We start from the raw sequence: 57,462 nt of genomic DNA on the forward strand, positions 1-57,462 counted from the left end.
GAGCCGCCTAATAGCGCTTGTAAGCTGTAGTCGTGGCCCTTAGCTTGAATTAGCTGTCCGTCAACTATGTCGCCTAACTGGCTTATTGCGCCGTCTACAGGATGAATAATCGTATCTGAATCTTCAACCATAGGGCGAACGCCGTCTTTAAGCGGACGAGTAAAAAACTCATTAAAGGTTTTGTAATGAGCAGGATCAGAATATTTAGCTTCGCTCATGTCTATTTTATATTGTTTAATAAACAGCTTGATAAGCGTGGTTGTTAATGCTCCGGCTTTAGCGGCTGCTAATTTACCCACAACGCGCGAAATAAAATGTTTTGGCATTGCGTATTGCATTGCTATTTTAAATTTATCTAAACTCACAGTATTTTTCCTAAATTATACGCGAGGCGCGCGAGCGCCGGCACGGCCATCGGCCATTGATTCTAAAATTCGGTGGTAACTATCAAAGCGAAGCTGAGATATTTCGCCATTAGCTACGGCTTCTTTTATTATACAGCCCGGATCGTTTAAGTGTTTGCAGTCTCTAAAACGGCATCCGCCTATAAATTCTCTAAATTCTTTAAAGCACCAAGTCACACGTTCAACGTCTAAATGCCACAATCCAAATTCACGTATACCCGGCGAGTCAATTAAGTTACCGCCACTGGGTAAGTGATGAAGGCGTGATACTGTTGTGGTGTGTTGGCCCAAGCCACTGTTCTCAGATACTTCTTTAGTTAATATTTCTGCATCTGGCAGAACAGTGTTTACCAGGGTTGATTTGCCTACGCCACTTTGGCCTACAAAAATATTATTTTTGCCAACAAGCATGTCTTTGAGCTCATCAATTCCTTCGCCTGTTATATTACTAACAAGTAGTACGCGATAATTTAATTTGCGATAAATATCGAGCACTTTTTGGATGTCATTAAGGCCAGCTTCGTCAATTAAGTCGATTTTGTTAAGGACTAAAATAGGCTCAATACCCATGTCTTCACACGCAATCAAATAACGGTCAATTATGCTGGGTGTAAACTCAGGTAATACAGCAGAAACCATCAGTATTTGGTCAATATTTGCAGCAATGACTTTTACACCATCGTAAAAGTCAGGGCGTGTTAGTTGTGAGCGACGCTCTTGTGTTGCTTCAATAACTCCCGCTAAATCGCCTTCACTGACTTTAGCACGACGAAATAACACTTCGTCACCACACACTAAATTAGATACTGTACGACGAATATTACAGCGAAGCACGTCGCCACTTTGCGTTTCAACATCAGCGTGCTGACCAAAGCGACTGATCACAATAGCGCTTTCAACCTGACCTAAATTATCGGCCTGCCATTCTTGAGCACCTTTTTTAGCTGGTTTTGAACCTGCGCTATTAATGCGCTTTTGATGATTGGCCTTAATCTGACGTGATTGGCCTTTACTTAATTTTTTCTGTTTTGCCACTTTTGGCCTATAACCTCGTTTAAATGTCGACTTTGAGCATAATACCAATTTGCAATAATACTTAACCGAGTTGGTATAAAAAAAGCTTTAGCTCGACGGTTGATGCTAATATGATATATCGAAATGCGTTGGATCTAAAGAAAAGCACCGTTTAAGGTAATTATGACTATTAATAAATCAAACTTAATTTGGCTCGATCTGGAAATGACCGGACTTGAACCTGCGACTGACAAAATACTCGAAATTGCAACTGTTGTCACGGATGCAGACCTTAATATATTGGCTGAAGGGCCAACTATAGCCATTCACCAAAGTGATGAGCTACTTAATGGTATGGATGAGTGGTGCACGACTCAGCATGGTAAATCAGGCTTAACTGCGCGCTGTAAAGCAAGTGCGTTTGATGAAGAGTATGCGGTAGCGCAAACATTAGACTTTTTAAAGCAATGGGTGCCTGCGGGGGCATCCCCAATGTGTGGAAACTCAATTGGGCAAGACAGACGTTTTATGAATAAATATATGCGTGAACTCGAAGACTTTTTCCATTACCGTAACCTCGATGTGAGTACAATTAAAGAGCTTGCAAGGCGTTGGAAGCCAGAAGTATTAGCCCAAGTAAATAAAAAAGGTTCGCACCTTGCCTTAGACGATATTAAAGATTCAATTATGGAATTGAAGGTATACAGAGAAAAATTCTTTAATTTGTAAAAAACACTTGCAAACACATCGTATTATTGTAGAATCCTGCCCCGCTCAAGACGATAACCCCCGCGGGGTTAGTGTGCTTGAGCAAGCGATTATGCGGCACTAGCTCAGTTGGTAGAGCGCGACCTTGCCAAGGTCGAGGTCACGAGTTCGAGCCTCGTGTGCCGCTCCAATTTCTCACCAAAGAAATTGGAGCTAAAGTTTAGAAATGCGGTACTAGCTCAGTTGGTAGAGCGCGACCTTGCCAAGGTCGAGGTCACGAGTTCGAGCCTCGTGTACCGCTCCAATTTCTAACCAAAAAATTTAGTTAAAATATAAAATACGTTGATAGAATATTGAACGCGACCCAACGTAAAATAACTAAAGAAGTAAAAATGCGGTACTAGCTCAGTTGGTAGAGCGCGACCTTGCCAAGGTCGAGGTCACGAGTTCGAGCCTCGTGTACCGCTCCAATATCTTTATCCCTTCAAAATATCTATATTAAAAATCATAAATTATAATTCAAACCTTTATTATCTAATTTTTCTTATTTGTAATACTCAGCATTTAGGCTTTGGTTATTTGAAGCTATCACTTTTCGCGCAGAGCCAGCTTTGCATTAATAAAGCGATGTTTTATTATGAGGTCGTATAGTTGAAGCAAGTGGGGTTGATACTTTTTGACTGAGAAGTGTTGAAACTTCAGTTAAAACAGCGCTCCTTGAATAGTCGCTATAATGCGCCTTGCACCGCCAGCATCGCGGTGCTCACCTAAATAAATACCCTGCCAAGTCCCTAATGCTAAGTATCCATTTGAAATAGGAATACTTAACTCACAACCAAGTGTACTTGTTTTTATGTGGGCAGGCATATCGTCATCGCCTTCATAGTCATGGCGGTAATAAGGTTGTCGCTCAGGTACAAATTTATTGAAGTGACTTTCCATATCCATACGCACAGTCGGATCGGCGTTTTCATTTATAGTCAGGCTTGCCGATGTGTGTTGGATAAATAAATGCAATAAGCCTACTTTATAGTGGGCAATTTCGGGGAGATTATTTAAAACGTCGTTATCAATTAAATGAAAACCTCGAGGACGAGGTTTCAATGTAATTGTTTTTTGCTGCCAGCTCATAGCTTGTCGAAACTAACTTCTATATTTGCAGTGCCAGCGTCGCTGCTAAATGGCATTATGATTTTTTTGCCTTGGCTCTTATGCGTTATTGTGTGGCCTGCACCCGATACAACAATAGGTGTTGCCATATCGAAATCAAATCCTTTTTCACCTAATAAATTTTTAGCACCACCGGTAACCATGTTGGTGATTTCACCTACCATGTCGGTTACTTCTTCGTTGATAGAGTCAGGGCGCTCGCCTAGCATGCGTTCCATAATTGTCAGTGCCAAGCTTTCATCAAATGTAATTGAAAACGAGCCACGAGTCTGCGGGCCAACCATGCCAATTAAACCAGATACATCCCCACACGCGACCTCGTCAGTTTTAATGCGTGGTTTACCAGGTTTTAATTGTGTTTGTGCCATTGTGCTTAACACATTGATTAATGATGATAAGAAAGGGTTGATAAACTCTACATTCATACTGAATACTCTTAAATTTGTGCTATTAAATGGCTACAACTTACTAGTATAGCCATTAAGAATTATTTTGTTTTTATAAAGCTCTACAAGATTCACATTTACCATGTGCTTCTATTGTTTGCCCTGTTACTACAAAGCCACTTTCAGCCGCTAAGTTATTTAGCTCATGAGAAATAACGGTAGAGTGCAGTTCTTTAACAAACCCGCAGTTATCGCAAATAAGTAATTGTACCGGATGAATATGATCAAAATGATGACACAACATAAATGCGTTAGTGCTTTCAATTTTATGGATAAACCCTAGTTCGGCTAAAAAATCCAACGCGCGGTAAATAGTGGCTGGTTTAGCACCCGATTCGGTTACTTTTAATTGTTCCAGTAGGTCATAGGCGCCTACACCACCTTGTGCACTGGCTAATAAGCGAAATACTTTTTCACGGATAGGCGTGAAACGAGCGCCACGGTTGTCACATACTTGCTTAGCTTTACTAACTAGTGATTCTATATTCATCATTCTCTTATCCTTACGCTACCGTGATATACTAACATACTGTGTTGTAGTTGCAGTGTTTTTATTAGGCGCTTTTTAGTCAGGAAAACTCGAAATGAACGAATTATTAGCCATTTTTATCTTCTTTTTTGCGGTAATAGACCCAATAGGCACTGTACCTGTATTTATAGCTGTGACCCGAGGGGAGGATGATAAATTTAAGCGCAAGGTCATCTTCAAGGCCGTTGGGGTATCGGCTATTGTGCTGCTATTTTTTGTTGTCGCTGGTGAGCTTTTATTAAATGCGATTGAAATTCCACTGTCGGCTTTTCAGATAGCGGGCGGCATAGTACTGCTGCTTTTTGCACTGTCGATGATATTTGGTGAGAGCAAACCCGAAACTGAAATAAAAAGCGTACGAGACAGCACTGAAACAGCCATCTTTCCTTTAGCTATTCCTTCAATTGCAAGCCCTGGTGCGATGTTGGGTGCCGTGCTTATGACGCGAAATGAAGAGTTTACTTGGATTGAGCAACTTATGACGTCGTCAATGATGCTTGCCGTATTAGCCCTAGTACTCATATTACTTTTACTTGCAACGCATGTGCATAAAGTAATTGGCGATAGTGGCGCTAGTATTATAAGTAGAATAATGGGACTTATTTTAAGCTCTGTGGCTGTTACTAATATTTTAAATGGTATAGCGCATTACTTTGGCTTGCAGGTATATAGCTAATATTGCCGCTAGTCGGGGTTTTGTGTAAAATGCGCCTCCCTTAATTGCTTTGCTTTTATACCCACTTGGGTTTTACATTTGGATGAATATATTTTGGATAAACCAACTTTAAACAGACGCTTTTCTGTCGCGCCAATGCTTGATTGGACTGACCGTCATTGCCGTACTTTTCATCGCAAAATGACAAAGCACACCGTGTTGTATACAGAAATGATTACCACAGGTGCTATTTTATTTGGTCGGGGTGATTATTTACACTTTAATCAGCACGAGGGACCCGTTGCATTGCAATTAGGTGGCTCTGATCCTCAAGCATTGGCAAAATGTGCAAAGCTTGCCGGTGAGCGTGGTTATGATGAAATTAATCTAAATGTAGGCTGCCCATCAGATCGCGTTCAAAATGGTCGCTTTGGTGCGTGTTTAATGGCCGAGCCTGAATTGGTTGCACAGTGTGTTGCGGCGATGAAAAGTGAAGTTGCAATTCCTGTTACTGTTAAAACGCGTATTGGTATAGACGAGCAAGACTCGTATGAGTTTTTATGTGCCTTAATTGAAGCAAGCCATAAAGTAGGGTGTGATGACTTTATTATCCATGCGCGTAAAGCATGGCTAAATGGCTTAAGCCCTAAAGAAAACCGTGAAGTTCCACCTCTTGATTACCCCCGAGTTTATCAACTTAAAAAAGATTATCCGCAACTCGATTTAAGTATTAATGGCGGCGTTAAAACGATTGAACAAAGCCTTGAGCATCTTCAATACATTGACGGTGTTATGGTTGGGCGCGAAGCCTATAGTAATCCGTTTATGCTTAATGAGGTTGATGAAAAAATTTATGGTGATGAAGTTAATACGCAAACCCGCCATGATGTGGTTCGCTCTATGTATGATTACATTGAAGAAGAAATGCGATTAGGCGCTAATTTTTGGCATGTCGCACGTCATATGTTGGGTATTTTTCAGGGGCAACCTGGTGCGCGTGGCTTTAGACGTCATCTTTCAGAAAACGGCCATGGTAAGCAGGCTGATTTATCGGTAATGGATAAAGCACTTAGCTTTGTACCCGAATAATTGTTTTTCAAACGTTACATTTAAAGCCACTTATACAGTGGCTTTTTTGATCCTAAAAATTAGTCAAAAACATAATTTATTGGCCAATTATACTTAATGCTGTTCAGCGGATGGTCATTTTAATCTTATCTTTTTTTGTTTTAACTCTATGATAATACATATCTTTTATTAATTTAAAATGACTTGGCATAACTCTTGGAATCTACTTGTTGTAATCAATTAAAAATCAACAGGAGAATACCGTGGGAATAGTTAATCGCGTAAACGATGTTATTCAATCAAATATTGTAGCACTGCTTGATAAAGCAGAAGATCCAAAAAAACTTGTTAACTTAATGCTTAACGATATGCAGGATGCATTAAACGAGTGTAGAAGCACAGCCGCCGCGCTTTTATGTGAAGAAAAAGCAATAAACCGCCACCTTGAGACTAAAAAAGCAGAGCTTTTAGCATGGCAATCTAAAGCTGAATTAGCAATTGAAAAAGGGCGTGATGACCTTGCTAAGGCAGCACTTATGTCTAAACAAGCTGTAAGCGAGAGCATTGAAAAAAAGCAAGCTCAACTTGAGACTTTACAAGAGTCTGTATTAAAAATTAGATCTGACTGTGAGCGCCTACAGCAAAAAATAGCAGAAGCAAAGACAAAGCAAGCTCAACTAGCGCAGCGTCACGATGTAGTTGTTGCTCGGTCGCATATAAATACGCACTTAAATAGCGATAAAGTAGCTCATGCGCTCTCTCGTTTTGATCAAATAGAGCAACGTGTTGAGAGTATTGAAGCGCAAGTTGAGGCGTATGAGTTAACTGACACAGCTAATTCGACAGCCACTCAAATTGAGTCACTTGTTAAAAACGAAAAAATTGACACCGAGCTGGCTAGTTTAAAAGCACGCTTAAATGTTAGTTCTAAACAAAGCGCGTAGGAGGAATTATGAGTCGATTTAATCATCAGCGTGGCTGGTTTAAAGACACGTTAAACAAAAAAATATCTGGCGTATGTAGTGGCTTAGCATACCGATTAGATTTTCCGGTATGGGCAACACGTTTGGTTACTATTTTACTGTTTTTAAGTTTTCCGTTTGCAGTTGCGCTTGGTTATTTTATTGCGCATTGCTGTTTAGAAGAAAAGCATATCAAGGAGTTTTAAAATGAAAGCTATCGCTGTTTGTATACTCATTTATTTGGTGTTTTTTACTAATTCATTCTCATTTTTAAACTTTGACACGTGGCAGTTTCCATTGTGGATTGCAGATATGAGCTGGGTTGGTGTTGAATTAGTGAGTGTACTTATAGCCATCGTAGCCGTTGCCGCAATTGCTGCATTAGTGACTTTAGGTTTAATAGGTGCAGCCGCAGTGGCTGTTATTGGTACTGTTTTGGCTTTGCTATTTGGCTCAGTGATGATTGCATGGCCATTATTGTTTATTGCCGTATTATGCTGGTTAGTGGCTGATAACAAAAAAGTGGTTTCTTAATCCTTAATTTAACTCACTATTCCCCGTTAACTATGTTAAATTTAACGTGTGATATTACGTTTTTACAAGGATTAAATGATGGCAAAATTGTGTTTATCTTTTGTGTCTGCATTGGCTTTTAGTTTTTTTTCGTCATCTTTGGCTGCGCATTCTGGCCATAACCATTCAGCCGATACTGCACAACTTGAAGTAAGTAACGCGCAAGTAAGAGAGTTCTTACCTGGCGGTAAAGCCAGTGCCGCCTACTTAACTATTTCCAATCATAGCGGTACGAATGCAACATTAACAAAGGCCAGCATTGACGGGTTAGGGCGCGTTGAAATACATGAGCACGCACATGTTGATGGCATGATGAAAATGCAAAAGGTTGAATCGGTGAGTGTAAAAGCACATAGCAGTGTCGATTTTCAGCCCGGTGGTTATCATTTAATGGTGTTTGAGCCGCAAGAACCTTTAAAAGCAGGGCAAGAACGCAAACTAACGCTATATTTTAGTGATGGTAATCGCTTGTTTACAAATATTGAGGTGGTTACGCTAGAGTCGCAAATAAATAAAGCTAAGTCATCAGCACAACATTCTCATCATTAGGAGTTTACATGTCGCAACACAAAGGAAAAATAGCAGGCATTTTAGTTTTACTGCTTATTATATTTTACGCCATTGCCGTTTACTGGAGTACTGAGCCTTCACGTTTTGATGTGGTTGAAAATGCAAAAGAGCAAGCGCAACTTCGAAATGAAACGATGGTGACGGGCTATATCACTACATCTACACTTATTACCGTTGCAAATACGTTACTTGATAAGCCAGGTGGGTATTTATCAAATGATGTTATTCCACCTAGTATTATTATGGACGATATGCCTGCTTGGGAGTATGGCGCACTTGAAATGGTCCGTGATTTATCACTTTCTATGAGAAAAGATTTTAGCCGTTCTCAATCTCAATCAACTGAACATGAAGCGCTCAAAAAAGCACAACCGCAATTTAATATAAGCTCTGAAGCTTGGGCGTGGCCAAGTGCAGAAGGTGAGTACCAAAAAGGGATTGATTACTTAATTGTTTATCGTACGCAAATGGCTCATCAGCATGAACGCGACAGCCAGTTTTATGCACGGGCCGATAACTTACGCAGCTGGTTAAAAGAGGCAGAAAAGCGGTTAGGCAGCTTAAGTCAGCGTTTAAGTGCAAGTGTTGGCCAAGATAAGGTTAATACTGACCTAGCTGGTAACTCTTCAAATAAGCAAGCAACGCTTGCGCCATTGCAGCAGCAAGTAAGAACGCCATGGCTTGATATTGACGATGTATTTTATGAGTCTCGTGGCGCAACGTGGGCGTTACTGCACTTTTTACAGGCCGTTGAGTACGACTTTAATGATGTACTTGAAAAGAAAAACGCACGTGTAAGCTTACAGCAAATCATTCGTGAACTTGAGGCCACTCAAGAAACCGTATGGAGCCCACTAATTTTGAATGGCAATGGCTTTGGCTATGTTGCTAATCATTCTCTTGTTATGGCAAATTATATTTCTAGAGCCAACGCGGCTTTAATTGAACTTAGCGAACTATTAGCGCAAGGATAAAAAATGAAAAAGTATTGTTTAGCAGCAGCCTTATCTATGGCTTGTTTAGCTCCAGCAGCGCAAGCTGACACTCTATTAGGTTTATATGTGGGTGTTGATGGTTGGCAATCAGAAAATGAAGGTCAGCTTTCTTATAAAGATAATGCACCTCAGGATTTTAACTTTGAAGACGAAACATACATTAGTTACTATGCTGCACTTGAGCATCCGGTGCCTTTAGTACCTAATCTAAAGCTTAAGTATACTGAACTTGAATTAAACGGCTCGACAGTACTAAATGATACATTTAGCTTTAATGGTTCAGACTATGTAGTGGGTACAACCGTTAATTCTGTAAGCGATTTAACGCATGTTGATTATATCTTGTATTATGAAATATTTGATAATGATCTGATTTCTATTGATTTAGGTCTAAATGCGAAGCAGTTTGACGGTGACATTGTTGTTAACGGAACAACGCAAGATGGTGGCGCAAACTTCACTGAAACGGTTGAATTTTCTGGTTTTGTACCACTTGCATACGCGCGTGCAGAAGCAGGCTTACCATTTACAGGTTTGAGTGTGTTTTTTGAAGGTAGCCTTTTGGCAATTGACGATAGTAAAGTGCAAGATTACCAAGTGGGTGTTGCATGGGAACTTGTTGATAACTTAGCTGTAGATATTGCTGTTAAAGCAGGTTACCGTTCAATGGTATTAGAGCTAGATGATGTTGATGATATTACTACAGATATTGACGCATCAGGTCCGTTTGCAGGTATTCAGGTTCACTTTTAATTAGTATCTTCTAATTAAACAAAGCGTGGCGTTCTATTTTGTAGTGTGCCACGCTAAATCAAACTCTCCTTCTAATGCCGTGTTTACTAGTTGCTTATATATTTTGTTTACAGGAAATCGTATAAGTTTAGACAGCTCATCGCCAGTTTGGGTGAACTTGTAATAACTTAAAACCAAATCACTATTTTTTGCTTTGAGTGTCACTTTTTGAGATAAAAAAGAGAGTGTGAGTTCTTGCCCCGCTTTAAGTACAGCTGATTCTATTTCTTTTCTATAAAGTAAATTCAAATCCATTAAAGTTAAAATATCAGGAAAGCTTATTCCTGTTTTTCCTAAATTTAATGACACTTTATTTCCCTTGCGAAGCAGATCAAATAAAGACGGTTTCTTATAAAAGCCAAGTAAAATAAAGTGGCTGTCGTCTTTTTCATTGTAGCCAGAAAGCGATACACACTTTTGCAAAGAATCGGCTTCGCGCTGAGTCATATGTTTTAAAGTTTGTAAGCTTTTGATTGAAAATGTACCAGGGTTTAATGTTTCACCGGTTAAAATTTTTGCCCACAAGGCTTGCATAGAGCTATTTGAGGTGTCCTCACATAAAGCAATAAAGTGTTCCACCCAGTCCGCGTCTGGCTGTTTATTGCTTGCTACGTCCGGGCAAAACTCCATTGCCGTGGTTAAAATAGCCTCTATGTTTTGTTGTCGCTTTATAGCCAGTAAATCGTGTCTTTGTTTGGCGCGAGTTAGTAAAGGGTGTTCACTATTAATATGATATAGCGGTTTTACTTGCCCTCTTGTATTGTAACTTTGCTCTGTTATTGGCGATGTGTCGCTGCTGGCCACCTTAGTGACAGGATAGCCAAGTAACGATTCTATTATATTGGCTAAATTAATCCGTGCTTGTGCTGTTTTTACTGTCATGGCTATTTGCTACGCTTTGTATATCGCTTAATTGTGCTACGGTTTTTAAATTATTTAACCCAAGCTCTAGAGTGTTATTCAAAATATACTCATATACGAGCGCCATATAGCCTGATATGAGTAGAGTCGTTGATTGTCCTTCAATATAACAGGTCACGGTATTGGTGTTTGCTTGCTGTGAAAAGGTGAGTATACCTTCAATAATATGTTCATTATTTAATAGTATATTAAATGTCATTTTATCTTCACTGAGAGATGTAATGGTCATTTCGCCATGCCCCCATTGCCCTACCCACGATTGATGTGCGCCTACGCCAGCTCCTGGTTCATTAACAATAAATTCAATGGAAGGGTCTACTTGCTGCCAAGGTGACCATGTGTGCCATTGATTAAAGTCAGCAACAAGTGTTTTTATTGTGCTGATATTAGCATTGATTTCTACGTTTTTACTCACACGGTAGTTTTGTGGAAGCAGTAATCCGACTACGACTGTTATAAGTAGTAAAACTAATACGTATTTGAACAGTGTTTTTAAAAATTTAATAACCATACCTTTGGTAGTTTTTTAACTATATATGTAACAACTTTTTGTTAATCGACTATAGTATGAATTAGATCATAAGCCAAAAACTAAATTTATAGCTTTTTAAACATTACGTTAGAGTATTTATAGCATTAAGCAGTATCTGAAAAGGGTAAATATGTCGTCTGAACAAAATGATTTTCTATTTTTAGACCAACAGCAAGACGACGAAATAGTTGTTGAGCCATCTCGTTATTGGGATATTTTAATTGTAGACGACGACGAAGAAATTCATACGGTTACAAAACTCGCATTATCTGGATTAGAATATGGCGGCGCTAGGCTTAGGTTCCATCATGCATACTCTGGCGCTGAGGCCAAAAATATACTTACTCAGCCTAATGATATATCTGTTATTTTTTTAGACGTTATTATGGAAACTGACGATGCCGGCTTTCAGGTGGTTAAACATGTCAGAAACACTCTAAATAACAAACGCGTTCGCATTATTTTACGTACGGGCCAAGCCGCTAACATCCCCGAAGAAAAAGTTATTCGTGAGTACGACATAAACGATTACAAAACTAAAACAGAGCTGACACGTTCAAAACTTGTTACAACACTTATTGCTGCTATTCGTTCTTATGAACAAATTTGCCTACTTGAGTACCAAGCCCAAGCAATGAATACTATTTTATCTGCATCTAAATACATTTTGGGGCAAACAGATATAAAAGTATTGTGCAACAAAGCAATTGAATTTATGGGAGTCATTTTAGGTTGTAAATCTAACGGATTAATTTGCACCAAGCTTGATGGTGAAAATTTTATTCAGGTCCTGGGTGGATGTGAAAAGTACGAAGAGTTTTTTGGTGAAAAGTTAGTTAATGTTAACCAAACTGCATTGTCTCAGGTTGAAACCTGTTTTGAACAGCTTACTCATCAATATACTGATAATAGCATCACCTTTATTTTAAAAAGTAAGCATCGCAAGGCCGCTTTATATATTGAGTGTGGTGGAGCGCCTACAGATATCCAATTGCAGTTTGCCGAAATATTTTTAACTAATATTAGTATTGCGCTTGATAATATTCGGTTGTTTGTAAAATTAAGAGATGCAGCCTACAAAGACTTACTCACTGGTATTTCAAATAGAACAGACTTTATTGAACGCATAGATGATTTTCAAAACGTACATGAAAATAAATATGTATTTGTTTTATTAGATGTAATTAACTTCTCAGATATAAACGATGGCTTAGGGCAAGATGTAGGCAATAAGCTACTTATTGCTATTGTTGAGCGCCTACGAACAATTGCACCAACGGCGCAGTTGCTCTCGCGAGTAGGGGCGGATGTATTTGGTTTTTTAATATTAAAAAATGAATTTAACATTGCTGATTTTAACGAAAAACTAAGTCCATCCTTTAGTGCTGCGGAACATGTGTTGCCAATTGATTTTAGAATTGGCTTATGCCAACAGCAAGACTTTCAAGGCTCAGGTATTGAAACATTAAAAGTGGCTTATATTGCTTTAAATCATGCTAAAAAAATAAAGCACAAAGAAGGTGTTTATTACAGTATTGATATGCAAGAAAAAATGGAGTGGCGATTAGGCTTAATTAGGCAGCTGCGCCATGATTTTGCCAGAGGGAAGCTCGAAGTGTGGTACCAACCGCAGTTAGCGTTTGATGATTTATCTTTAATTGGTTGTGAGGCACTATTACGTTGGCCATTAGAAAATGGTACGTATATTTCACCTGCGGTATTTATACCATTAGCTGAAGATGCTGGGCTTATTGTAGATATAGGGCAGTGGGTGTTGGAGCAAGCTTGCCAGCAGCAAAAAAGATTAGAAAATGACGGAACCGAAATTTGTATTGCTGTTAACGTATCGGTTCCACAATTTAAAGTAAAAGGGTATGCGCAAACAGTTAAAAAGACGCTACAAAAATATGGTGTTAAGCCAAAGAATATTGAGCTTGAAGTCACCGAAAGCGTGGTGATGGATGAGTTAGACACGGTTATAAATACTTTAAGAGAGTTGAAGGCGCTTGGTATTGAAGTGGCTATTGATGACTTTGGTACCGGGTTTTCGTCATTAAGTTATATACAAAGCCTTCCTATCGATAGACTAAAGATTGATAGGTCGTTTATTAAAGATCTTAATAATGGTGATACCGGTGCCGTTGCAGGGCTAGTAATATCGTTAGGTGCAAAGTTAGGTTTAAAAACAATAGCAGAGGGTGTTGAAACGCAGGAACAGGCTAAGTTTTTAAAAGACTTAGGATGTGATGAAGTGCAAGGGTTTATGTACGCAAAGCCAATGCCTGAAAACAAGTTATTGGAGTTCATTAGTAAACAAAATACATAGATAATTATAGGCTTAGCGTTAAAGGTATTTCATCCCCTGTAATGTTGTATATATAAACAAGGCTATGGTGTATAATTTGCGCCTTTTGTTATTCGACGGTCACATTTATGAGCACACTCAAAGCTAAGCGCGCCTTATTCTCTTACCCAAAGTATTGGGCTGAGTGTTATGGCACCGCACCATTTTTACCCACATCACGCGAAGAAATGGATGCACTTGGCTGGGATAGCTGCGACATAATAATTATTAGTGGCGATGCATATGTTGATCACCCAAGTTTTGGTATGGCCGTAATTGGGCGTGTACTTGAAGCGCAAGGGTTTAGGGTGGGTATAATTGCTCAGCCTAAATGGGATACAAAAGATGCATTTATGGAGCTTGGCAGACCAAACCTATTTTTTGGTGTAACGGCCGGCAACATGGATTCGATGATTAACCGCTACACAGCTGAAAAGCGTATGCGCCATGACGATGCGTATACTCCTGACAACGTAGGGGGCAAGCGACCAGACCGTGCTGTGATGATTTATTCTCAAAAATGTCGTGAAGCATATAAAGGTATTCCTATCGTTATTGGTGGTATTGAAGCAAGCCTTCGTAGGATTGCTCATTATGACTATTGGCAAGAAAAAGTGCGCCGTAGCATTTTGTTTGATTCAAAAGCCGATATATTAATTTACGGAAATGCTGAGCGCCCATTAGTTGAAGTTGCCCACCGAATTGCCGGTGGCGAAACGATGGATACAATTCAAGATATCCGTGGTACCGCTGTTATCCGCAAAGAGCCATTACCTGGCTGGCGTGGCAGTGACTCAACTGCAATTGATAAAATTGGTAAAATAGACCCCATTCCAAATCCTTACGGAGCCGATGATGTTGGCTGCAGTAAATCTGAATTTAAACAAGCCGGTATTGATTTAAAGGCTGAAGCTGCAAAGCCCATTACTGTGCAACCAGCGCGTCCTAAGCCATGGGAAAAAACGTATGTTAAACTCCCAGCCTACGAGCAAGTAAGTGTTAACAAACCTTTATATGCCCATGCTTCAAGGATATTACACCAAGAAACTAACCCAGGTTGTGCAAGAGCGTTGTTTCAACGTCATGGAGATCGCTCTATTTGGGTAAACCCACCGGCTTACCCGTTAGAAACACATGAAATGGATGCAGTATTTGGGTTACCTTACCAACGAATTCCTCATCCAAGCTATGGCGACGCTAAAATTCCCGCTTACGACATGATCAAAACGTCGGTTAATATTATGCGTGGCTGTTTTGGTGGATGTTCATTCTGTTCGATTACAGAGCACGAAGGTCGTATTATTCAAAGTCGCTCGCAAGAATCAATTATTGAAGAAATTGAACAGATCCGAGATAAAGTGCCTGGTTTTACAGGCGTTATTTCCGACTTAGGTGGGCCAACGGCCAATATGTACAAACTACGTTGTACAAGTAAAAAAGCAGAAAGCACTTGCCGACGCTTATCATGTGTATACCCTGACATTTGTAAGCACATGGATACTGATCACACACCTACTATCGATTTATACAAAAAAGCGCGTGATGTAAAAGGGATTAAAAAAGTATTAATCGCTTCGGGTGTTCGCTATGACCTTGCTGTACGCGATCCTCGGTACGTAAAAGAATTGGTGACGCATCATGTAGGTGGTTACCTAAAAATAGCACCAGAGCACACTGAAGACGGCCCATTATCCAAAATGATGAAACCTGGCATGGGCGCTTACGACCAATTTAAAGAGTTATTTGATAAGTACTCAAAAGAAGCAGGTAAAAAGCAGTATTTAATTCCGTACTTTATTTCTGCCCACCCGGGAACCAAAGACGAAGATATGGTTAATATGGCTTTATGGCTTAAATCAAATGACTTTAAGTTAGATCAAGTGCAAAATTTTTATCCATCACCTATGGCCAATGCAACCACTATTTATCATACAGAGATGAACTCTTTACGTAATATTAAAAATAATAGTGAGGTAGTGCCTGTGCCAAAAGGAGCTCGCCAGCGTAGATTACACAAAGCTATTTTGCGCTACCACGATGCATCAGGTTGGCCAATGATACGTGAAGCACTTCGTAAAATGGGTAAGGCTAATTTAATTGGCAAAGGGCCAAATTGTTTAGTGCCAGAAGAAGGCCGCGATGAAAAAGCGGGTAAAGCCGTTAATAAAGGCCGCAAAGGTGGTCGCCCAGCGCTTACACGTCATACGGGATTTAGCCAATTTAAAAAGGCTAATACAAAACCTAAAGTGGGTGGAAATAGACAAAAAGCCAGGTAGTTTCTACTGGGTAACTAAAAACGCGCAGCCATACATCAACTGCGCGTTTTTTTGTGACAGTTTTATACTTATATTAATAGCCAGGTAGCGGTGCCTAAAAAGGCAAAAATACCCACAATATCGGTCACTGTTGTAAGCACTACACTACCTGCAAGTGCAGGGTCTATATTCATTTTTTTAAGTAAAATAGGGATACTCGCTCCAGCCACGCCGGCTACCACTAAATTCATAAACATAGCAAAAGCAAGCACGCCGCCGAGCATAAAGTCCCATTGCCATAGTGCAATGACACCCGCTATTAATAATGACCATAAAATACCATTAAGCGCACCTATGGCCAGTTCTTTCATCATTAAAAAACGTTGGTTAGTTTGATTAATATGACCGACAGCAATACCACGAATAACAAGCGTAAGCGATTGGCTACCAGCAACACCACCCATAGAAGGTACAATGCCATTAAGCACTGCTAATATAGGTAAAATATCGAGTGTGCTTTCAAAAAAACTAGCTACAAAGGCGGCCGCAAGCGCCGTCAATAAGTTAACTCCTAACCATACTGAGCGTTTTTTAGAGCTTTTTAGGACGGGAGCAAAGGTATCTTCTTCATCATCAAGACCCGCCAAGCTCAGTAAGCTATGCTCAGCGTCTTCTCGTATAACGTCGACAATATCATCGATTGTGACACGACCTAGCAGCTGATCATTATCATCAACAACAGGGGCAGAGATCCAATTATGGCGTTCGAATAGTTGTGCAACTTCACTTTCATCCATAGATATTGGAATTGACTCACACTCTTCATCCATTAAATCACGAACAATTTTTTCAGGTGAATTAGTCAGCAATGTACTCAGCGACAAAGCACCAATAAAGCAGTTATGTTTATCAACTACATACAGATCATCTGTGCCTTCAGGTAACTCTCCACGAAGTCGAATGTAGCGCAGTACTACATCAATGGTAACGTCTGGACGAATAGTTACCGTATCGGTATTCATGAGTGCGCCGGCAGAACGCTCTTGATAAGACAACGCCTGTGTTGCGCGCTCCCTGTCTTGAATATCCATAGCGCTAACAACGTCTTTATAAACGGTGTCAGGCAAGCTACGTAACACTTCGCCTAAGTCATCGTGCCCCATATCTTCAGTAGCGGCAGCAATATGCTCAGGTTCCATTTGGGCTATGATGCCTAAACGTACGTCTTCTGATAACTCTTCTAGTACGTCCCCTTGAACATCAGGGTCAACAAGTTGCCAAAGTAATCGACGAATTTTATGAGGAGACGACTCCAATAATAAAGCAGTATCACATGGGGCGGTTTTTGCGAGCATGCGTCTAACTTGAACAAACTGGCCACTATTAAGTGACTTAGTCACTTGTTTTAGTTGTTGTAGTGGGTAGTCTTGTTCAAAAGCTTCGGGCATTGGCGTCCTTTATTTATATTGTAACTGTTACTTAGTGGGTGGGAGAGTACGAACTATTAGCCAGTTATTTTTGATTATAGTTATTTTATTTAATTGTTAAAAATTAACGTTACTCTTGCTCGTTAAATCGTTGCGAAATAAGCTCTCCAATGGCATTTAAAGCTTGTTTTGCATCAGGTCCTTCACATACCACTTTAACTTCTTTACCTTGGCTACTTTCAAGAAGCATCAGTGCTAATACACTATCACCAGCAGCTTCTTTGTCATCTTGAAATAAAGTGATTGAAGCATCAAATTTAACAGCAAGTTGAGCCAATACTGTCGCGGCTCTGGCATGTAGCCCTAATTTATTTTGTATTAAAAAAGTGTCTTCTATGCGCATACATTACTCTATCAAAGCTGAACAGGTTATTAGTTTATATAAATTATTTTTCTTGTTCTCTGTGGCGTATTTTTACATTAGGGTGTGTAACTGCAAAGCTTTCACCAATTGTTTGCGCTAAATATACAGAGCGATGTTGTCCGCCAGTACAACCAATAGCAATCGTTAAGTAGCTACGGTTATTGCGTTCTAAATGAGGCAACCAGGTTTGCACAAAAGTTTGTATTTGCCATGTGAACTTTTGAACTATGCTGTGGCTAGCTAAATAATCTTTTACTGGCTGGTCTAAACCATTGAGTGGTTTTAGTTCAGGCTCCCAATGTGGGTTAGGTAAAAAACGTGCATCAAATACGTAGTCTGCTTCTTTAGGTATACCATGTTTAAAACCAAATGATTCAAATGTGACAATCAGCTGCTTGTCTTTTTTACCTAATATTTTTTCACGAATCGATTCAGCGAGTTGATGAACACTCAAGTCGCTGGTATCTATCATGTAATCGGCACGAGTAGTTAGCACGTCAAGTAGTTCTTTTTCTTTTTTTATGGCTAAATCAAGCGGAAGCGAATCGATTGATAGAGGGTGCAAACGTCTTGTTTCTGAAAAACGTTTTATTAATGTTTGATCTTCACTGTCTAAATAAAATAGTGTTGGTTTTGTAAAACCCGGTAAATATTCAATAATGTGATTAAATTCATCTTGTTCTTTTGGCAAGTTTCGCACATCGATGCTAACGGCGATTTTATCGTAGTTATCAGAAACGCTTCTTACCAAAGAAGGTAATAAATTTACAGGGATGTTATCTACGCAATAATAACCTAGATCTTCAACAACGCGTAAAGCAACCGACTTACCAGAACCAGAACGGCCACTTATGATAATCAACTCCATTAATCACCCTTTAAATTTATTACGATTGGTCAACAATAATTTGATACAGCTCGGCGTCCGATTTAGCACAGCGTAGCTGTTTGCAAAATTCTTTGTTTTTTAGTTTATCAGCTATCGTCGCTAGCGTCTTTAAGTGTTGCTGGTTATCACCATCAGGTACGATGAGTGCAACAAAAATATCAACTGGTCGATTATCTATAGCATCAAAGTTAATCGGTGTTTCACTTACTAATACTAATGCTAAAGGTTCTTGTGCGCCGCTCATTCGACCATGTGGAATAGCTATGCCTCTTCCTATTCCTGTGCTACCTAGCTTTTCGCGAGTTAATAAAGCGCCCAAAATATCTTGTTGAGACAAATACGGTAATTTATCGTGAGCAAGCTCGCTAATAAATTCTAAAATTCTTTTTTTACTATTAAAAAGGACCGCAGCTTTGCTGCAGTCCTGGCATATAAGTGAACTTAGTTTCATCATATTAGTGTCGAGCAAGCTTCTCTTTGTGTTTAATTACTTGACGGTCAAGCTTATCAATCAATGAATCAATCGCTGCATACATATCTTGATGTTCAGTGGATGCGAATAATTCAGCGCCACTTACATGAATAGTTGCTTCTGCTTTTTGATTTAATTTTTCTATATCAAGAATGACATGAACATTATTAATATGATCAGAGTGCCTTTCTAGCTTCGCAAATTTGGTATTTATATAGTCTCTTAATGAATCAGTTAGTTCTACATGACGACCAGTTAAATTTAGTTGCATAAGCATTACCCTCTTTGTTTAGCGTCTTAGATCAGGCTCTTTCGCTGATTTGACGGTGGAATAGCAAGAGATTCGCGGTATTTTGCGATTGTCCGTCTTGCTACTTTAATTCCTTGCTCAGCCAATATATCCGCAATTTTGCTATCACTCAATGGTTTTGCTGAGTTTTCTGCTGCGATTAATTTTTTGATAAGTGCTCGTATCGCTGTGGATGAACATTCTCCACCATTTTCCGTGCTTACATGGCTTGAGAAAAAGTATTTAAGCTCAAATATTCCACGCGGTGTGTGCATGTACTTTTGAGTCGTTACGCGCGAAATTGTCGATTCGTGCATTTCTACCATTTCGGCTACATCATTTAAAACCATAGGTTTCATGGCTTCTGGACCGTGTTCAAAAAAGCCTTGTTGTTGTTTTACGATACAGTTAGTTACTTTTAAAAGTGTGTCGTTTCTGCTTTCTAAACTTTTAATAAACCATTTAGCTTCTTGTAAATGTGAGCGAATAAACTGGCTATCACCGCTCGACTTAACTGTACGCGACATTGCAGCATATTGGCTGTTCACACGAATTTTTGGCATGCTGTCTGGGTTTAGTTCAACAACCCAGCGGCCTTTAATTTTCTTAACTGACACATCTGGTATTACATATTCAGACTCTTCTCGCACTATTGTGTCTGCAGGCTTTGGGTTAAGCGTATGAATAAGTGTCATTACTTCTTTAAGCTCATCTTCTTTGAGCTTCGTTTTTTTCATTAATGTACGGTAGTCGCGAGCAGCTAACAAATCTATGTGCTCGGTTAAAATCATTTTTGTTTCGTCAATAAAAGGGGTGCCTTTATCAAATTGATTTAACTGAATACACAAACATTCTTGTAAGCTTCGTGCTGCAATACCAACAGGGTCAAATAATTGAATACGCTTTAAAACGGCTTCAATTTCATCAAGTTCAACCTCAACGTCATCGTCGTTATCTTGATTAAAGCTCTCTAAAATTTCTTCACAGCTGAGGGTTAATATGCCTGAGTCGTCCACGGCTTCAACTATTGCAATAGCAATCGCTTCATCCGTAGGGCTAAATGGCGTTAGTTGTAATTGCCACATTAAGTATTCGTGAAGGGTTTCAGTCGATGCACCTTGATAAATAGACTCATCTTCAGGCATGGGGCCTGAAGACGATGCTGGGGCGGCACTCATGTACTCATCCCAGCTAACGTCCATTGCCATGTCGTCACTGACGGTATCTTTTGCTAGGGCTTCACCACTGTCTTGTTCATACTCACTGGGGGCTTCATCTGCAGATGCACTTACTGTCACTTCATCATTATCTGCTTTTTGCTCATTTTTGCCTGCAAGGTCATCGGCATAGTCTTGCTCCTCAACCTCAAGTAATGGGTTGCTGTCGAGCGCTTCTTGTATTTCTTGCTGAAGATCCAATGTGCTTAATTGCAGCAAGCGAATAGCTTGTTGCAACTGAGGTGTCATTGTAAGTTGCTGGCCCATGCGCAGCTGTAGTGATTGCCTCATGTATCTCTAACAATCCTTTTAAGTTGTTATAATTAATACTAGCAGATGCATACAAATAAGGCGTAAATGTTACAGCCTAAATTGCTCGCCTAAATATACATCGCGTACAGTTTTATCGTTTAATACGTGTTCAGGGGTACCAGAAGCAATCAGTTCCCCATGAGAAACTATGTAGGCTTTTTCGCAAACATCAAGGGTTTCTCTTACATTATGGTCTGTTATTAATACACCAATACCACGGTTTTTAAGGTGTTCAATAATTTTTTTAATATCCAACACTGAAATAGGGTCAACGCCGGCAAACGGTTCGTCTAATAAAATAAACTTTGGATCTGCAGCTAAAGCACGTGCAATCTCTACTCGGCGACGCTCTCCGCCCGATAGTGCCATACCTTTGCTATCGCGAATGTGTTGAATACTAAATTCATCCAATAGATTATTAAGTGTATCTTCTCTGGCTTGCTTAGTGAGCTCCTTTCGAGTTTCTAAAATAGCCATTAAGTTTTGATACACGGTTAACTTTCTGAATATAGACGACTCTTGCGGCAAGTAGCCAATGCCTAATCTAGCACGACTGTGCATAGGTAAAAGAGTAATATCGTTCTCGTCGATAGATATTTTACCTTTATCGCTAGGGACTAAGCCTACAATCATATAAAACGTGGTGGTTTTACCGGCACCGTTAGGACCAAGTAAGCCCACAATGCTGCCGGCTTTAACTTCTAAGCCTACATTTTTAACTACTTCTCGGCCTTTGTAGCTTTTGGCTAATAGCTCTGCTTTTAATGTACTCATGGCTTACCTTTATCGCTTTTTTTTGGCTCCACAGGTACTAAAATGGTGTGCACGCGATCCGTTGAGCTTTCATCTTTTTCGGCGCTAATGAGTTGTTGCTCAATATCGTAGGTAATGCTTTTTGCATTCATTTTTTGCCCAGCTTGAGAGACCTGTGCATTTCCAATTAATGTTAAAAAACGTTTAGAAACATCGTATCTAACTTCATTAGCGCTGGCGCTCATTATTGTGCCGTCGGCTTGTTTTTCTTCAAAATAAGCGGGTGTACCTGTAGCAATTAACAGTTGCTTGTTATCACCCAATTCATCGCGTTTATGCACTTCTAGGCGGTCAGCGGTAATTTTTCTGTCGCCATGAATAATTTCAACGTTTTTTTCGAATATACCTACATTTTCTTTCAGTTGACCTTCTTGCTTATCAGCACTAATAGAAATTTGATTTGCAGCAAGTGGCGCCGTTGGTTCAGCAGCATTTGCACCGAGTGCAAGTATAAATGTTGGAATAATAAAGAGTGTTAATAGTTTATTGGTCATAATAAATAGTTCGCGTATGGTTAATTAGTTTTATCACTTCGGTTTTTAAATCGGCTTCGAGGCCTTTACCGGTGATCTTTAAATTGGGTCCTGTAACAATGACAGGTTGTTCTGATTGCATCGTTAGTAATTTTATATCTACCTGAATATTATCAGCATTTATTTTATCTATCATTGCGTTATCAGTTAAGTTACTAGCAACAACGTTACCTTCTAGTATTAATTGTCTGCCTTCGTATAGTGTTGCTTCGTTAGCGTTAATTCGCCACGTTTGTTTGTCGTTATAAAGCGTAAAAATGGGTTTATCAAAAAAGGTAAATCCTAATTCTTGATATAACTCCATTCGCGCTGCCGTTACTTTGTGGCTAATCTTCCCATTCTCGTCATACGCTGTTTGTTTTAGCTCTATGGCAGTGTAATCGGGCTTTGCAATAATGTCTGCTTCGGTTTGCTGCGGTAAACTTACTTGTGTGAAATAAGGGTACCAAAGCCAAACCATACAGCTGATGAATAAAACGCTTAATATGATGCGCGCTGCATTCATGAACTCGTACCTTTGGTGGTCAAGGGTTTGTTGTTTTCAAGCATTAGCAGGTCGGTAAGCTCTCTCACTGCACCAAATCCACCAAGCATTTGTGTGGTGTAATGCGCTAAACGTTTTATTAGCGGATGTGCGTCATTTACTGCAACAGCAAACCCTACTAACTCCATTACCGGCATGTCGGGGCCGTCATCGCCAATGTAGGCAATTTGCTCATCACATAAGTTAAGCTTTGTTTTTAGCTCCTCATAAGCGAGGAGTTTGTTTTCTTGACCTTGGTAAATGTGTTGTACTGTTAGGCTTGTCATACGCTGTTGTACTATTTTTGAATGTCGTCCGGTAATAACCGCAACGTCAAAGCCGCTGTTAATTAGCGCTTTAATGCCAAAGCCATCTTTTGTATTAAACGCTTTGAGCTCTTCACCTTGGTTACCCAGATAAATACGACCATCAGAAAACACACCATCGATATCACAAATAAGCAGCTTTACTTTTTTAGCACGTGCTTTTGCGTCTTCGCTTAGAGGTTGATAGAGCTCTTCAAATTGCATTTATAGTACTCCTGCTTTTAATAAGTCTTGCGTATTTAATGCACCAATAGGGTGATTTTGCTCATCAACAATTATTAAGCCATTTATACGTTTTTGCTCCATAATATTTAACGCTTCAGCGGCCAAAATATCTTGTGTTGCAGTGGTGCAGGACTTAGTCATCACAACATCTATTTGTGTTGTATGTATATCAATTCGTTGTTCTAAAATACGGCGTAAATCACCGTCAGTAAATAGCCCTACAAGTTGCTGCTGAGAATCAACTATGGCCGTCATACCTAACCCTTTGGCCGACATTTCTATTAGCGCATCTTTTATAGTTTGCGTAACATTAATAATAGGTGTGTTTTTACCGCTATGCATAACATCTTTTAAGGTCAGCAGCAAACGTTTACCTAAACTACCGCCGGGGTGAGATAGCGCAAAGTCATCAGCTGTAAAACCGCGGGCTTCTAAGAGTGCAACCGCCATGGCATCACCCATTGCAAGTGTTGCTGTTGTACTTGCTGTTGGAGCTAAGCCTAACGAACAAGCTTCTTTTTGTACTTTTATGCAAATATGTACGTTGGCAAGCGTGGCCATCGTTGAGCTGGCGTTGCCTGTCATGGCTATCATTTTGGCGCCAAGGCGTTTTAAAACAGGAATTATATTGAGTACTTCGCTTGTTTCACCAGAGTTAGAAATGAGCATAACCACATCATTTTTAGTGATCATCCCCAGATCGCCATGACTGGCCTCACCCGGATGTACAAAAAAAGCAGGGCTGCCAGTACTTGCTAATGTTGCTGCTATTTTATTACCAATATGACCTGATTTTCCCATACCTATAACGATAGTTCGGCCTTGGCAATCATATATTAATTGACATGCTTGATGAAAATTTTCATCCACATATCGTGCAATATCACTCAATGCTTGGCGCTCTATATCTAATACACGTAAGCCTTGTTCAATAAAATTTAGCGTTGCCATTACTTACCCTACTTGACTAAAAATATACCCTTGGTAGCCCAAAAATGCGATTAATAATAAGCCGCCTTCTACTCTATTGATGCGTTGAGCACCCCTAAAGTTCAATGACATGATAATAAGCGCAACCGTGGCACCAATCATTATTAGTATGTCGCGGTTAGCAACCGACGGGTCAATAACTGAAGGGTTAATAATGCCTGCAAAAGGCAATACGGCAAGAATATTAAAAATATTAGAGCCAACAATATTACCCAGCGCTAAATCATCTTCATTTTTAAGCACGCCCGCAATCGAGGCAGCAAGCTCAGGCAGGCTAGTTCCTATTGCAATAATTGTTAAGCCAATCACTAAATCGCTTAAGCCAAAGTATTTAGCAATATTCACCGCTGAATCAATTAAAAAATGTGCGCTAATAGGGAGTAAAACCATACCAATAACCAACCAAAGAATGGCCTTTTTAGTTGGTACGTCGTTTGGTACTTCGTCACATGCTTCTGATACAAATGGGTCTGTTTGATTTTTAGCACGCAGCGAAACAATAATTAGCCCGCCAATAAATACAACAAAACCAATTAATAACGCAACGCCCTCGGTGAACGAAAAGTAGTTATCTGAAAATATATACCAGGTAGCCAGCGATATAATAAGCACTAACGGGATTTCACGTTTTAATGTGCTTGAAGAAACGCTAAGAGGCCTAAATAAAGCGGTAATACCTAACACCAGCAAAATATTTGTGATATTTGAGCCAATTGCGTTACCTACCGCGGTGTCGGTTTTTTCTGCTAATGCGGCAGAGGCCGACACCATCATTTCAGGTGCTGATGAGCCCATGGCTACAACGGTTAAACCAACAATTAAGGTTGGTACACCAAAGTTTTTAGCCAGTGCCGCAGCACCATAAACAAACCTGTCAGCACTCCAAACTAGGGCTGCAAAACCAAGAATCAAAATAACAAACGAGGTAACCATTGTATTAAGCCAGTTGTTCAAAATAGGAATGGCGCGAATAGTAACAAATGCCACGATGAAAGTATAAATAAAAGAGTAAGGTCAACTACGTAGACTAATTCATTTTACTAAAATTAATTAGTAGAAGCTGACAGCCTTTCAGTATCAAAGTTTTGCTAATTTATAGGAAGTAATTTTCTACAGTGGCTCAGCCTTACCTAAATACCAAACAGTTTACTTTAAATTTGATTTCGACAGGGTGAGAGGTCCTAGTTTAAGTGTTGGTTAAGTGAATATAAGTGAGTCTTAATGTGTGTTTTGCACGTACATTACAAAATCTTACGAATTGTTTTTTCCATATTGGATCAAAAAGATTTAAAATAGGGGCACTAGTGAACATTTTTATGGAGAGCGACTTGTCGCAATCAATAGTAGAAGTCAAGGATGTTAGCTTTTCCAGGGGCGATAGGGTCATATATAAAAATATGAGCTTTAGTGTGCCTAAAGGCAAAATCACTGCGATTATGGGGCCAAGCGGCATTGGTAAAACCACGATGTTGCGTTTAATTGGTGGTCAATTAAAACCTGGCTCGGGTGATATTTTATTTGAAGGTGGCAGTATTCCTTCCATGACGCGCTCAGAATTATATGAAGCGCGTACAAAAATGAGCATGCTATTTCAAAGTGGTGCTTTGTTTACTGACATGTCTGTGTTTGACAATATTGCTTTTCCGATTCGCGAGCACACAAAACTAAGTGAAGACCTTATTCGATTAGTTGTGCTAATGAAGCTGCAGGCTGTGGGTTTGCGTGGCGCTAAAGATTTAATGCCCTCAGAGTTATCTGGCGGTATGGCAAGGCGTGCAGCTCTTGCGCGCGCAATAGCGCTCGATCCAGAGCTTATTATGTATGACGAACCGTTTGCTGGCCAAGATCCTATTTCAATGGGCGTGCTTGTAAAGTTAATTAAATCGCTCAATCAAGTATTGGGTTTGTCGTCTTTAATTGTGACCCATGATGTGACTGAAGTCATGAGTATTGCTGATCACGTTATTATTATTGCCGATCAGGGCGTAATAGGTTCAGGTACGCCAGATGAAATGCGTAATCATGAATCTGAGCTAGTTCAGCAATTTTTAAAAGGTTTGTCCGATGGTCCTGTTCCATTTCATTTCCCCGCGCAAGCCTATGCAGATGAGCTGCTTGGAGAAAAAGCCTAATGTTGGATTTGTTTCAAAAGTTAGGGCATAAAACGCTTGGGCGGTTTGCTGCCCTTGGCCGCTCAGCTTATATGTTGTTTAGTGCACTCGCGCATGTTCCTAATTTTAAAAAAGGCACACCGCTGCTTGTACGCCAGCTCTATATGGTGGGCTCGCAATCACTACTAATTATTATGGTTTCTGGCTTGTTTATCGGTATGGTACTCGCACTGCAAGGCTACACCGTATTAGTAGGGTATGGCGCTGAAGATAGCTTAGGGCCGCTTGTTGCGCTGAGTTTATTACGCGAGTTAGGCCCCGTAGTTACTGCACTATTATTTGCGGGGCGTGCCGGTAGTGCACTTACCGCAGAAATAGGCTTAATGAAAGCCACCGAGCAACTCTCATCGTTAGAGATGATGGCAATTGATCCACTTAAACGTATTATTGCGCCTCGCTTTTGGGCTGGCTTTATTAGTATGCCTTTACTTGCAATTATATTTTCTGCCGTTGCAATTATAGGTGCTCATTTAGTTGGGGTTGATTGGTTAGGTGTAGATACTGGTAGTTTTTGGTCAATTATGCAATCGCAAGTATCGTTTCAGGCTGATGTGCTAAACGGCATAATTAAAAGTTTTGTATTTGCAATAGTTGTAACTTGGATTGCACTTTACAAAGGCTATGACTGTGTTCCAACATCGGAAGGGATCAGCAAAGCAACCACCGAAACAGTTGTACATTCGTCATTGGCCGTTTTAGGTTTCGACTTTATTTTGACAGCGGTAATGTTTACTAGCTAATTAGGGTATAAATAATGAATTCACGGAAATTAGAAATTTTAGTTGGCTTTTTTGTAGCGCTTGGCATTTTAGCTTTTGCTATGTTAGCGCTTAAAGTAGCGAATGCGGGTATTAGTGGCTCAGGCGAAACCTATTCACTTAATGCAAAATTTGAAAATATTGGCTCATTAAAAGCACGTGCCCCTATAAAAGTGGGTGGTGTGGTAATTGGTCGAGTTGAGTCGATTTATGTTCATCCAAAGGAGTTTTTACCTGTGGTTGATATGACCATTGATGCGCAATACCTATGTCGTTTTTCAGATACAAGCTCTATATCAATACTTACATCGGGTATTTTAGGCGAGCAATACTTAGGTATAAACCCTGTTATTGCTTCTAGTTCAGCGGAACAGCGCTGTTTAGGTGAAACAGTAACTAACAATGAACAAGATACAGCAATTGATGATTTATTTGGCGTAGAAAGTAAAGCGCTAGGCAATGGAGATTCAATTATTGATACTAAGTCTGCCATTGTATTAGAAGAATTAATTGGGCAGTTTCTATTCAATCAAGGTAGTGAGTAATTATTATGTTGAAAAAGTATTTAGCTATTATAACACTTAGCGCATTGAGCCTAGTGCAAACGGTGAGTGCTGCAGAAGTAAAATTAGACGATCCAAATAAAATGGTACGAAAAGTATCGGAATACACATTTGACCGTATAAAAAAAGATCAACAATTGATTGTTAAAGATCAAGAGTACCTTCGCGTTATCGTTGAAGAAGAGTTGATGCCCTATATTGATTATAAATACGCAGCACTTCGTGTACTAGGAAGTGAAGTATCTAAAGTACGCGCAATTACTGATGATGCTGAAAAGGCACAAGCAATTAAAGATATTCAGCGCTTTATTGGCGTGTTTAGAGAGTATTTAGTTGCGACCTACGCTGGTGTATTTACCCAATATACTAATCAACACGTTGAATTTGGTGCACCACAACCATTTAAAGGTCAGGATGTAGTTGTAGTAAAAACAAAAATAATTGAAGATGGTAAGCCAGATATCCGCATTGATTTTAAAGTTCGTGAAGATCGCAGTGGGCAGTGGCGTGCATACGACATGATTGCTGAAGGCATAAGCTTGTTAGATGCCAAGCAAAGTGAATTGCAAGGTATTTTACGTCAACAAGGTATCGACAAGGTAAGTGATCTTTTAGAGCAAAAAAGTCAGCTTCCAGTTCAATTTAGAGGTAACAGCTCGAATGACTAAATTGGCCATAAGCCAAATTGACGAGCAACAGTTTCGAGTGAGCGGCGAGCTCTCTCGAAATTCAATTGGCGATGAACAACTTCTGAACAAGCAGCTACAAACTAAGCATAAAACCATCTATTTTGACCTAAGTGGGGTGTCAAGGGTTGACACAGCCGGCTTAGCTTGGTTAATTCACTCTTTTGCAGAATTAAAGCAACAAGGTATTCGCCTTGAATTGCAAAATCCACCTGAGCAATTGCAAAATTTAATGCAATTGGGTCAAGTTACAACCCTATTTGAGTGAGAGTTATGGAAACTAGCCAAGTCGAAACATTATTACGCGAAGAACTTCAATTAGCAGAAGTTCATGTAAAAGCCAATGGAAGCCATTATGAAGTTGTTGCCGTGGGTGAGTGCTTCGACGGTTTAAGCCGAGTTAAAAAGCAACAGCTAGTATATGGCCCATTAATTAATACTATTTCAGACGGTACTATTCACGCAGTTTCTATTCGTGCTTTTACACCGACTGAGTGGAAACGCGAACAAAAATTTATCTTACCGCAATAAATAGGGCCCCCTAATGGATCAATTTGTTATTCAAGGTGGCACTTCACTTGCTGGTGAGGTGACTATCTCAGGTGCTAAAAACGCAGCACTGCCTATTTTATTTGCCTCACTTTTGGCCGATGGTAAAAGTACATTTACTAATGTGCCGCGCTTACGCGATATTGTTACTACCGAAGCTTTACTAAAAACATTAGGTGCAGATGTAAATTGGCAGGGTGATACACTTATAATTGACGGTGCAACCGTTGATAAAACCTTGGCTCCATACGATTTAGTGAAACAGATGCGCGCGTCTGTATTAGCATTAGGGCCTTTAGTTGCTCGCTTTGGTGAAGCGCAAGTTTCATTGCCTGGCGGCTGTGCTATTGGTGCACGTCCTGTTGATATTCATATTCAAGGTATGGAACGTTTAGGTGCGCAAATTAGCGTTGAAAATGGCTACATTAATGCAAAAGTGGATGGTCGTTTAAAAGGCGCTGAAATCTTTATGGAGATGGTCAGTGTAGGCGCAACCGAGAACTTGTTGATGGCAGCAGCATTAGCCGATGGTAAAACAGTACTTGAAAACGCAGCACGCGAGCCTGAAATTACCGACTTAGCTAACTGCTTAATTGCAATGGGCGCTAAGATTACGGGTGCTGGAACAAGTCGTATTGAGATTGAAGGTGTAGAGCGCCTAGCGGGTTGTGAACATAAAATTTTAGCGGATCGTATTGAAACAGGGACTTTTTTAGTTGCTGCCGCAATGGCTGGTGGTGAAGTATTGTGTAAAAATACAGACTTCCATTCACTAGAACCTGTTATTGAAAAACTTCGCGCTACAAATGCCTTACTTGAAGTAAAAGACGATTCTATTTATCTAGATATGCGTGGTCGTGAGCTTAAAGCGGTGAATGTTAAAACTGCGCCACACCCAGGGTTTCCAACCGATATGCAAGCTCAGTTTACCGCACTTAATGTAGTGGCTAACGGCAGTGCGACGATTACAGAAACCATTTTTGAGAACCGTTTCATGCATGTGCCTGAGTTACAGCGCATGGGCGCAAACATCCGCTTAGAGGGTAATACAGCGATATGTGGTGAGACTAAAAGTTTGTCGGGTGCTCAAGTTATGGCGACTGATTTACGTGCATCAGCCAGCTTAATCCTTACCGGTATTGTTGCCCAAGGTGAAACCGTTGTTGACCGTATTTATCATGTTGATAGAGGGTATCAGCGTATTGAGGATAAACTCAGCGCGCTCGGCGCGAACATAAAACGTAAAACAAACTAATACGTTTAAGTGCAGGTCGGTGTAAACACCGACCCTTCTTTATTTAGAGTTTGGTTTCAAGCTCAGCCACAGTAACCATTATTTTTTCGATTTTCCCATCTCTATACAATTCAAATTCTATTTTTTTACCTGGTTCAGTATTGCCAATTTTTTCGAGTACCTTTTGCGGATTAGCCACTGAAAGCCCAGCAATTTTTATTATAATATCTTGTTCTTCAATTCCCGCTTGCCACGCCGGCCCTAATGGATCTAAATTTGTAATACGCATACCGCTTACAGGGGTTAAGTTATCATTTACTTCTTTGCCTGTACTGTCTACTGCAGTGCCTTCAAATCCTAAGTAACCACGGACTACACGGCCATGGCGAATTAGCTTAGCCATGACCTCCTTGGCTAGGGTGTATGGGACAGCAAAAAATATACCTTGAATATTTAAGTTTTCGCGAGTCTTAAATTGCGCCGAAGTAATACCTACTAAATCACCATTTGAATTAACAAGTGCGCCACCGGAGTTTCCTACGTTAATTGCGGCATCCATTTGGAGTAGGTTATTAAACGGACTATCGGTAATTTTTTGTTTACCTGTGGCACTAACAATCCCTTGTGTGATTGTTTGCCCTAGATTAAGTGGGTTGCCAATAGCGAGTACAACATCACCCACACTTGTCGTGTAGTCATCGTTTACAGGGATAACAGGAAGGTGTTCTGCATTTATTTTTAGCAGTGCTAAATCAGTAATTGTATCAAAACCAATAAGCTGAACATCAAAAAAACGTCGGCCGTCAGTCAAAATCACCATAATCACATCAGCGTTATTAACAACATGATAATTAGTTAGAATGTAACCATCTTGCGACATAATTACGCCTGAGCCTAGCTCCTGAACGGTGTTTTTTCTTTTATAGCGGGGCTCTTTGGAAATACTTTCAGAAAAAATAGTGACGACAGACGGCGCTGCGCGTTTAACTGCATCAGAAAAGCTTAAATGGTTAGCGCTCATTGCACTGGGTATAGGAACATTAGGCAGCAATGCTGCTCTCATATTTGGGCTGAAAAACACCACCAAAAAAGCAATACTGAGGCCTGCAAATAGAGGGGGGAGAACAAATTTAATGAATTTCAGCACAAGTTTCTTATTATTAAAGGAGCAATCCCTTTATGATGGCACAAAAAAAATAACAGCGGCAAGTGCCACTGTTATTTTTATTACATATATACCGCGATTAATTACTGAATTAGAATAAATATAGATTCGCGTCCACGCTTAACACCTAATACAATATTGCCTTTGGTGTTTTCGATGATTTTATTCATATCGCGAATAGTCTCAACCCGTTGGCGGTTAACTTGTACTATCATGTCGCCTTCTTCTAGGCCTACACGCGCAGAAGGAGAGCGAGGGTCGACAGAGGTAATCTCAATACCCTTAGCATTATTTTTTTGGACATTTTCTAGCTCGGCGCCTTGAAATGCAGGATGTAATTCTTCACCAACCGCCTTAACACCAGATGCGCCATCAAGTGTGACTTTAAGCGTTTTTATTTTACCATCACGGTAAATGCTTAGCTTGATTTCTCGTCCTTCGCCTAATGTGGCAATTTTGCTGCGTAGTTCATGGAAGCCACTTATATCGCTACCATTAATGCTTACAATTACATCCCCGGCTTTTATGCCTGCTTTACTTGCAGCGGTATCATCCATTACCTGCATTACATAAGCACCTTGTTTTACATCAAGTTGTTGTGCTTTAGCTAACCCGGCATCAAGTGGGCGACCGGATATGCCTAAAGAGCCACGACGAACCTCACCATGCTCAATAATTTGATCAACCAAGTTTTTCATCATATTAGATGGAATAGCAAAACCAATTCCAACATTACCACCCGATGCACCTAAGATTGCGGTGTTAATGCCAATCAGCTCGCCATTTAAATTCACTAAAGCACCGCCTGAGTTACCTTGGTTAATTGCGGCGTCGGTTTGAATAAAATCTTCGTAACCTTCAATGTTCAAACCACTGCGTCCAAGCGCACTGACAATACCTGAGGTTACAGTGTGGCTTAAGCCAAACGGGTTGCCGATAGCAACCGCAAAGTCACCGACTCGTAATTGGTCTGAGTTAGCGAGTTTGATTTCTGTCAGGTCATCAGCCTCTATTTGCAGTAGTGCGATGTCAGACTCTTTATCTGTACCAATTTTAGTGGCTTCAAATTCACGGCCATCTTCGAGTGTAACGATCATTTTTTCTGCATCTTGGATCACGTGATTATTAGTAACCACATAACCTTCATCCGCATCGATAATCACACCTGAACCCAAACCACTAAATTGGCGCTTTTGGCTGCGAGGTTGTTGCTGGCCAAAAAAGAACTCAAGCGGGTCTGCGCGGCGGCGAACTTCTTTAGAGCCTGATACCTGAATACTCACAACACCCGGGGAGATTTGCTCAAGCATAGGTGCAAGAGTAGGTAGTTGTTGCCCGTTAACTGCTATTGGTAACTTTGCATAAGACGCTACCGGGCTCATTAATAAGCTTGTAGATAAAATAGCAGCACTGATAAGTGATAATTTCATTTTCATAGTCAGGGTTTACTCCACTTAGGAAAAACAAAAATTAAAAAAGGCTGCATAAGCAGCCTTTTTTAATTTGTTAGTAAGATAAAACAACAAAGCTGTTATATCTAAAGACTATGGGGTCAAAAAAAAGTTCATCAAGATGCTTTAGAGCGTTCCTGTACTTTATTTTCACCAGCAAATAAACCAGACTCACCCGACACAAAGTCTGCAGGTTGCGCCTCTGCTGAAGAGCGATCAGAACGGCGTTCTTTTAAAGATGCTTGTAATTGCTCTGTTGTTTCTTTTGAGAAGTATGGAGCTGCAGGTTCTTTATTTCTATCTTCTAAAAGTAATTGATTTGTTTCTTCAACGTGGCTAAGAAGCTGGTTGTAGTTATCTTTCATTTTATTTACAAGCTTGCTGGTACTGGCTAAATGGTCAGCTACGTCTTGGCGATATTGCTCAAGTGCATTTTGCGCTTGTTCCGCTTGCTCTTTTAATTCATCTTGTTTGAACTGTTTTTTAGTAACAAATGCACCAATAAAAAATGCTATAACCGCTACAATAACAATTAAACCTAACCATATCACTGTGCCCATAAAACTACCCCTTTGGGAAAATAACGAAAGAATGCTGATTCATTTATAAATCATATTAAGTGTAATATACCCCGAGTTATGATGCGTGTTAATATGCTTTACAAATTAAACTGCGTTTTGACAGAAAATACATATGACTCCTTGGCAAACATATCAACAAGATTTAAAACGAGATGACTTTGTACACGACGCAGCACAAGAAAATGCTGTGCGCCACTTGCAACGTTTATACGACGACCTCACACAAGCAAAACCAAAATCAACAGGTTTTTTCGCTAGTTTATTTAGTAATAATGAACCCGAACCTATAAAAGGGCTTTATTTTTGGGGCGGAGTTGGACGTGGGAAAACGTATTTAGTTGATACTTTCTACGAAGCATTGCCAAGTGAACGAAAAATGCGCGTGCATTTTCATCGTTTTATGCACCGTGTGCATGACGAATTAAAAAAACTTAATAACACGGCTAATCCACTGGAAAAAGTTGCAGACATATTTAAATCAGAAACAGACATCATCTGTTTTGATGAGTTTTTTGTTCAAGACATAACGGATGCCATGTTGCTTGGTGGTTTAATGGAAGCATTGTTTGCACGCGGAATTGTTTTAGTCGCTACCTCTAATATAGTGCCTGACGATTTATATCGAAACGGCCTACAACGTGCTCGTTTTATGCCTGCCATTGAGCTGGTAAAACTCAATACTGAAGTAGTGAATGTTGACTCGGGTATTGATTATCGATTGAGAACGTTAGAACAAGCTGAAATTTTTCACAGCCCACTTGATGAGCAAGCGGATAAAAACCTGTTTGAATATTTTGATAAGTTGTCAGCTGAACCGGGCCAGCTTGATAAACCTATAGAAATAGAAGGGCGCTTAATAAAAACACGCAAAGTAGCCCAAAATGTTGTGCTATTTGAATTTAGTGAATTGTGTGAGACCGCTCGAAGCCAAGTCGATTACATGGAAATTAGTCGTTTATATAACACGGTTATTATTTCTAATGTAAAACAGCTTGGTCAGAACAATGATGATGCAGCAAGGCGCTTTATTGCCTTAGTCGATGAATTTTACGAACGCCACGTGACGTTAATTATTTCAGCCGAAAAACCAATTACCGAACTTTACACGCAAGGCAACTTAAATTTTGAATTTAAACGCTGCATAAGCCGTTTACAAGAAATGCAGTCGTTAGAGTATTTAGCGAGAGAACATTTAGCTTAATAAACATTAGAATGCCGGTCGTTTTGCTTTCTTAACACTTATTTGTAAATAGCGATAATTTTCTTGTGGGAAAAACAACCGATCGGTAGCAATGTGATTTAAGTGCTGGTATACTCCCGCGTCTGCCACGTTGCGTTCTATGCCTTCATATAGTTTAGCCACTAATGAGCGGCGCAAAGTCTAAAACTCGAAGGGGTTATAGCAAACTTAGAGCAGTAGTTAATATTAACTACTTGTGGTTTTAATTGAAAAACATTGGATTTTTATAAATGAAAACGTTTGTTGCTAAACCAGAAACAGTAAAACGTGACTGGTACGTAGTTGACGCTGAAGGTAAAACTTTAGGTCGCATCGCTACTGAAATCGCTCATCGCCTACGCGGTAAGCATAAAGCTGAATACACTCCACACGTAGATACTGGTGATTACATCATCGTTATCAACGCTGAGAAAGTTACTGTAACTGGTAACAAATTCAAAGATAAAGTGTACTACGCTCACTCTGGTTTTCCAGGTGGCCTTAAGTCTACTACTTTTGATAAACTTCAAGCTGCAAAGCCTGAAATGATCATCGAGAAAGCAGTTAAAGGCATGTTGCCACGTGGTCCTTTAGGCCGCGCAATGTACCGTAAACTTAAAGTTTACGCAGGTACTGAGCATAACCATGCTGCACAACAGCCTCAGGTTCTAGACATTTAAGGAGCACTATCATGGCAAATCAATACTACGGTACAGGTCGTCGTAAAAGTTCAAGTGCTCGCGTATTCTTACGCCCAGGCACTGGTAACATCGTAATCAACAAGCGCTCTTTAGAAGAGTACTTTGGTCGCGAAACAGCACGCATGGTTGTTCATCAAGCTCTTGAGCTTGTTGATATGACTGAAAAATTTGACCTTTTCATCACTGTTTCTGGTGGTGGTACAACTGGTCAAGCTGGTGCTATCCGTCACGGTATCACTCGTGCACTTATGGAGTTTGACGAGTCACTACGTCCACAACTTCGTAAAGCAGGTTTCGTTACTCGTGATGCACGTAAAGTTGAACGTAAGAAAGTGGGTCTTAAGAAAGCGCGTAAGCGTCCACAGTTCTCAAAACGTTAATCTATACGTTATCAAGAATTCAAAAACCCAGCTTATGCTGGGTTTTTTGTTATTGGCGTAAAATTTCTTCAGATTCCTTTCCATTTTGATAAATTATTAGTCTAAGCTGTACATTGCAAATTACCGTTTATGATGATCACACTGTGCAATAAAGGCGTATTAATTGTACGAAAGGAAGTAAATAGTCAGATCGCTGCAAAAAAGTTAAATAATTATCGTAATTAGTTTAAATCCATCAGTTAATTGATGGAATTTTTTGCTACAATTGGCGTGGAAGTAAAACGATCAAGTTTTATAACACTATGTGTAGTCTTAAAACTTCCGCTTAGTGGAGTTGATCTTGGTCACTACATCGTTTTTACAGAAGTGATATTATTACTTTTCCAGCTCGTGCTCGAACTAGCTTAATCAAACCATTGGTGAAATTAATATTTTTCAAGACCCGAGTTGCTAATAACCTTGTTTTAAACAAGGGTTTTAATTATGATCATTTCTATTTTAAAAATTTCGAATAATTAACCTGCTGTAACTGATGTTCTCAATATAGCAAGTGTTGAGAATCGTAAGTGGAGATAAGTGGATGAGCAATGCGCCTGTAGACAATGGCCGACGTCGCTTTTTAACCATAGCTACCTCTGTTGTTGGTGGTGTTGGTGCGGCTGGGGCTGCTGTTCCTTTTATTGCGTCTTGGAATCCAAGTGAGCGAGCTAAATCTGCGGGTGCGCCTGTAGAAGTAGATATCAGCAAACTTGAACCTGGACAATTAATACGTGTCGAGTGGCGTGGTAAACCTGTATGGGTTGTATCACGAACCCCAAAAATGCTTGAGCAAATGAAAGAACATGAAGGTCAACTTCGTGATCCGCAATCGCAAGAGCCACAACAATTAGAATCATCAACAAATGATTACCGTTCATTACGTCCAGAGATTTTTGTCGCTGTAGGTATTTGTACGCATTTAGGATGTTCACCTAGCTTTTTACAAGGTGGCTTTGGTGAAAAAGTGGAAGGGACTGATGATGGTTTTTATTGTCCATGTCACGGTTCTAAATTTGATATGGCTGGCCGTGTTTTTCAATCGGTTCCAGCACCATTAAACTTAGAAATTCCACCATATACTTTTCTTGATGAAACCACTATTTTAGTGGGCGAAGAACAAGGGGTGGCCTAATGTTTGGTAAGATTATTGGTTGGATTGACGACAGAATCCCAATGACACGTGTTTGGAACATGCATATTGCACAGTATCCAGCACCTAAAAACTTTAATTTTTGGTACTTCTTTGGCTCATTGGCAATGTTAGTACTAGTGAACCAAATACTGACCGGTATTTGGCTAACAATGAACTACGTACCGTCTGCTGAAGGTGCATTTGCATCAATAGAATATATCATGCGTGATGTAGATTATGGTTGGTTACTGCGCTATCTGCATTCAACCGGTGCGTCTGCGTTTTTCATTGTTGTTTATCTGCATATGTTCCGTGGCATGATCTACGGTTCTTATCAAAAGCCACGTGAGCTACTGTGGTTGTTTGGTATGTTTATTTTCTTAGCACTGATGGCTGAGGCATTCATGGGGTATTTACTACCATGGGGTCAAATGTCATTTTGGGGTGCGCAGGTAATTATTTCATTGTTTGGTGCAATCCCTGTTATTGGTGATGACCTTACACTTTGGATCCGTGGTGACTACGTAATTTCAGGTGCAACGCTTAACCGCTTCTTTGCATTACACGTTATTGCACTACCATTAGTTATTGTAATTCTAGTGTTCTTACACATTGTTGCACTACATGAAGTGGGTTCTAATAACCCAGACGGTATTGATAACAAACGTAAAAAAGGCACGGTTCCTGAAGAAGATAAGCCTAAATTTAAGTTCCATGAATATTACACTGATAAAAAAGACATTATTGATGCGATTCCGTTCCACCCTTATTACACAGTAAAAGATATTGTGGGCGTGGTTGGTTTCTTAATCCTGTTTTGTTGGGTTGTGTTCTTTATGCCTGCTATGGGTGGTTTCTTCTTAGAAGCGCCAAACTTTGAAGCGGCAAACCCACTTAAAACACCGGAACATATATTCCCTGTTTGGTACTTTACGCCATTTTACGCAATCTTGCGTGCAATCCCAGATAAACTAATGGGTGTTGCAGCAATGGGGGCGTCAATTGTAGTACTTGCGTTATTACCTTGGATTGACCGTGGTTCAGTTCGCTCTGTTCGTTACCGTTGTGGTTTCCACAAATGGAACATTGCAGGCTTTGTTGTTACTTTTGTTCTTTTAGGTTGGGTTGGTGCTACACCGCAAACTGACTTTAAAACGATTGTCTCGCAAGTTTGTACTGTGACTTACTTTATGTTCTTCGTGCTGTTATTTGTTTACAGTAAGAATGAAAAAACTAAGCCATTGCCTGAGAGGTTAACGAAATGATGAAAAAACTAATTATTGGTTTATTCGCTTTATCAGTAAATATGTTACCTGCAATGGCGGCAGGTCCGTCGGTTCCTTTAATGGAAGCGGGTAACGATATATCTGATCAGCCATCTTTGCAGCGCGGTGCTAAGTTGTTCATGAACTACTGTCTTGGTTGTCACCAAATGCAGTACCAACGTTATGAACGTACTTTCCGTGATATTGGTATTCCAACGGAAGTTGGCCAAGAGCAACTTATTTTTGATGGTTCAAAAGTTGGTAGCCATATCAAGAACTCAATGGCTAAAGATGATGCAGCGAAATGGTTTGGTGCGGCTCCGCCGGATTTAACCAATGTTGCACGTGTACGCGGAAGTGATTGGATTTACACGTACTTGAAATCATTTTATAAAGATGAGTCTCGCCCGTTTGGTGTAAATAATACGTTATTCCCATCAGTAGGTATGCCACATGTTCTACAAGAACTTCAGGGTGTTCCTACTCCTATTACTGAAGAAGTAACTGTTGACGGTGTAACAACTGTACATATCACAGGTACTGAAACAGATGGTTCAGGTGAAATGAGCGTAGATGAGTATGACCAAGCAGTTCGTGATTTAACGAACTTCCTAGAGTACGTCGGTGAGCCGACTCGACTTGAATCGGAAGCGCTAGGTATTAAGGTAATCGGATTTTTAATTATCCTATTTATCTTGGCATTTATGCTTAAGAAAGAATACTGGAGAGATGTTCATTAATTTTGAACATATTTAAAGGTAATTTTGCAATAGGGGCTTAAGCCCCTATTGCTGTTTTAGTTATTTAATGGAGGTAGGCATGGCCGTAGCTGCCAATAAGCGCCCTGTAATGACCCTTTTCTCTGGGGCTAACTGTATGTATAGCCACCAAGTACGCATAGTACTTGCAGAAAAAGGTGTAAGTGTAGATATTCATTTGGCTGAAAAGGACAATCTGCCAGAAGCACTTCACGAAATTAACCCTTACGGTACAGTGCCAACACTGATTGACCGTGAGCTTGGTTTATATCAGGCAAATATCATCATGGAATACCTTGATGAACGTTTTCCTCACCCTCCACTAATGCCTGTATATCCGGTAATGCGTGGCCGTAGCCGTTTAATGATGCACCGTATTGACACTGATTGGTACAGCCTTGCTGCTAAAATCAGCAATAACACATCAGATGCAGCACAAGCTCGTAAAGAGTTAACTGAGGCATTACTTGCGGTAGCTCCTATTTTTAGCGAAGCGCCTTACTTTATGAGTGAAGAGTTTAGCTTAGTAGATTGTTACTTAGCCCCACTACTATGGCGTTTACCTGAGTTTGGTATTGAGCTTAATGGTGCTGGTTCTAAAGAGATGAAAGAGTACATGATCCGTTTATTTGAACGTGAATCATTCCAAGCTTCGTTAACTGAAGCTGAGCGTGAGATCCGTTTATAATGACGCCTAATCGTCCTTATTTATTACGTGCTTTTTTTGATTGGATAGTCGATAACGATTGTACGCCGCATATTGTGGTGGACGCTGGTTTTGCAAATGTGCAAGTGCCTACACAGTTTGTGCAAGATGGACAAATTGTGCTGAACATTAGCCCATCTGCAGTTACACAGTTTTCGTTAGACTTAACTCAACTTAGTTTTAACGCGCGTTTTGGCGGTCAGCCAATGCAAGTTTATGTACCTTTAGGTGCTGTGCTTGCAATTTACGCTCGCGAAAACGGCGAAGGTACAGTCTTTACTGCAGACGAGTTTGTAGAGGACGAAGACGAGTTTGATGAAGGTCTAGAAAGTGTTGATTCATCAGAGTATATAGATGAAACACCACCAGAAAAACCTGAAAAGAAAAAAGGCTCGCATTTACGTGTTATAAAATAATATGTAGATTACAAAAAAACCGCTTAAAAGCGGTTTTTTTATTGCTGTAATTTAGTGACTTTTAATTAATATATTCAAATACCTTTACAACGCGCTCAACGCCCGACACATTACGTGCAATATTAACTGCGCGATTAGCTTCATCTTGAGACACCAAGCCCATTAAATACACCTCAGCGTTTTCTGTAACCACTTTAATGTTATTGCTGCTAATATCTTTAGTTGCTAGTAACTGCGCTTTTACCTTGGAGGTAAGCCATGAGTCGTGTGTTTGAGTGGTTATACCAATATTTGAACCAATACGAAGTTGGTTATGAATTTTACGAATGCCAGCAATTGACTCTACGGTTATTTGTGCTTCGTTTTTCATTTCCTGATTAGCAACTTGACCAACAAGTAGAACAATACCATTAACACTTATGGCGTTAACTCGAGCTGATTTTTCTAGGCGTTCAACTTCACTAATAGCAATACTGGCTTTAATTTCTATATTGTTATCATCAATTTGTGAGCCAATGGTGCGACGGTCATTTGCAGCGGTTACTGCACTGGCTGTACCGGCTACAACAGCTGCGGCGCAGCCTTGTAATAAAACAACGGTGCCTAATACGATGAGAGAGCGTTTAAACATAATTTTCATCCTGAGGGAAAAGCGTTAAATCTATGAGTTCACTTAAACAGTGTAAGTTAGTTAAATGCGACTCTATAATTCGGCTAGGGCGTTTAGACGGTGTTCTTATTTCAACATCATTAGGGCCAAGTAAACCCACTAATTCACCCCCGTCGTCACCCACCATAACAATGACCTTCATATCGCGTGTGAGTGCAGCTTCAACGGCTGAAATGACTTGTTTTTCATTGCCATTAATTGCTAATACCAATAGTAAGTCACCTTGCTGAGCAAAAGCACGGATTTGGCGAGCAAATGTGTCGTGATCATCACTGTGATTGTTTTGCCCAAGATTTATATTTTCTTGTGATAAAGCAATAGCAGGTAAGCAAGGACGCTCTGTTTCATAGTGATTAACCAATATCCCCGCCATGTGTTGCGCAAGCATATGACAGTTAGCTGTTCCGCAACAAATTAACTTATTACCATTAATTAGGCTTTGTGCAATTGTAAATGCGGCCGATTCAAGTGCACTGGGTAGGACTTCTCCAGCAGCTATTTGAACTTGAATACTTTCTGTAAAAATTTCTTTTATTGTGTCTTGCATAGCCTACCAATTTATTTTTAGTATTTTAAAATACGTTTTTAAGCCAATTATATGTAGGAGATGATTCTCCAGTTATGGCTACATAGTCAATTCTTAATGCCTGATTTGTTAAGTTTTTAGCCGCTAAGTAATGATAAATACTGCGTTTAAGCCGTTCTTGCTTTTTTGCACTGAGCGCATAATTAGCACCGCCTCGAGCGTTATTTTTGCGAAACTTTACTTCTACAAATACGAGGGTGTTTCCCTCTTTCATAATAATATCGAGCTCACCAAAGGGGCAGTAATAATTACGCTCTATAGGCTTTAACCCTTGCGACACTAAGTATTTTTGCGCTTGTAGCTCGTAGTACTGACCTTTTTCACGACTATTTTGCCACAGCTCTTTAAACCACGACATGTCGCCCCCTTAACTTAATAAAGTCTAATTTAAAGTTTGCACACCACTGGCTGACTGCATAAACAAGGGCACAGGGCGCTGTGTTTTAAGCTGAACGGGCTTAATTTGGCGATTAGTATATTGCGCCCAATCAAGCACTCGTTGTATGTGGCCATTACTATTAACTGATAACTTACCGCTCAAACCACTAAATTGATTACCAGGCATTAAGCTCAATTGCCTAATATCATTAATAACTAGTACTGCATCGTATGCCATAGCGAATAAGCGTTGGCTTATGTCGGCTTGCTCAGGCCAAAGGGTATTGTACTGCTCACGTAAATTATGTTGTTTTATTTGCGAGTTAAGCATCCAAGGTAACTCTGTAAAGTAGAGTCCATCTAGGTCGCCTTTATCGGTCGAATCTATCTGTTTACTATGACTTTTAGAACTGGCATAAAGCGGGATCCGTTGTGCAAACGTACTAATGTTAACGTCAAGATAAGGCTTAATTAAACGGGTCTCTGTAGCATCACCTAAAATATAAATGACATCAATATCACTGCGTGAGCGTGTTTCACTCTCAACTTCTTGCTTAAATAATGCTTTGATTGTTTTTATACGCTCTTTAGATTTGTCCACTTCTAATAAGTTAGTAATGGTTTTAGGCATGTCTTGGTTGTTTTCATAAAAACCAATTTGAGGTTTAGTCTCGCTATAGCGTTGCCATTGCTGATTAAAAAAATCAACTAAACGCTGGCCATTATTGTTTTCTGGGGCAAGTAACATAGGTTTTTGGTATCCCATAGCCAGAAAATGCTCTAATGCTTGTTCTACCTCATGCTCAGGATTTAACGCAAAATAATAATGTTGAAGCGAAATAGTGTTTCCGTCGAATGTATTCAAATGTAGTGTTGGAATGTTAATCAGTGTTTCAGCAGCTGTTAGCTTATCTATATTTGCTTTAAGTAGTGGGCCAACTACAAAATCAGGATTTATTTGATCAAGCTTTGCAGCAATTTCTGCAGTACTTAAATTCTCATCAATAAAAATAGCTTCATTAATGTTTTGTTTGTCTAAGGCCGCCAGAGCACCAGCTTTTAATGCATTTCCTAGTCTTTCGTTTGGGCCAGACTGAGGAAATAAAAGAACTAGACGATCAATATTCAAAGGTGCTAACTCAACAAGACCTCCGTCTTGTTTAGGTAAAACAGTGCCAGCAGGGTGCCCTACGTAACGACGTCGCCAGTTATTAATTGCTTGGTCAAGTTCTACACCGCTACCTGCATATACTTGGTGATATAGAGCAAGGTTGACCCAGCCTTGTTGAATAACAGAGCCGCGGTTAAAACGCTCCAATGCATAGGAAGACAACTGTTTTAGGTTATCCCATAACTGTTGCTCGAGTTGCGGGATGTCAATTTTACTTTTTGCAGATGTTTCAGATGCTCTAAAAAAGTAGGGAGCTGCTTTTTTTGGAAAATTTTGTGAGGCGTAAATGCTAGCTGTTAAAAACTGATGCCATGCAAAGTGCTCAGGCTGTGTTAGTTGCCCATCTAACGATTGTAAAATAATTAAAGCCTGGTCATTTTTATTTTGTTGTTTTTGCGCGTATGCAATATAAAGACGATTTTGAGTTTGATCGACACTTGCTGTTAGCTCAAGGTCGCGACCAATTTGCTCTAATAATGGCCAGTTTTTTTCAGAAATAGCGGCATCACGTGCGCTATACAATAATTGTATTTTGTCAGCACCTTGACGATTTACGGCTAATTGATAGATAGATTGCGCACTGGTTGCTTGATTTTTTAGCGCATTAGCACTGCTGCTGAAGTTATCGCTTTTTTTAATTGGTTTTTCGGTTGTGCTACACGCCGATAACCCTGACAATATAATTAATAGACCAACTAGTTTAAGTCGCACAATGATTTCCCAATACGTTAACGCGATTTGCTTATATTACTGACTGACGCAGGAGACCTCAATGTTAAATGAGGAGAATTCACATAAAATTGGCACTCTTTACATTGTTGCCACCCCAATTGGCAATTATGACGACTTAAGTCAGCGTGCCATTGCGACATTATCGCAAGTTGACTTAATCGCTGCTGAAGATACACGCCACACCGGCAAGCTGCTCAGCCATTTTGGTATTAAGGCAAAAACATTTGCATTACATGATCACAACGAAAAACAAAAAGCGCAGCAAATTATTGATCAACTAAATCAGGGGTTAAATATAGCCTTAGTGTCAGATGCTGGTACGCCGCTCATTAGTGACCCAGGATATGCGGTTGTAAACTTATGCCGTGAACAAGGCGCAAGCGTAACCCCTGTGCCTGGTGCATGCGCTGCTATAACCGCAGTGTGTTGTTCAGGTTTACCTACTGACCGCTTTCAGTTTATTGGCTTTACGCCCGCTAAAAGTAAAGCGCGCCAAGACTTTTTCATCGAAGCGGTAAACTCAGGTATTACCAGCATTATGTATGAAAGCACGCACCGTATTATGGCAAGTCTTGATGATTTAGAAACTGCGCTTGGCAGTGAACAGCAGGTGGTGTTTGCTAAAGAGCTCACCAAAACCTTTGAAACTTTTTTTAATGGCACTGTGAGTGAGCTTAAGCAGTTTTTAACTGACGATCCTACCAAGCAACGCGGCGAAATTGTACTCATGCTGCCGGGCAAACCCAAGCTTGTAGACGATATTCCACCTGAGGCTCGTAAAATGTTGGCTCTACTTGAAAAAGAAATGCCAATGAAAAAAGCGTGTGGTGTTGTAGCCGACTACTTTGGCATGAAAAAAAATGCACTATACAAAACAATTATTGAAGAAAAAGAGTAAATATTACTGCGCTTGGCTTTAGCGTCATGTATACTGCGCGCCGAGTCAGCCAAGATAATCGCTGCCTGTGACGAAAATGATCAGGGGGAGGAAAGTCCGGGCTCCACAGGGCAGAGTGCCAGCTAACGGCTGGGGGGCGTGAGCCCACGACAAGTGCAGCAGAGAGAAGACCGCCAACCTCGGTTGGTAAGGGTGAAAGGGTGCGGTAAGAGCGCACCGGGCCGCTAGTAATAGTCGGTTGCAAGGTAAACTCCACTCGGAGCAAGACCAAATAGGGTTCCTTATGGCGTGGCCCACGTTGGAACCGGGTAGGTTGCTTGAGCCATAGAGCGATTTATGGCCTAGACGAATGATTATCACTTTCTTCGGAAAGGACAAAACCCGGCTTATAGGCTGACTCAAACTCAAGCGTAAGCATCTGATTTATTAGGTGCTTACGCTTGAACCACTAATCTCATGGCACAAAATTTCAAAAGTGTGCCAAATAGTGTGCCAAATAAACTCAATACGTTACTTACACATAGGTAACTTAATGAGACATATCAAACTCCCTGAACACCTCATACTACGAAAAGAACGTTATTATTTTCGTTATGTTTTCCCTCGTAAATTTATCGGCTCCGATATACGCATTTCACTTAAAACCAAACACCTTCATCATGCTTTAAACTTTCTAGGCCTAATCAAACCCGAATTAGATAAACTAAAAATACTTGCGAGTGATCGACACAATATAGATACTGAAACTTTAATCAATCAAGCAAAACGTATCTTAATTCATATGAAGCAAAAACTTACCCATGAGCTAAGCAAAAAAATAATAGCAAAAGAAGAACAACGTTATGCTTCAACGGCACACTCTATAAATGGCATTAAAGCAAAGCCGTTAAACAGTCACTCACCTACACATTTAAGAACCGCAGCAAACATTATGCTTTCTATTGCAGATGGTGAGACAGGTGAATTATTGGTTGAAGCTTTAAAAAACAATGATTACGAAGTGCTCAATATTTATGTTTTAGTCAGCAAGTATATGGCACTTAAAAATAGTGGTTTAAGTAATGTCGATATCGTGGCTAATAAACAAATCGAAAAAAGTGTTCGTCAACTTGCACGCCAATTAGATACGTTTTTACTCGCTGGTATGTTTAATAGTTCTGAAGTTGAAACTGATGAAGACTTATTTGATGACTCAGATGAAGACGACAACTTTTACGCTGATAACATTGATGCAATAGATACTCTCAACAAACACGAGGTAGAATTCGAACCTGACACATTAGAGTATTCAGCATTTAAAAGTATGCTAGAAACCTCAAGAAATTTGCAGGCTAAATACTTGGCCTCTTGCTTAACTAAAGATTCAGAGCAAAAACATTTATTAGATTCAATGTTTACTAAAAGCTCACACACCATAGCTGAAAGTAAGCCAAGTGAAGAAAAACAACAAACTCAAGGCCCATTATTTTCAGAAGTGTATAACGAATTTTTAGATTTTAAAGTAAATGCAGGTTTAAGCGATAGGCTTGTAAAAGAATATGCTCGCCACTATGAAGCATGGCGTTTACTAAGTGAAGACAAAGCAATTGAAAGTTATAAAGCGAGTGATATAGGTCGTTTTATTGACCGCTGTTATCAGTTACCTAAAAAGAATCGCGCACCATACAGTAAAATGAGCTTGCAAGAGTGCCTAGACTTCGATGTTCCTGAAGATGACTTAGTTACACCTAAAACTGTTCAAGGCTATTACAAGTGGTTACAGGGGATATTCTCCTATGCTAAAAGAGATACTGTTGAATATATTCAGCATTCACCATGTACTATAAAACGAGACTTTAAGCAGCGTATACGTGGTGTTTTTAATAACGAAGAACTTACTAAGTTTGAAGCATTCGCAATGCGAACAAAACATGCGTGGCAAAAGTGGTCACTATTATTAGCCATGTACACAGGCGCAAGGCGCACAGAAATTTATCAGTTAAGAAAAACAGATATCCGTGTTGAAGATAGTATTAACTACATATTAGTAACTGATGAACACGAATCACAACGCCTTAAAACTAATAACGCAAAACGTAAAATCCCTATCCATAAGCGCTTAATCGAAATTGGTTTTTTAGAGTATGTAGAACAAGCAGAGGGACGTATTTTATATGAAATAACATCAGCAGAGAGTATCACTAGTTGGTTTGGTCGTTTAGTTGTGGAGCTCGAAATACCTAGCGTTAATGAGCTGGGTGAACTTCGCAGCTATCACAGCTTTAGACATACTTTCATAAGTAATATACGTAATAATCATTCGTTTGATCTTTCACTGATTCAGCAAATAGTTGGTCATGAACTTTCAAAAGGTGGGATTACAGATAAATATACACATGGTGGGGCTAGTTTGAAAAGGTTATCAGACGTAATTGGGGCTTTTAAAATAAGTTCCTCAAACAAAAATTGATTGTTAATTTACAAGGCTTTAAAGTAGTGATGGTTAAAATATAAGTTTAACATTTTTCAAATGCAAATTAAGGATGGAACCTTTATGGGATCGGTTAGGGATCAAATTCATAGTGCTGAAAGAGCTATATGTAATAATATTAGCCAGTTAGCTGGTCAGCGAGATTTGCTGTCGCAAAATATTCTCTCTCAACTAAGAAATTTAGTGGAAGGAGTTGCTGTTTTGTTTCATTCAAATAATTTAAATTCTGACTTTTTATATGACAAAGTGAACCCTGCTCTCGCCCATATTGGAGGGAGTGGGAAGTTAAACTTCTTAAATAAGTTTCATAAGCTCCTCCAGATTAGCGTTTCACATTATACAGTTGAAGGCGATAGCTCTGAAAGATTAATGCTGAAATATTATGAGTACCTGCATCGAATAAGGGCTTTGATTAAGAGTGAAAAAAACATTGATATACTCTCAAACTTAGAATGCTTTCCTGTTGACTTAGATCCATCACTACGCGAATACCACGAAAAAATAGCCTCTGTAGTTGAAGAGATAGGCATGTTCCAAGGAAGTACAGCTAACTCTGAACGTTACTATATCCATAGAAAAAGGCCTTTTTTTTGCTTTGGTAGAATTTATTATGAGGTTACTTTCTATCGAGCTACAAACAAAGCAAACAAGTTTGATAGAATCATAGCATTCACAAATTTTGATATTGCGGATAAGCATGCAGCTATGCTTACTCTGCATCAAGATAATATTAAAGTACTTGGTCAATTTATGCCTATTACGATTATTCGTAAATGGAGTGTTTCAATTAGGCCATGTGAACTGAAAAACTTTTCAAAAATTTTAAACCTAGATATCGACACTAGAACAAATTCATTCGAGTACCAACATTTAATGAACTATTTGAGCAATAGCTCTACTAGCCTCCTCGATTTTGTAACCTCTCCAGAGCTACATTACATGTCAGAAAGAGCTAAAGCACTTTCTAGTGGAGAGTTTCCACAGATATTCTTAGCACTAGATAAAGCAAGAGGATTTATCCTAAATAATTCTTTAGGCCATAATGTTATTCGTTATCTATTATTACGAATGAATAATCAAATTATTAAGGCCCAACATTCTAGAGATAGCTGTTATTTATTATCAAACTTGAACCTTAAGTTTGGTTGTAACCCTTTTGATAAAATGCCCTTTTGTACATCTCTTATTGGGCATAACCCTCGTTTTAGTGATGTTGCAGAATGTATAGAACTACACGGTAGAGAGCATGAGCTATTCGCGAGAAAAATTAAAAATAATGTTGAGCAAAACGGCGTCCTTTATACTCCTATTTCTGAACTCAGTGATTATGGTGATATAAATACTCTGATTACTAATTATAATAAAGAGCTATATTACAAGCATATGGATCGGCAGTTGTGTCTAGATAAAGGGCATGTTTTTGTTCAAAAATATGAAGAAGAAACAGCCTCAATAATTAACCATTTGCAGGACAGTACCGTTGTAGGAATAGCTGGTTATACTCAAGCTGTTGAGCAATGGCTAACAACTATACCTCAATTTATTGACGATCCTACAAAAGTAAGTGCTCTAAAAAACCTATTTAGTTTATCTAAAGTAGCTTTAATATATGGAGCGGCTGGTACAGGTAAATCAACTATGATTCACCATATAGCACAGTACTTTAATGATAAAAGTAAGCTATTCTTAGCCCATACGAATCCGGCCATAGATAACTTAAAACGCAGAGTTAGTGCACAAAATTCAACGTTTAGAACTATAAGCAAGCAAGCTCGAGGGGGAAGTGCAGAAGAGTTCGATGTATTGATTATAGATGAGTGTAGCACTGTAAGTAATGCGGATTTATTAAAGGTACTTCAACATACATCTTATAAACTTTTGGTACTTGTAGGTGATTCTTACCAGATAGAGTCAATACAATTTGGCAATTGGTTTACTATTGCTCCTTCATTTATACCTAACTTATCAGTTTTCGAGTTAAAAACCCCTTTTAGGACGGACAATGAAGAGCTATTAAAGTTTTGGGGGAAAGTAAGAGAAAGTAGTAATGATCTAGCTGAAATCATGGTTAAGAATAACTACTCAACTGATTTAGATAGTTCGCTCTTTGAAAATTATTCCGAGGATGAAATCATATTGTGTTTGAACTACGATGGTTTATACGGAATTAACAATATCAATAGGTTTCTTCAAAGTGGCAATCAAGGAGCAAGGTTTTTCTGGCGAGAATCAACATATAAAATTGGTGATCCTGTTTTATTTTCAGATAGTGAGCGTTTCAGGCCTGTAATTTATAACAATTTAAAAGGTTGGATTGTTAATATTTCACAAGCACCAGGATGGATTCAATTCGATATCAGGCTCGATAGGGATCTTAATGAATTTGACGTTTCATATTGTTATGATTTGACTTGGGTTAGTGAATCTATTGTCCGCTTTACGGTTTTTGATTCACCACACTCTAGTGATGACGATGACGATACCCTCAATACTACAGTCCCTTTTCAAGTAGCTTATGCAGTATCCATCCATAAGGCACAGGGCTTAGAATATAGTTCGGTGAAAATAGTAATCACAGATGCGAATGAAGATGATATATCCCATAGTATTTTCTATACAGCAATTACGAGAGCTATGGATCGTTTAAAGATATTTTGGACTCCAGAAACTCAACAAAAAGTCCTGAATAAACTTACTAGAAAAGCTAGTCATAAAGACGCGATCTTAATTACAGGCAGAAAGAATTTAAAAAGGCTTAACTAGTTAGCAAGGGTGTATATGTTCAAAGTTGTGAAATAGCCCTCTGAAAGCCCATTTCAACTAACGTTAATACATATTAACGTTAGTTGGTTAATAGTCTTCGAAGATTATTAGCCAACTAACGAAAAAAAAGTATATGAAAATTGATATTTCGATTAAATTGTTATTTGTAAGTTTAATTAAATATACATACACTGTATGTGTATACAGTTTTCAGGAGGTTTTATGCAGGAGTGCATCAACTGTGGACATTCATATGATGAAAATATTTCAAATTGTCCTAGGTGTATTGAGTTAGATATAAAAAGTAGACCAGATCTGGTTTCAGTTTCAGCAATTACAGCACAGCTCATCACAGAGAAAGGAAATTCATCGTTAGATTCTAACTTAGGTGAACTCTGGCCTAAAAATGACGATGTTTGTTTTAAATTGATAACTCAAGTTGAGAAAAAATTTGACGCAAAAAATAAATTTCATAGCTATCTTACTGAGGATAACTCAATAAGGTCAGTACCTTATTATCTTGAAAGCTATATCCAAAAGAAAATAGACTTTAAACAATTAATCACTCAACTTATGGGAGAAATAATTAGCTCAGCTAGAGGAGTTGGTGCTCATAAAGTTACTGGGGGGAGTATTTTGTTTATGCACTATAAAAGTCATGATAAAGACGATCTTGGTCAGCTATTGGCTATTATGGTTGATAAAAAAGATGGCTTTGATTTCGATGCTGTTAGTTTAGTTCCTAAAAATACACCACATATAAATTTAGACGCATTAAAACAAGCTGCATTATTTGATTTAACTCTTTTTGATGAGGTTTATCCAAAAATTCCTAGTAGAGATACTTATTTAAAATTTATCAAAGGTAATACATCAGGTAACTTTTTCAAAAGTGCTTTTGGCTGTGATGAGAGGAATACAGACAATGTTAAATCTATAGATGAGTTACGAAGAGCTATTAGTGACTTCGAGGAGAAAAATAAACTTGGTGCGTCATACTACGAAAAAGCTAAAAATAGCTTTGAAGCATTAATTTCAAAGGCCGAAAAAGATAAAAAGCCCGTTTCTGCTCAAAGCTTATATGATGCTATTGAATCTAATTTGCCGAGCGATTCACACCTAAAAGGTACATTTGCAAATTTTGTGAATACTGGTGGTTACCAAGTTAACCCACATATAGAGCCTACAAAAAATAGTGTTAAATCTGGCCGATGGGTTGACATTGAGGCTGGTGATAAAAGCTTTTTAGGTAAGGTTGTGCGAACTAAAGTTGGTAAGTTAGGCTCAGGGATGCCTGCAGAGTACGAAGCTGGAAGGCTCACACTTTTAATATCAGATCCGCTTCAAAGAAAAGAGTTTGAAAAGCTTATAGAGGTATCCAACTGATGTCAAAATCAGCCAGTTATTTAAGCTTTTTTTCAATATTACATGAAAATAAAGTTGATGCATCGTCTGAGTTAATTACAATTCAATCTGATGAAGGTTTTGATGCAAATAATATAGAGAAATACTTAAATGGAATTGGCTATGAATTTGATAGTTACCGAACTATTCGTGGAAATAAGGTTGAGCTATCTTTAACTGCAGTCAATTGGAACGAAAAGTGTCCTTTTTTCGAAACTTGGCAAAAAGTATTCGACGAAGTAGACACTTCCAGTATATTACCCAGCTTTTATTATGTCCTTGAAGATAAGACGTCTAACTTTGATGAGCATATCAATGCTAAAAAGTTACAAGTTTTTTGCAAAGTCAGAGAGCTATTAGCTCAATTATCAGACCATTGTGAACCAAGTTCAGGCTCAGCAAAAGGCTCTCGAAAACTTGTATATATAGTCGAATTAGAAAATAGTATTTCCAAGCATGAATTTCAACCTTCTATTGCATGGTCGGAATTAAGCAAAGCTAATAATATTGAGAATTCATTGCCTTTAGCTAAAAAGTTATTGAAAGCAATTAATGTCGGTGATAGCCAAGACATTGAAAGAAAAAATGTTTTGAGATCTGCTTTTAGTGAGTTAATAAGCGGTTGCGTGGATCAGAGTGAAATATTTTCGACGATAATTCGGTCATTAGCTGAGTTAGATAGAAAGTATGATGCACACCACGAGCTTTTTGTTAAAAGGTTTAGTGTAAACAAGGTGTTGTTGGAAATTAATGAACAGGATCTTAAGTATACTTCCAAGATAAATGAAATTGTCTCAAGTGCTCAAAATAAGGCTTTGACGATACCTGGTGCCTTGATTGCGATTGGTGCTATTATGAAAATAGACCATCCTGCTGATGCTATTGCTGTTGGCGTTGGTTTAGTTGTCACTACGATCATTGTCCATCGTTCACTTGGAGTACATGAGGCTACGGTCGAACATATAAGCAATCAAGTAAACTCTGATTTTAAACGTTATGATACATTAAATGAAAAGGCAGAAATCAGAGCACAAGCAGTCTCAACAGCAAAAGACCTAAATATCTTACTCAAAAAAGCTTCTAAAAACTCTAGATTCATAAAAAAGTGTATTTGGTTAATCCTTACCTCATCGTTGTTATTTTTAATTTTTACCAGCTTTTCTGCATCACCTAGTGAGCTACTTTAAGTATCCATGAACTGTCAAAAATGGCACTGGTTTTAAGTAGTTAGTCATGTATACCGACTATACGTTTATGTATAAGAGGTATCTATTATGTCTAATTACACACCTACAGAGTGTTACTTAAATAACTTAGCGCCAACAGGGCGAAAGGCTGTTATTTCACTGATAAAAAGTGTTAAAAACACTTTATTATTGACTGAGAAACTAGTCACATTACCTCTTCACAAGTTAAGTTTTGAGCAGCTTTCTACACTTAAACAAAGCTTAGTATTCAATAATAAGTCAGCTAGAACTATTCAACTCACTTTTCAAGTAATCAAAGCCATAGCTAAAACTGCTTTTTTAATGAATTTAATTGAGCAGCACGAACTGGAAAAGTTTAATGTGCTTAAACTCCCTCAGATTGAACCAAGCTTAAAAGGTAAGTCACTTACAGCCACACAGTTAAAAAGCATATTAAAACAGCCCTACACACCACCTTCAATTATTAACATACGTGATATTGCATTATTGGCTTTAATGGCTGGTGCGGGATTAAGAAGATCTGAAGTTTCAGCTTTAAAGCTTAGTGACTTTTCAATAGCTGATCAGCTAGTTGTTATCCATAAGGGAAAAGGAAACCGTACTAGAACACAGTACTTACCAGTGTGGGTATTAGAGTATTTAAGCTCATGGCTAACTGTACGTGGTAAAAACGAGGGGCCATTATTTTGCGTGGTTTTAAATGGTAGAGCTATTCAAGCTCGTGGTATTTCACCTGAAACTATATATAGCGTTGTAACGGCCAGAACTAATCATGTTTTGGGGGAGAAGTTTACACCCCATGACATGAGGCGAACTTATATTTCATCACTATTGGCTAATGGTGTTGATATTTCAACTGTGAGTAAACTGGCAGGGCATAAAAGCATTATTACCACACAGTTATATGATAAACGTGGCGTGGACAGTTTAAAGCGCGCCGTTAATACTTTATCTGTGAATGGATGTGGTGATCATGAATAAGTTACTAATTAGCCAATTTACTAGCCATTATGGCATCAAGTTAATAGAGTCAGGCTTGTTTGATGATGATACATTTGAGCAATATAGCCCTAGGGAAGTACAGCAGTTATCTGGCTCAAAAAGATCAAATCTACCAATTGATTTGGATGATTTATACGACTCATTTGTTGAAACAGCCAAAGACTTTGACCAAAAATTACTTTCAAAAAATAGCCGTTACTTTAGCAAAAGTATTGGATTGCCAAGCAATGCTAACTCCCTAATTGAATTTATTGTTGCTGGTACTCTTAAACCAACCATTTTTAAGTTCATAGAGCAGTTTATTACTAAATCTGCGTATTCATATTCAGATGCATTCACTGTGTTATTAGGGCTTGGGGAAATTGAGCAGGAAGAGTGTTTAGAAGCACTTGAATCAATTGGATTATATAAAAACCGCATCTTAGACTATGAGTTACCATTACTGCCTAAATCACTTGCCCATTATTTATTTACTAGCCAACAATACAAGACTAAAGATGCATTAGGGTTATTTTTAAAAAATGAGGAGCCAGCAAGTTACAAGTTAAGCTCTTTTGGCCATAGGGATATTTTACACCTAAAAAGCCTATTAAATGGTTGGCAGAGATCAAGTAATAATGGCTTAAATATATTGATATATGGGGCTGTAGGTACAGGTAAGTCTGAATTAGCTAAGTCTTTATGTAGCAACGCTGACTTAGTTTTAATGAAGGTTAAATCTAGCTCTGAAGTTGATGCACAAGTTGAAAGGCAATTAGGCACAAAGTCTTCAACCAGCTACCGCATTCATAACTTATCTATGGCACGTAGGTTAATGGGGGAACGCCGTGATGGGGTGTTACTTATAGATGAATGCGAAGACATATTTGATGTAAATATGTTTGGCTCTAGTGAACCAAAAGAGCTTTTGCATAGCTTAATTGAAGAACCTAATGGTGCAGCCTTATGGATAACGAACCATATTGAAGATATCCCTGAAAGTTGTGTACGGCGTTTCGATTTTGTACTTGAAATGCCCCAGCTAACGAAGAAAAAGCGTTTAGAACATGCCCTAGGGTACTTTAATGAGCTAAAAGTAAGCCAAAACTTTATTGAAAAGGTGGTTTCGAACAAACACCTAAGCTTGGCGAATATAAGTAAAGCCAGCCATGGGGCTAGTTTATGTGGTTATGAGAGCGAAGCTGCACAAGAATTTATAGATTCATATGTTGAAGGGGTAATGGTTGCATCGGGTATTGATTTAAACCAAATGCATTACAAACCAGAGCTTAAGTTTGACCATACCAATATCAACTTAAAGGGTTCGTTTTCTAACCTTAATGATATTACCAACGCCCTTAATAACCATCATGGTGCGAGAACGTTATTATTTGGCCCTACGGGTACTGGTAAAACAGCATTTGTTAACCATGTATGCCAAGAAGCTGGTTTTGAGCTAATAAGTGTTCAGGCTTCAGATATATTGAGTAAATGGGTGGGGGAGAGTGAGCAAAATATAAAGAACCTATTTATACAGGCTACAGAAGAAGGTGCGGCTATATTTATCGATGAAGCCGACAGCTTATTTTCAAGCCGTGAGGGTGTCACAAACAGCTGGGAGGTTCAATCCGTAAACCAACTATTGTGTAACCTTGAAATGTTTGAACTTCCTTTCTTTGCCGCCACCAATTTTAAAAAGCATTTAGATAAAGCTTTATTGCGCCGTTGTGACTTCAAGCTTGAGCTAGATTACTTAACACCTGAACAAGTATCACGAATGATATTAAAGTTAACAGGCAAAAAAGCCTTGGCGAAAAGTGAGAGCGCTAAATTGGTTGGATTAGATCGCATAACTCCTGGTGATTTTAGCGTGATAGCACGAAAAATGCGTTTTTTGAATAAAGCGCCGACATCGATTGAAGTATTAGAGTTTTTGTTTGAAGAACAGAAATTGAAAGGCGATTGTAAACGACGCATAGGTTTTTAATTGTAGTAGCTCATATCTGATCTTACAGAATAGGTGAATTGATTTAGACTTGGCCTAACAGGCAGGTAAGAGCGAGAAACGGACACTAAAAAGTTAAATTTATCCCTACTTCTTTGAGTAGGAGCATAATTTTGTCCAATAACATTATTAAACGCCGTTTTGGTGCAAAATAACATGCTTAATTTCTAGCTCTTTTAATTACTTGTTTACAAAGGTAATTATTGGTGAAATTATCATGATAAGTAATATACGCCGTTTTGGTGTGTTATAACCACCAAAATGGTGTTCAATAAGCTGTTATACAAAAAGGAAAATTGAGTGGCATTTAAAGTAAAAATAGCAGAAATGCTAGCTTACCGTTCAGCGTATATTTGTAACAATCCAGAATGTAACACCTTAACTGTTGGTGCGGCATTAAATGACAGTAGCCTAAAATTAAAATTAGGTGAGGCGGCACACATAATTGGTGAAAAGCCAAATGCTGCGAGGTATGAAGATATTGGTCAAAAAAAGTTATCATCGATAGAAAATGGTATTTGGCTATGTGCAAATTGTCACACAATGGTCGACAAAATTGATGGCATTGAGTTTAAAAAAGAAGAACTGTATGACTGGAAAGAAAAGCATGAAAAAATGATTTCAATGCTTTTGAAAACGCATAAAAGTCCAGTTCCTTTGTTAGTTCGACAAACAGAGAACTTTGAACTCGCTCAGAGCTTGGTGGATTATTTGTCCGGGAAAGGGGTATTCTACGAGCCTGCAAGTTTTGAAAATCCTACACATGTTGTGCTATCTCTGGATCAGACTCGAAAGTTCATCAATCGAGAGATGAGAAAAATTCAGCTTGATACAGAGCTTAAACAAGTTTTCTCAAGTATAAGTAAGTGCGTACAAGAAGTAATGAACGAAACTTCTCAATCAGCTCAAAATTTGGATGTACGAGAACTGGATGACTACTTGACAGTAATGCGCCGCAAAGTTGGTAAGCAACTTAGAATCCTTCAAGATAAATATGGTTGCTCTATTACTGGGCATATAACCACGATCGTCTAGTTTTTGTATAACAAACAATTTAAGAGTGATTCAGCACGCTTGGCATTCTTGGTTTGGGTTTAGTTCAATGGTTACGGTGTTCAAATTAAGTGTTGTGGTCGCGTGCTTCACACCTTTATTGGGCGTTACCACCGCCCGCAATTGGCACATATACGACTGTCAGATTTGGTTAAGTTCTGCTTGTCGAATCTGACAGGTCACTTATTCATTTTAATATATTCTTTTTTCGTGACTATTTTTCGTCGCCTTCGTAAAAGTAACCAGCGTCAAAGCTCCCGTTTTTTATAGACTTAGCTTTAGCTATCTCTAAAAACTGCTCTCTACTTACCCCTTTGTTTTTTGCTAAACAAATTATTACTTCATACATATCAGCGAGTTCTTCGACTGACTTGTATTTATCTTGTTCGGAGATATATTCTTCATGTTCCTCGATTAGCTTTTCATTTAGAGCCGAAATTAATTGGTTCCCTTTGAGAGCTTTAATCTTAGGTTTTCTACCATTAGAAATAATAATGTTTGGAATGTTATCGCGAACTAGTTTTTTAGTTCTTCTAAAATCCGTATTGTCTGTATCACGCTTAGCTCTATTACATCTATAACAAAGTGCTTGAAGGTTTTTTTCTGAGTGGACCTCAATTAACTCACCGTCTTTAGTCACTTTCCCGCTTTTGTTTTTTGAAGACTGCGGAACAATATGATCAATATCAATAGGACGCAATGAAGATGGAATGCCGCATAGTTCGCACTTTCCATTTGCACGTTTTAAAATTTCATACCTGACTGATTTACTCGCTTGGGGAGAACGTTCTATATTTTTCTTTTTATCAAACCAAGTCGCTATTTTTTCTTCGCAAATTTCAACTTCTTTGCTTGAGTTGCTTAAATCAATTAAGTTAGGAGTTAAAGTGAATAGTTCATCATTTTTATTGTATTTTATAACATTATGTCTTGTAAGAGTTTCTTTCGGCCAGCGCATAACTATTTTTTTGTAGTAATCAAGAATAGACAA

62 protein-coding genes, 3 tRNA genes and 1 other RNA gene (2 of these 66 cut by a window edge) are annotated in these 57,462 nt (G+C 39.1%); 39 read left to right on the top strand and 27 right to left on the bottom strand.

The window, feature by feature from the left end:
* A protein-coding gene (asd, locus tag AC27I2_RS00980) for an archaetidylserine decarboxylase (RefSeq protein ID WP_487203280.1) crosses the window boundary here: on the bottom strand, positions 1–365 show its 5' portion. It extends 514 nt beyond the left edge of the window; only the first 365 of its 879 coding nucleotides appear in the window; it begins with the start codon at positions 363–365; its stop codon lies beyond the left edge, outside the window.
* 15 nt (positions 366–380) lie between these two features.
* Positions 381–1,439, bottom strand: a complete 1,059-nt coding sequence (gene rsgA, locus AC27I2_RS00985; protein ID WP_487203281.1) for a small ribosomal subunit biogenesis GTPase RsgA — start codon at positions 1,437–1,439, stop codon at positions 381–383.
* 162 nt (positions 1,440–1,601) lie between these two features.
* On the opposite strand from rsgA, the gene orn reads away from it, so the two are divergent.
* From orn to AC27I2_RS01005, 4 genes are all read left to right on the top strand, one after another.
* Positions 1,602–2,147 (top strand): oligoribonuclease, encoded by a 546-nt coding sequence (gene orn / locus AC27I2_RS00990; protein ID WP_487203282.1) that lies wholly within the window; start codon positions 1,602–1,604, stop codon positions 2,145–2,147.
* Between the two features lie 93 nt (positions 2,148–2,240).
* Positions 2,241–2,316, top strand: a tRNA-Gly gene (locus AC27I2_RS00995).
* 38 nt (positions 2,317–2,354) lie between these two features.
* Positions 2,355–2,430: transfer RNA gene (locus AC27I2_RS01000), tRNA-Gly, on the top strand.
* A gap of 90 nt (positions 2,431–2,520) precedes the next feature.
* Positions 2,521–2,596: transfer RNA gene (locus AC27I2_RS01005), tRNA-Gly, on the top strand.
* 232 nt (positions 2,597–2,828) lie between these two features.
* Here the strand turns inward: AC27I2_RS01005 and AC27I2_RS01010 are convergent.
* The 3 genes from AC27I2_RS01010 to AC27I2_RS01020 all read right to left on the bottom strand — a co-directional run bounded on the left by AC27I2_RS01010 (position 2,829) and on the right by AC27I2_RS01020 (position 4,232).
* Positions 2,829–3,257, bottom strand: a complete 429-nt coding sequence (locus tag AC27I2_RS01010; RefSeq protein WP_487203283.1) for a secondary thiamine-phosphate synthase enzyme YjbQ — start codon at positions 3,255–3,257, stop codon at positions 2,829–2,831.
* On the bottom strand, positions 3,254–3,721 hold the full coding sequence (locus AC27I2_RS01015; protein ID WP_058550683.1) for a chemotaxis protein CheX: 468 nt from the start codon (positions 3,719–3,721) through the stop codon (positions 3,254–3,256). Before AC27I2_RS01015 ends, AC27I2_RS01010 begins: the two co-directional genes overlap by 4 nt.
* Positions 3,722–3,794: 73 nt before the next feature.
* On the bottom strand, positions 3,795–4,232 hold the full coding sequence (locus AC27I2_RS01020; protein ID WP_058403334.1) for a transcriptional repressor: 438 nt from the start codon (positions 4,230–4,232) through the stop codon (positions 3,795–3,797).
* Between the two features lie 94 nt (positions 4,233–4,326).
* Between AC27I2_RS01020 and AC27I2_RS01025 the strand changes: the two genes are divergently transcribed.
* From AC27I2_RS01025 to AC27I2_RS01060, 8 genes are all read left to right on the top strand, one after another.
* The gene (locus AC27I2_RS01025; RefSeq protein WP_058403265.1) at positions 4,327–4,947 is read left to right on the top strand and encodes a MarC family protein; all 621 of its coding nucleotides are present in this window, start codon (positions 4,327–4,329) and stop codon (positions 4,945–4,947) included.
* Between the two features lie 93 nt (positions 4,948–5,040).
* Complete coding sequence (gene dusA / locus AC27I2_RS01030) at positions 5,041–6,015, top strand: tRNA dihydrouridine(20/20a) synthase DusA (RefSeq protein WP_487203284.1); 975 nt, start codon at positions 5,041–5,043, stop codon at positions 6,013–6,015.
* Positions 6,016–6,257: 242 nt separating this feature from the next.
* The gene (locus tag AC27I2_RS01035; protein ID WP_487203285.1) at positions 6,258–6,938 is read left to right on the top strand and encodes a PspA/IM30 family protein; all 681 of its coding nucleotides are present in this window, start codon (positions 6,258–6,260) and stop codon (positions 6,936–6,938) included.
* Between the two features lie 8 nt (positions 6,939–6,946).
* Positions 6,947–7,162: a PspC domain-containing protein gene (locus tag AC27I2_RS01040; RefSeq protein ID WP_058403263.1), complete on the top strand. Its 216-nt coding sequence runs from the start codon at positions 6,947–6,949 to the stop codon at positions 7,160–7,162.
* Position 7,163: 1 nt separating this feature from the next.
* Positions 7,164–7,490, top strand: a complete 327-nt coding sequence (locus AC27I2_RS01045) for a hypothetical protein (protein ID WP_008130274.1) — start codon at positions 7,164–7,166, stop codon at positions 7,488–7,490.
* Between the two features lie 78 nt (positions 7,491–7,568).
* On the top strand, positions 7,569–8,078 hold the full coding sequence (locus AC27I2_RS01050) for a copper chaperone PCu(A)C (protein WP_487203592.1): 510 nt from the start codon (positions 7,569–7,571) through the stop codon (positions 8,076–8,078).
* A gap of 8 nt (positions 8,079–8,086) precedes the next feature.
* The gene (locus tag AC27I2_RS01055) at positions 8,087–9,073 is read left to right on the top strand and encodes a DUF2333 family protein (protein WP_058403261.1); all 987 of its coding nucleotides are present in this window, start codon (positions 8,087–8,089) and stop codon (positions 9,071–9,073) included.
* Between the two features lie 3 nt (positions 9,074–9,076).
* Entirely contained in the window at positions 9,077–9,847 is a 771-nt protein-coding gene (locus AC27I2_RS01060; protein ID WP_487203286.1) for a TIGR04219 family outer membrane beta-barrel protein, read from the top strand.
* Between the two features lie 33 nt (positions 9,848–9,880).
* Here the strand turns inward: AC27I2_RS01060 and AC27I2_RS01065 are convergent, their stop codons facing one another.
* Positions 9,881–10,768, bottom strand: a complete 888-nt coding sequence (locus tag AC27I2_RS01065) for a TIGR03899 family protein (RefSeq protein ID WP_058403259.1) — start codon at positions 10,766–10,768, stop codon at positions 9,881–9,883.
* Positions 10,737–11,318, bottom strand: coding sequence for an SRPBCC family protein (locus AC27I2_RS01070; RefSeq protein ID WP_487203287.1), 582 nt, complete (start codon positions 11,316–11,318; stop codon positions 10,737–10,739). Before AC27I2_RS01070 ends, AC27I2_RS01065 begins: the two co-directional genes overlap by 32 nt.
* Before the next feature lie 151 nt (positions 11,319–11,469).
* Between AC27I2_RS01070 and AC27I2_RS01075 the strand changes: the two genes are divergently transcribed.
* Entirely contained in the window at positions 11,470–13,665 is a 2,196-nt protein-coding gene (locus AC27I2_RS01075; protein WP_487203288.1) for a bifunctional diguanylate cyclase/phosphodiesterase, read from the top strand.
* A 107-nt stretch (positions 13,666–13,772) separates the two neighbouring features.
* Complete coding sequence (locus AC27I2_RS01080) at positions 13,773–15,959, top strand: YgiQ family radical SAM protein (protein WP_487203289.1); 2,187 nt, start codon at positions 13,773–13,775, stop codon at positions 15,957–15,959.
* Positions 15,960–16,027: 68 nt separating this feature from the next.
* Here the strand turns inward: AC27I2_RS01080 and mgtE are convergent, their stop codons facing one another.
* The 12 genes from mgtE to AC27I2_RS01140 all read right to left on the bottom strand — a co-directional run bounded on the left by mgtE (position 16,028) and on the right by AC27I2_RS01140 (position 25,311).
* On the bottom strand, positions 16,028–17,386 hold the full coding sequence (mgtE, locus tag AC27I2_RS01085) for a magnesium transporter (protein WP_058403255.1): 1,359 nt from the start codon (positions 17,384–17,386) through the stop codon (positions 16,028–16,030).
* 109 nt (positions 17,387–17,495) lie between these two features.
* A complete protein-coding gene (locus AC27I2_RS01090) occupies positions 17,496–17,768 on the bottom strand; it encodes an HPr family phosphocarrier protein (RefSeq protein ID WP_219421331.1) in 273 nt (90 codons plus the stop codon).
* 43 nt (positions 17,769–17,811) lie between these two features.
* Entirely contained in the window at positions 17,812–18,657 is an 846-nt protein-coding gene (gene rapZ / locus AC27I2_RS01095) for an RNase adapter RapZ (protein ID WP_058403253.1), read from the bottom strand.
* Between the two features lie 19 nt (positions 18,658–18,676).
* Positions 18,677–19,129 (bottom strand): PTS IIA-like nitrogen regulatory protein PtsN, encoded by a 453-nt coding sequence (gene ptsN, locus AC27I2_RS01100; RefSeq protein ID WP_058551044.1) that lies wholly within the window; start codon positions 19,127–19,129, stop codon positions 18,677–18,679.
* A gap of 4 nt (positions 19,130–19,133) precedes the next feature.
* Complete coding sequence (gene hpf / locus AC27I2_RS01105; RefSeq protein ID WP_006792096.1) at positions 19,134–19,421, bottom strand: ribosome hibernation promoting factor; 288 nt, start codon at positions 19,419–19,421, stop codon at positions 19,134–19,136.
* Positions 19,422–19,447: 26 nt separating this feature from the next.
* The gene (locus AC27I2_RS01110; RefSeq protein ID WP_058403252.1) at positions 19,448–20,947 is read right to left on the bottom strand and encodes an RNA polymerase factor sigma-54; all 1,500 of its coding nucleotides are present in this window, start codon (positions 20,945–20,947) and stop codon (positions 19,448–19,450) included.
* Between the two features lie 69 nt (positions 20,948–21,016).
* Entirely contained in the window at positions 21,017–21,742 is a 726-nt protein-coding gene (gene lptB, locus AC27I2_RS01115) for an LPS export ABC transporter ATP-binding protein (RefSeq protein ID WP_058550694.1), read from the bottom strand.
* Positions 21,739–22,275 carry a lipopolysaccharide transport periplasmic protein LptA gene (gene lptA, locus AC27I2_RS01120; protein WP_487203290.1) on the bottom strand — a complete coding sequence of 179 codons (537 nt, stop codon included), beginning with the start codon at positions 22,273–22,275 and terminating at the stop codon, positions 21,739–21,741. The genes lptB and lptA overlap by 4 nt, the downstream gene beginning before the upstream one ends.
* The gene (gene lptC / locus AC27I2_RS01125; RefSeq protein WP_058403249.1) at positions 22,265–22,819 is read right to left on the bottom strand and encodes an LPS export ABC transporter periplasmic protein LptC; all 555 of its coding nucleotides are present in this window, start codon (positions 22,817–22,819) and stop codon (positions 22,265–22,267) included. The genes lptA and lptC overlap by 11 nt, the downstream gene beginning before the upstream one ends.
* The gene (kdsC, locus tag AC27I2_RS01130; protein WP_487203291.1) at positions 22,816–23,367 is read right to left on the bottom strand and encodes a 3-deoxy-manno-octulosonate-8-phosphatase KdsC; all 552 of its coding nucleotides are present in this window, start codon (positions 23,365–23,367) and stop codon (positions 22,816–22,818) included. The genes lptC and kdsC overlap by 4 nt, the downstream gene beginning before the upstream one ends.
* Positions 23,368–24,339 (bottom strand): KpsF/GutQ family sugar-phosphate isomerase, encoded by a 972-nt coding sequence (locus AC27I2_RS01135; RefSeq protein WP_487203292.1) that lies wholly within the window; start codon positions 24,337–24,339, stop codon positions 23,368–23,370.
* 3 nt (positions 24,340–24,342) lie between these two features.
* A complete protein-coding gene (locus tag AC27I2_RS01140; protein WP_487203593.1) occupies positions 24,343–25,311 on the bottom strand; it encodes a calcium/sodium antiporter in 969 nt (322 codons plus the stop codon).
* 383 nt (positions 25,312–25,694) lie between these two features.
* Here AC27I2_RS01140 and AC27I2_RS01145 point away from each other — a divergent pair, with 383 nt between their 5' ends.
* From AC27I2_RS01145 to murA, 7 genes are read left to right on the top strand one after another with little or no spacing between them, the layout of a single operon-like run.
* Positions 25,695–26,510, top strand: coding sequence for an ATP-binding cassette domain-containing protein (locus tag AC27I2_RS01145; RefSeq protein WP_487203594.1), 816 nt, complete (start codon positions 25,695–25,697; stop codon positions 26,508–26,510).
* A complete protein-coding gene (gene mlaE, locus AC27I2_RS01150; protein ID WP_006792105.1) occupies positions 26,510–27,289 on the top strand; it encodes a lipid asymmetry maintenance ABC transporter permease subunit MlaE in 780 nt (259 codons plus the stop codon). The genes AC27I2_RS01145 and mlaE overlap by 1 nt, the downstream gene beginning before the upstream one ends.
* A 14-nt stretch (positions 27,290–27,303) precedes the next feature.
* A complete protein-coding gene (gene mlaD, locus AC27I2_RS01155) occupies positions 27,304–27,852 on the top strand; it encodes an outer membrane lipid asymmetry maintenance protein MlaD (RefSeq protein WP_006792106.1) in 549 nt (182 codons plus the stop codon).
* Positions 27,853–27,857: 5 nt separating this feature from the next.
* Positions 27,858–28,538, top strand: a complete 681-nt coding sequence (locus AC27I2_RS01160) for an MlaC/ttg2D family ABC transporter substrate-binding protein (RefSeq protein ID WP_058403245.1) — start codon at positions 27,858–27,860, stop codon at positions 28,536–28,538.
* Positions 28,531–28,824, top strand: a complete 294-nt coding sequence (locus AC27I2_RS01165) for an STAS domain-containing protein (protein WP_058403244.1) — start codon at positions 28,531–28,533, stop codon at positions 28,822–28,824. Before AC27I2_RS01160 ends, AC27I2_RS01165 begins: the two co-directional genes overlap by 8 nt.
* 5 nt (positions 28,825–28,829) lie before the next feature.
* A complete protein-coding gene (locus tag AC27I2_RS01170) occupies positions 28,830–29,087 on the top strand; it encodes a BolA family protein (protein WP_487203293.1) in 258 nt (85 codons plus the stop codon).
* A gap of 13 nt (positions 29,088–29,100) precedes the next feature.
* Positions 29,101–30,360, top strand: a complete 1,260-nt coding sequence (murA, locus tag AC27I2_RS01175) for a UDP-N-acetylglucosamine 1-carboxyvinyltransferase (protein WP_487203294.1) — start codon at positions 29,101–29,103, stop codon at positions 30,358–30,360.
* Between the two features lie 43 nt (positions 30,361–30,403).
* Here murA and AC27I2_RS01180 read toward each other — a convergent pair whose 3' ends face one another.
* Positions 30,404–31,360 (bottom strand): trypsin-like peptidase domain-containing protein, encoded by a 957-nt coding sequence (locus tag AC27I2_RS01180; RefSeq protein WP_257903510.1) that lies wholly within the window; start codon positions 31,358–31,360, stop codon positions 30,404–30,406.
* On the opposite strand from AC27I2_RS01180, the gene AC27I2_RS01185 reads away from it, so the two are divergent.
* Entirely contained in the window at positions 31,275–31,604 is a 330-nt protein-coding gene (locus AC27I2_RS01185) for a hypothetical protein (protein ID WP_487203610.1), read from the top strand. The genes AC27I2_RS01180 and AC27I2_RS01185 overlap by 86 nt on opposite strands.
* Here the strand turns inward: AC27I2_RS01185 and AC27I2_RS01190 are convergent.
* A complete protein-coding gene (locus AC27I2_RS01190) occupies positions 31,588–32,940 on the bottom strand; it encodes a Do family serine endopeptidase (protein WP_487203295.1) in 1,353 nt (450 codons plus the stop codon). The two genes, AC27I2_RS01185 and AC27I2_RS01190, sit on opposite strands and share 17 nt — an antisense overlap.
* A gap of 131 nt (positions 32,941–33,071) precedes the next feature.
* Positions 33,072–33,515: a Z-ring associated ZapG family protein gene (locus AC27I2_RS01195; RefSeq protein ID WP_219421338.1), complete on the bottom strand. Its 444-nt coding sequence runs from the start codon at positions 33,513–33,515 to the stop codon at positions 33,072–33,074.
* 133 nt (positions 33,516–33,648) lie between these two features.
* Between AC27I2_RS01195 and zapE the strand changes: the two genes are divergently transcribed.
* From zapE to AC27I2_RS01235, 8 genes are all read left to right on the top strand, one after another.
* Complete coding sequence (gene zapE, locus AC27I2_RS01200; RefSeq protein ID WP_487203296.1) at positions 33,649–34,737, top strand: cell division protein ZapE; 1,089 nt, start codon at positions 33,649–33,651, stop codon at positions 34,735–34,737.
* Between the two features lie 269 nt (positions 34,738–35,006).
* Positions 35,007–35,435 carry a 50S ribosomal protein L13 gene (gene rplM, locus AC27I2_RS01205; protein WP_002957960.1) on the top strand — a complete coding sequence of 143 codons (429 nt, stop codon included), beginning with the start codon at positions 35,007–35,009 and terminating at the stop codon, positions 35,433–35,435.
* 8 nt (positions 35,436–35,443) lie between these two features.
* On the top strand, positions 35,444–35,836 hold the full coding sequence (gene rpsI / locus AC27I2_RS01210) for a 30S ribosomal protein S9 (protein WP_086007041.1): 393 nt from the start codon (positions 35,444–35,446) through the stop codon (positions 35,834–35,836).
* 580 nt (positions 35,837–36,416) lie between these two features.
* Complete coding sequence (gene petA, locus AC27I2_RS01215) at positions 36,417–37,007, top strand: ubiquinol-cytochrome c reductase iron-sulfur subunit (protein WP_006792117.1); 591 nt, start codon at positions 36,417–36,419, stop codon at positions 37,005–37,007.
* On the top strand, positions 37,007–38,272 hold the full coding sequence (locus AC27I2_RS01220) for a cytochrome b (RefSeq protein ID WP_006792118.1): 1,266 nt from the start codon (positions 37,007–37,009) through the stop codon (positions 38,270–38,272). Before petA ends, AC27I2_RS01220 begins: the two co-directional genes overlap by 1 nt.
* Positions 38,269–39,012, top strand: a complete 744-nt coding sequence (locus AC27I2_RS01225) for a cytochrome c1 (RefSeq protein WP_219421340.1) — start codon at positions 38,269–38,271, stop codon at positions 39,010–39,012. The genes AC27I2_RS01220 and AC27I2_RS01225 overlap by 4 nt, the downstream gene beginning before the upstream one ends.
* Positions 39,013–39,091: 79 nt before the next feature.
* Positions 39,092–39,718, top strand: a complete 627-nt coding sequence (sspA, locus tag AC27I2_RS01230; RefSeq protein WP_006792120.1) for a stringent starvation protein SspA — start codon at positions 39,092–39,094, stop codon at positions 39,716–39,718.
* Positions 39,718–40,152, top strand: coding sequence for a ClpXP protease specificity-enhancing factor (locus tag AC27I2_RS01235; protein ID WP_058403237.1), 435 nt, complete (start codon positions 39,718–39,720; stop codon positions 40,150–40,152). The genes sspA and AC27I2_RS01235 overlap by 1 nt, the downstream gene beginning before the upstream one ends.
* 61 nt (positions 40,153–40,213) lie before the next feature.
* Here AC27I2_RS01235 and dolP read toward each other — a convergent pair whose 3' ends face one another.
* The 4 genes from dolP to AC27I2_RS01255 are packed head-to-tail and all read right to left on the bottom strand — an operon-like array spanning position 40,214 to position 43,668.
* Positions 40,214–40,783 (bottom strand): division/outer membrane stress-associated lipid-binding lipoprotein, encoded by a 570-nt coding sequence (dolP, locus tag AC27I2_RS01240; RefSeq protein ID WP_219421342.1) that lies wholly within the window; start codon positions 40,781–40,783, stop codon positions 40,214–40,216.
* Positions 40,776–41,369, bottom strand: a complete 594-nt coding sequence (locus tag AC27I2_RS01245; RefSeq protein WP_058550706.1) for an SIS domain-containing protein — start codon at positions 41,367–41,369, stop codon at positions 40,776–40,778. Before AC27I2_RS01245 ends, dolP begins: the two co-directional genes overlap by 8 nt.
* A gap of 25 nt (positions 41,370–41,394) precedes the next feature.
* Positions 41,395–41,766: a YraN family protein gene (locus AC27I2_RS01250; protein ID WP_219421343.1), complete on the bottom strand. Its 372-nt coding sequence runs from the start codon at positions 41,764–41,766 to the stop codon at positions 41,395–41,397.
* A 24-nt stretch (positions 41,767–41,790) separates the two neighbouring features.
* A complete protein-coding gene (locus AC27I2_RS01255; protein WP_487203297.1) occupies positions 41,791–43,668 on the bottom strand; it encodes a penicillin-binding protein activator in 1,878 nt (625 codons plus the stop codon).
* Positions 43,669–43,729: 61 nt separating this feature from the next.
* On the opposite strand from AC27I2_RS01255, the gene rsmI reads away from it, so the two are divergent.
* The 9 genes from rsmI (at position 43,730) to AC27I2_RS01300 (ending at position 56,453) form a co-directional block, all read left to right on the top strand.
* Entirely contained in the window at positions 43,730–44,587 is an 858-nt protein-coding gene (gene rsmI, locus AC27I2_RS01260; protein WP_487203298.1) for a 16S rRNA (cytidine(1402)-2'-O)-methyltransferase, read from the top strand.
* A gap of 41 nt (positions 44,588–44,628) precedes the next feature.
* Positions 44,629–44,992, top strand: an RNA gene (gene rnpB, locus AC27I2_RS01265) — RNase P RNA component class A.
* Between the two features lie 127 nt (positions 44,993–45,119).
* Positions 45,120–47,036: a DUF3258 domain-containing protein gene (locus AC27I2_RS01270; protein WP_487203299.1), complete on the top strand. Its 1,917-nt coding sequence runs from the start codon at positions 45,120–45,122 to the stop codon at positions 47,034–47,036.
* Between the two features lie 84 nt (positions 47,037–47,120).
* Positions 47,121–49,820: an AAA family ATPase gene (locus AC27I2_RS01275; protein ID WP_487203300.1), complete on the top strand. Its 2,700-nt coding sequence runs from the start codon at positions 47,121–47,123 to the stop codon at positions 49,818–49,820.
* A 222-nt stretch (positions 49,821–50,042) separates the two neighbouring features.
* Complete coding sequence (locus tag AC27I2_RS01280; RefSeq protein ID WP_487203301.1) at positions 50,043–51,206, top strand: nucleoid-associated anti-phage protein; 1,164 nt, start codon at positions 50,043–50,045, stop codon at positions 51,204–51,206.
* Entirely contained in the window at positions 51,206–52,411 is a 1,206-nt protein-coding gene (locus AC27I2_RS01285; protein ID WP_487203302.1) for an anti-phage protein, read from the top strand. The genes AC27I2_RS01280 and AC27I2_RS01285 overlap by 1 nt, the downstream gene beginning before the upstream one ends.
* Positions 52,412–52,498: 87 nt before the next feature.
* A complete protein-coding gene (locus tag AC27I2_RS01290; RefSeq protein ID WP_487203303.1) occupies positions 52,499–53,413 on the top strand; it encodes a tyrosine-type recombinase/integrase in 915 nt (304 codons plus the stop codon).
* A complete protein-coding gene (locus AC27I2_RS01295) occupies positions 53,406–55,400 on the top strand; it encodes an AAA family ATPase (RefSeq protein ID WP_487203304.1) in 1,995 nt (664 codons plus the stop codon). The genes AC27I2_RS01290 and AC27I2_RS01295 overlap by 8 nt, the downstream gene beginning before the upstream one ends.
* 318 nt (positions 55,401–55,718) lie before the next feature.
* Positions 55,719–56,453, top strand: a complete 735-nt coding sequence (locus AC27I2_RS01300) for an HNH endonuclease (protein WP_487203305.1) — start codon at positions 55,719–55,721, stop codon at positions 56,451–56,453.
* 232 nt (positions 56,454–56,685) lie between these two features.
* Here the strand turns inward: AC27I2_RS01300 and AC27I2_RS01305 are convergent, their stop codons facing one another.
* A protein-coding gene (locus AC27I2_RS01305; protein ID WP_487203306.1) for an HNH endonuclease crosses the window boundary here: on the bottom strand, positions 56,686–57,462 show its 3' portion. 141 nt of this gene lie beyond the right edge of the window; only the last 777 of its 918 coding nucleotides appear in the window; its start codon lies beyond the right edge, outside the window; the stop codon is at positions 56,686–56,688.

It is taken from the genome of Pseudoalteromonas sp. NH0006-46, assembly GCF_057547735.1.

Bases quoted from the DNA above. Each gene is read 5' to 3' on its own strand.
- hpf (WP_006792096.1), bottom strand. From the start codon at position 19,421: ATGCAACTAAATTTAACTGGTCGTCATGTAGAACTAACTGATTCATTA.
- AC27I2_RS01110 (WP_058403252.1), bottom strand. From the start codon at position 20,947: ATGAGGCAATCACTACAGCTGCGCATGGGCCAGCAACTTACAATGACA.
- AC27I2_RS01225 (WP_219421340.1), top strand. From the start codon at position 38,269: ATGATGAAAAAACTAATTATTGGTTTATTCGCTTTATCAGTAAATATG.
- lptA (WP_487203290.1), bottom strand. From the start codon at position 22,275: ATGACCAATAAACTATTAACACTCTTTATTATTCCAACATTTATACTT.
- AC27I2_RS01135 (WP_487203292.1), bottom strand. From the start codon at position 24,339: ATGGCAACGCTAAATTTTATTGAACAAGGCTTACGTGTATTAGATATA.
- AC27I2_RS01015 (WP_058550683.1), bottom strand. From the start codon at position 3,721: ATGAATGTAGAGTTTATCAACCCTTTCTTATCATCATTAATCAATGTG.
- rsmI (WP_487203298.1), top strand. From the start codon at position 43,730: ATGTTAAATGAGGAGAATTCACATAAAATTGGCACTCTTTACATTGTT.
- AC27I2_RS01195 (WP_219421338.1), bottom strand. From the start codon at position 33,515: ATGGGCACAGTGATATGGTTAGGTTTAATTGTTATTGTAGCGGTTATA.
- rplM (WP_002957960.1), top strand. From the start codon at position 35,007: ATGAAAACGTTTGTTGCTAAACCAGAAACAGTAAAACGTGACTGGTAC.
- AC27I2_RS01090 (WP_219421331.1), bottom strand. From the start codon at position 17,768: ATGCGCATAGAAGACACTTTTTTAATACAAAATAAATTAGGGCTACAT.
- AC27I2_RS01180 (WP_257903510.1), bottom strand. From the start codon at position 31,360: ATGAGCGCTAACCATTTAAGCTTTTCTGATGCAGTTAAACGCGCAGCG.
- AC27I2_RS01050 (WP_487203592.1), top strand. From the start codon at position 7,569: ATGGCAAAATTGTGTTTATCTTTTGTGTCTGCATTGGCTTTTAGTTTT.
- AC27I2_RS01040 (WP_058403263.1), top strand. From the start codon at position 6,947: ATGAGTCGATTTAATCATCAGCGTGGCTGGTTTAAAGACACGTTAAAC.
- AC27I2_RS01270 (WP_487203299.1), top strand. From the start codon at position 45,120: ATGAGACATATCAAACTCCCTGAACACCTCATACTACGAAAAGAACGT.
- mlaE (WP_006792105.1), top strand. From the start codon at position 26,510: ATGTTGGATTTGTTTCAAAAGTTAGGGCATAAAACGCTTGGGCGGTTT.
- AC27I2_RS01070 (WP_487203287.1), bottom strand. From the start codon at position 11,318: ATGGTTATTAAATTTTTAAAAACACTGTTCAAATACGTATTAGTTTTA.
- lptB (WP_058550694.1), bottom strand. From the start codon at position 21,742: ATGAGTACATTAAAAGCAGAGCTATTAGCCAAAAGCTACAAAGGCCGA.
- AC27I2_RS01220 (WP_006792118.1), top strand. From the start codon at position 37,007: ATGTTTGGTAAGATTATTGGTTGGATTGACGACAGAATCCCAATGACA.
- ptsN (WP_058551044.1), bottom strand. From the start codon at position 19,129: ATGAAACTAAGTTCACTTATATGCCAGGACTGCAGCAAAGCTGCGGTC.
- murA (WP_487203294.1), top strand. From the start codon at position 29,101: ATGGATCAATTTGTTATTCAAGGTGGCACTTCACTTGCTGGTGAGGTG.
- AC27I2_RS01075 (WP_487203288.1), top strand. From the start codon at position 11,470: ATGTCGTCTGAACAAAATGATTTTCTATTTTTAGACCAACAGCAAGAC.
- AC27I2_RS01080 (WP_487203289.1), top strand. From the start codon at position 13,773: ATGAGCACACTCAAAGCTAAGCGCGCCTTATTCTCTTACCCAAAGTAT.
- AC27I2_RS01145 (WP_487203594.1), top strand. From the start codon at position 25,695: ATGGAGAGCGACTTGTCGCAATCAATAGTAGAAGTCAAGGATGTTAGC.
- AC27I2_RS01250 (WP_219421343.1), bottom strand. From the start codon at position 41,766: ATGTCGTGGTTTAAAGAGCTGTGGCAAAATAGTCGTGAAAAAGGTCAG.
- lptC (WP_058403249.1), bottom strand. From the start codon at position 22,819: ATGAATGCAGCGCGCATCATATTAAGCGTTTTATTCATCAGCTGTATG.
- AC27I2_RS01020 (WP_058403334.1), bottom strand. From the start codon at position 4,232: ATGAATATAGAATCACTAGTTAGTAAAGCTAAGCAAGTATGTGACAAC.
- AC27I2_RS01170 (WP_487203293.1), top strand. From the start codon at position 28,830: ATGGAAACTAGCCAAGTCGAAACATTATTACGCGAAGAACTTCAATTA.
- rapZ (WP_058403253.1), bottom strand. From the start codon at position 18,657: ATGGAGTTGATTATCATAAGTGGCCGTTCTGGTTCTGGTAAGTCGGTT.
- mlaD (WP_006792106.1), top strand. From the start codon at position 27,304: ATGAATTCACGGAAATTAGAAATTTTAGTTGGCTTTTTTGTAGCGCTT.
- AC27I2_RS01010 (WP_487203283.1), bottom strand. From the start codon at position 3,257: ATGAGCTGGCAGCAAAAAACAATTACATTGAAACCTCGTCCTCGAGGT.
- orn (WP_487203282.1), top strand. From the start codon at position 1,602: ATGACTATTAATAAATCAAACTTAATTTGGCTCGATCTGGAAATGACC.
- AC27I2_RS01245 (WP_058550706.1), bottom strand. From the start codon at position 41,369: ATGCAAGACACAATAAAAGAAATTTTTACAGAAAGTATTCAAGTTCAA.
- AC27I2_RS01025 (WP_058403265.1), top strand. From the start codon at position 4,327: ATGAACGAATTATTAGCCATTTTTATCTTCTTTTTTGCGGTAATAGAC.
- AC27I2_RS01285 (WP_487203302.1), top strand. From the start codon at position 51,206: ATGTCAAAATCAGCCAGTTATTTAAGCTTTTTTTCAATATTACATGAA.
- mgtE (WP_058403255.1), bottom strand. From the start codon at position 17,386: ATGCCCGAAGCTTTTGAACAAGACTACCCACTACAACAACTAAAACAA.
- AC27I2_RS01065 (WP_058403259.1), bottom strand. From the start codon at position 10,768: ATGACAGTAAAAACAGCACAAGCACGGATTAATTTAGCCAATATAATA.
- AC27I2_RS01160 (WP_058403245.1), top strand. From the start codon at position 27,858: ATGTTGAAAAAGTATTTAGCTATTATAACACTTAGCGCATTGAGCCTA.
- AC27I2_RS01045 (WP_008130274.1), top strand. From the start codon at position 7,164: ATGAAAGCTATCGCTGTTTGTATACTCATTTATTTGGTGTTTTTTACT.
- AC27I2_RS01165 (WP_058403244.1), top strand. From the start codon at position 28,531: ATGACTAAATTGGCCATAAGCCAAATTGACGAGCAACAGTTTCGAGTG.
- kdsC (WP_487203291.1), bottom strand. From the start codon at position 23,367: ATGCAATTTGAAGAGCTCTATCAACCTCTAAGCGAAGACGCAAAAGCA.
- AC27I2_RS01190 (WP_487203295.1), bottom strand. From the start codon at position 32,940: ATGAAAATGAAATTATCACTTATCAGTGCTGCTATTTTATCTACAAGC.
- zapE (WP_487203296.1), top strand. From the start codon at position 33,649: ATGACTCCTTGGCAAACATATCAACAAGATTTAAAACGAGATGACTTT.
- sspA (WP_006792120.1), top strand. From the start codon at position 39,092: ATGGCCGTAGCTGCCAATAAGCGCCCTGTAATGACCCTTTTCTCTGGG.
- AC27I2_RS01235 (WP_058403237.1), top strand. From the start codon at position 39,718: ATGACGCCTAATCGTCCTTATTTATTACGTGCTTTTTTTGATTGGATA.
- AC27I2_RS01280 (WP_487203301.1), top strand. From the start codon at position 50,043: ATGCAGGAGTGCATCAACTGTGGACATTCATATGATGAAAATATTTCA.
- AC27I2_RS01290 (WP_487203303.1), top strand. From the start codon at position 52,499: ATGTCTAATTACACACCTACAGAGTGTTACTTAAATAACTTAGCGCCA.
- dolP (WP_219421342.1), bottom strand. From the start codon at position 40,783: ATGTTTAAACGCTCTCTCATCGTATTAGGCACCGTTGTTTTATTACAA.
- AC27I2_RS01140 (WP_487203593.1), bottom strand. From the start codon at position 25,311: ATGGTTACCTCGTTTGTTATTTTGATTCTTGGTTTTGCAGCCCTAGTT.
- AC27I2_RS01275 (WP_487203300.1), top strand. From the start codon at position 47,121: ATGGGATCGGTTAGGGATCAAATTCATAGTGCTGAAAGAGCTATATGT.
- AC27I2_RS01055 (WP_058403261.1), top strand. From the start codon at position 8,087: ATGTCGCAACACAAAGGAAAAATAGCAGGCATTTTAGTTTTACTGCTT.
- AC27I2_RS01060 (WP_487203286.1), top strand. From the start codon at position 9,077: ATGAAAAAGTATTGTTTAGCAGCAGCCTTATCTATGGCTTGTTTAGCT.
- AC27I2_RS01295 (WP_487203304.1), top strand. From the start codon at position 53,406: ATGAATAAGTTACTAATTAGCCAATTTACTAGCCATTATGGCATCAAG.
- petA (WP_006792117.1), top strand. From the start codon at position 36,417: ATGAGCAATGCGCCTGTAGACAATGGCCGACGTCGCTTTTTAACCATA.